Raw genomic sequence first — 57,671 nt, 5'->3', positions numbered from 1 at the left:
GGCTCGCAGGCCGTCAGCATTTCATCCCGATAGCCCCATTCGGCAAACCAGGCTTCCGCCTGTTCGTCGTCCGGATAGCCGGTCACGATCCGATCGACCAGCGAGTTCAGAAACCGGTTATGCGCCCGCACCCAGTTCGCGAACGCCTCCGGCAACTGCCAATCCGCCGCGTAACGAAGGACGCATTCGCGCAGCGTATCTCCATTGCGATCGATCAGCTCGCAAGGCAGGAAAATAAGTCCCTTGTCGGGCGCGCCGCCGAACGTCTCGTAACGGCGATACAGCAGCCGCGCGACTTTTCCCGGGAACGACAGCGTCGGCGTCTCGTCCGCCAGCGGCTCCGGCCGATAAGCAAGGCCCGCTTCCGTCGTATTGGAAATCACGAGCTCCAATTCGGGATTGTCCGCCAGCGCAAGAAACCGTCCCCACTCGGCGTACGGATCGAAGACTTGGGAGAACGCCTTAATGACCTCGCGGCGTTCCACGCGCTCGCCGTTCTCCAGACCGCGGACGACCAGCGTATAGAGCCCGTCCTGCGCGGCCAATTGCGCAATCTTCTTCTGTCCCGCAGGCCGCGGCTGCGTCACGGCGATGCTGCCGGCGAACAAGCCCTGCTTCCTGCACGTATGAATCATCCAATCCGCGAACCCGCGCAGGAAGTTTCCTTCGCCGATCTGCAGGATGTTCGCGGCGCTGCCGTTCATCCGCTCGTATTCGCTGCGTTCGTCTCCGGCCAGTAACCCGGCGTTCAGTGTACCTGACATGCGTTGCACCCCTTTGGCACTTCATTGGATTTGCTGTATCCGCTTACGATTTATTCTACTCCATCATAATTACGCATCAAATCATCTGAATGATGTATATTGCTGCTCGATTTTGCTATGATTCATAGAGATGCATGAAGGTCGAGGAGGTCTTAGCCATGCAAGCCATTCATAAGCGATTCGAAGACAGCGACAACTTCCCGTTCAGCCTCGTCTATAAAGACACCAAATCGCCGCAGCGCGAGCTGCCGGATCATCTGCACGATTGGCATGAGCTCATTTACGTGTATGCCGGCAAAGGGACGCTGTTCATCAATCACGCCTTTTACGACATGCGGCCGGGAGACGTGTTTCTGATTCCGGGGAATACGGTGCATCGCGCGTTTCCCGACGAGCGGACGCCGGTTACGTCGAGCGCCCTCTTCTTCGCCCCGTCCCTGATACAGCCCATGAATCTCGGTGAATCCTATTCCTTGCTGCGGTGTTTCGAACAAGCCCGCAAACGAAAACAGTACAAGCTGGAGACGTCTGCCGCCGAGCGGGAAACGATCGCAAGACTGCTCGACGACAGCCAGCGCGAAGGCATAACGAGGCTGCCGAACTATCGAGTGGCGATTCTCATTCGCATCCACGAGCTGCTGCTGACCGTAAACCGGATGGCCGTTCCGGAGTCGGCGGCGCAGGACGAGCCGGGCGGCGCGGAACCGGTCTGGATGCGCTCAACGCTGACCTATATCGATGCCCATCTCGGAGACGCCGACCTGAAGCTGGCCGACTTATCCCGCCGGGCGGCCATCACGCCGTCCCACTTCTCCCGCGTCTTCAAGCAGCTGACCGGCATGAACGTGACCGACTATGTTGTCGTGAAACGCATTATGCTCTCCAAAGAGCTGCTTCTGCGCACCGACGACAGTATCGGAGCGATCTGCGCCCAATGCGGCTTCGACAGCGAATCTTACTTTTACAAAAAATTCAAGCAGATGACGGGGATGACGCCGTCGGCTTATAAGCGCGGCGAACGGGGCGGGTAGCGTAGCGGGTTGTCGTGCAGTGCAGTGCATCGCAGGATGCCGTGCAGCGCCTCTGCGCGGGGTGCCGTGACACGCCTCTTCCCGGGACCCCGTTCCGCGCACCTCTGCGCAGGCCGCCTTGCCGGGCACGCCGCCCTCCAGCAAACGAACGTAAAAAGCCAATCTTCCACTGTAAGGAAGATTGGCTGCTTGTTTATTTTAGCGATAGCCGAGCGAGGCCAGGTTGTTGTAGCTCGTCTGCAGGCAATCGAACGGACTGCCTTCGCAGGTGTCCTGCTCCACGAGCAGATATTTCACCGATTCGGCTTGCTCGAGCGCCTTCATGATGGCTTTGAAGTTCATGTTGCCTTCCATTACGGGCGCCATGACCGGCGTCATGCCGCGAACGTCCATGTCCTTCAGATGCACGCAATGCAGACGGTCCTTCAGAATGCCGATCCATTCGCACACGTCCGCGCCGGCAGCCTGCACCCAGTACGTATCGAGCGTAATGCCCATTTCTTCCGGCGAGAAGTCTTCGACCAGCCGTTCGATCATCCGCTTGCCGCCGATTTTCTCGAATTCGAAATTATGGTTGTGGTACATGAACAGCTTGCCGGCGTTCGCGATCTGCTTGGCCGCATCCCGGAAATCCGCCGCGAAATGGCCGTACCAGTCCGTCGTCCGGTATTTATCGGGCAGCCCGCCGATGCCGATATACGGGCAGTCCAACACTTCATGCTCCCGAATGACGGCTTCCGTCTCGTTAACCAGCCGGTCGGCACCGACATGCGTCAATACGATGCGGAGCGACAGTTCGTCGCAAATCCCCTTCAGCGTCTCCGGCGCGATCTTGCCCGTGCCCGATACTTGAATCGTGGAATACCCCATAGCGGCAATCTTCTGCAAGCTCCGCTTGATGTCCGTTTCCGTCTGCGTAAACGTTCTCACCGTATACAATTGTGCGCCTAAAATCATGAATAAAGTCCTCCTTCGATCGTTTGGAATAGGGATCGCAAACCGCTGGCTTTCTCGCTCACTCATACGCCACTCATACGCTCACGCAACGGGCTACTCCCAGAATGTCGCTGCCGCGCCCTTCAACCTTGCCAAGCCTTCCGCAAAAAAATAGTCGCCGTAGATGAGCGGCACGTTGACGTTCTTGCCTTCCGGATAGTGACTGGTCCCGCTCAGGATGAGGCCTTCTTCGTTCTCGTTCTCCCAGGCGCCGTAATTCCGGTACAGCGACTCCAATATCCGAATCGCGGCCGGACGGTACGGCGCATCTTTGTCCGCAACTTTGTCCGCCAATAAGAGCAGCCCGCTCGCCGCACAGGCGCCGGCGGACGTATCCCGGAATCGTTCGACGCCGGCCGGGAGACGGAAATCCCAATGCGGCACGCTGTCCGCAGGCAAATGCGCCAGGAAGAAATGCGCGACGCGCTTCGCCGCGTCCAGATACGCCGTCTTGCCCGTATGATGGTAAGCCAGCGTCAAGCCGTATAACGCCCACGCCGTCCCGCGCGACCAAGCGGATTCCGGCGCGTAGCCTTGACCGCCGATATGCTGGACGCACTCCCCGGTGACGGAATCGAACCGGACGATATGATAAACGGATCCATCCGGCCGGATGAAATGCTCCAGCACCGTATCCAGATGCGCTTCGGCCACATGGCGGTAACGGGGATCGCCCGTCATGTTCGACGCCCAGAACAATAACGGCATATTCATTGCGCAATCGATAATGGCAATGCCGGAATTGTCATGTTCTTCGCTCCACGGATTCCAGGCACGAATGTAACGGCCTTTCAGATTGAAACGGCCGGCCAGCATGTTCGCGGCGATGAGCGCACGGCGTTTCGATTCTTCCGTGCCAAGCAGCTTATACTGCGCGATGCTTGTCAGCGTCCACATGAAGCCCATGTCGTGATCCAGCCTGTAATATTCCGCCAGCACCGGGTCAAGCGCTTCTTCGCACCGCTGAGCCAGTTCCCGGAACGAAGCGTCCCCCTCTTCCGCATGCAGAAGCCAGAGCAGACCCGGCCAGAAGCCCGCCGTCCACCATTCCGGCGCCTCCAGCGCGTAAACGCCGTTCACGCTGGCATGCGGAAAACCGCTGCCGATGCGTTTGCTTGTGCGCGTGACTTTGGCGGCCGTCTGCTGCCATGCCCCTTCCAGCCAATCGAGCGTTTGCCCGTCTTGCAGCGCTTCATGGGTTTGGTTCATTTGATTCATCTGTACCCCTCCCGTTTCATCATGAATGGCGAGCAAAGTTCCTCATCATCTGCTTCAATCCAGCGATTTCGCTTAATCACAGAGCTGTGCAGCGCGCCGATCATTCAAACTGGAACGTCAACTGAACCCGCTGCTCCAGCCTCGGCGCCAGCACCTGAAAATCGATGGCATGCCAGTCGGTTTCCCGGCCGAAATGATCGGCCAGCGTATGGTTTTCCGCGCTTGGCCGCAGCTGCTCGGCATCGTAACGGATCGCGAGTCTCCGCCCTTCTTCGCTCTGCAGGGTTACAATGCCGGCCAGCGTCAAATCCGGCTTGATACGGGAAACGATGCGTTCCACGATAGCGCCGGGCACGGATGAGAAACGGTAGACATCCTCCAGCGTAAGCGAAGGCAGCTCGGACTTCCGCCACACGAAACGCCGCTGCAGCGATTCCAGCTGCGGCAAGCCGTACGCGTCTGCCATATCGAACATCAGCTCGTCCTGCTTCTCGCCGATCGACACCGTCACGTCGCGGGCGGCGTTTGCTCTTCCCGCGATCTGGTGCTTGCCGTCCACGACCGGGACGGAATGCCCCTGCGAGCCGTTGCAATCGTAACCGTACCGCCCCGCTCCGAAATAGTCGGCCGTATACTCGCCGCTTCCGAGATCGCAGACGAATACCTCGCCATCGCCCGTCAGGATGAACTGGCCGATATCGTTATGGTTATGCGGCTCCTCGTTATGGCCGCCCTTCGCGGCAAAACCGAACCGCCCGGCTCCCGGCGCGGTGCGGGAAACGAGCCATTGGGCATTCGGCAAATAATAATCGCCGCTCGCCCAGCTCTCGCCTTTCATCTGCGGGTCGAACCAGAGCAGGTTGCGGAACGCATGCGCCCAGCGGCTGCAATGATCCTCCGTGAACGGCGCCCGAAGCGCGTTCGGCGGAGGCGCTGTCTCCGGATAACGGCCGGCCAAGTAGTGCGAGAGACCGATTTGGACATTGGCATGCTGAACGGCGTCGGAGAAATTAACCGTCGTATCGCCGTCGAGATAGGCCTTCTGCTGGAATTGGGCGATCTGCCGCACTTTATCGTTCTCGAACAAGTCAATCGCGCCTTTCGTCCGCCGCTCCAGCAAATCGGCGAAATAAACGAAATAGCCGAAACCGTAATTCCAGTAGCCGACGCCTTCCAAGCAAGCGCCGTCATCGCCCAGGCCGGACAAATAATGATTCATCGTGCCGAGCGCCTTCTCCACGATTTCCGCCAATCGTTCCGTTTCGTCCAACAGCAGAAGCGCCGCAGACGCGATGGATCCTGCGCAAACCGAAGCCCAGTTATTATCGACCGTTTCCCAAAAGTAAGGACCTTGAAGCAAGTAAGGCTTGAACAACCGCTGGACGACTTCTTCAACAATTCTGCTCCGGAGGAGGGGAGGAAGCTCGGATCCGGCCAGACATGCAATCTCGCATAACGCAAAGCCCGTCTCCGCCGAGAATAGATCGATCGCCGTTCTGCGCTCCCGCCTGCTCCATTCCGGCGAATCGATCGCGAACGCCTGTCCGCCGTCCGTTTCTGCCGAATCTCGCAAATGCGCCGGCAGGCACCACGTATATTCATTGCAAATCGACCATATCACATCGTGCAGCGCCGTTCGGTACCGCTCATCGTTCGGCTCCAGCTGCGTCAAGAATGCCATCGCGTTCAGCCTTCTGCGCTTCTCGAAATAGACCCTTTCATAGGCCAGCCTGCTGCCCGTCGTCTCGAACAGCGTAAACAGCGAGTAGCGCAGCTCCGGAATCGGCTCCCCGAGCAATCTCAGTCCCTCCGACTTAATCTCCGCGACCATAGCCTCGTAGTCCGCCGACGTGCTCACCCGGCTCCAGAATTGCGCTTGGTCCTCTGACGGGAACAACAGTGCTGCGCCGGACGGCGCTCCGTTCTCCAGGCTTGCGCGAATAAACGCCCGATTCATCGCGATCTCTCCTCTCCTGAATTTCCTGCATTGAAGCCGATTCTAGCTGCGCCGTGCAACCATCCATTCTGCCGCGGCCGTCGCGCATTATCCGCACAGGATAAAGCGCTTCCACTTCGCGCGGAACCGCGCTGCATGAAGCAGCCCGGCGACGGCAAAATCACTGCCATCGCGCCTGTCCAATGTCCGGTCATACCGGGAACAACGCCGGTACGCCCGTCAAATTAATGCTCGGTTCCTTGCACGATCCGGCTCGCCCCGGCTTGCTTAAACCGTTCCGCCGTCTCGGACGGCATAGCCGAATCCGTAATAATCGCTTTGACCTCGTTTAATTTGGCAAACGTAAACAGCGCCGCCTGCCCGAATTTACGATGGTCCGCCACCACGTAAGACGATTTTGCCGTTTCCAGCCACGCGCGCTTAATATCGACGGATTCGCCCGAATAGATCGTGAAGCCATACTCCGGATGAACGCCCGTGGCGGACAGAAACGCCTTGGAGATATTCAGCTTGCGGATGTAGGCTTCCGCTTCCGTGCCGATCAGCATGTTGCGCATCTGATAGCCGCCGGGAACGACAAGGCGTATCCGTTCTTTGCGGGCAAGCTCCGCGATGACGAACAGGTCGTTCGTCACGATCGTCAGCGGCTGATCCGGCAGCCGTCTGGCAAGCTCCAGCGTCGTCCGGCCACCGTCCAATGCGATCACCTCGTTCGGCTCGATGAGCGCCGCAGCCGCAGCCGCGATTTCCCGATGCTCGACCGGAACCTCGTCCTGCTTAGGCGACAGAATGCCGTGCTGATTCTCCTGCGCGAGCACCGCCCCGCCGTGAATGCGCAGCAGCAGCCCTTTCTCCTCCAGCTTCGCCAGATCCTCCCGGATTGTCTTGCCTGTCACGTGCAGCTGTTCGGTAAGCTCGGCGACCGTTACTTCCCTCTCGGCCAGCAGCATTTCCATGATTTTCTCGTATCTTCGCAGTGGGTTCATTCCGTTCATCGCTTTCATGCTTAGTTTTGCGTTGATTTTAATTCTTCCAAACGCATAGTTCGTTCATATATGTTCATTTTGTAATTTCTATGTTCAGTTTATGTTTTCGATCGCATTCATGCAAGTCTTTTATCCTCGCATTCGCGATTCCTCGCAACCTCGAGCTATCCTTCCGCGTCTATGTATATACCAACACTTAGGAGGAACTATGACTACCGATCACCCGACTGTGAAATCAACTCGAATCTGCTGTCTGCTGCTTGCTTTGCTCTTATTCGCAATGAGCGTCCGGCTGGAAGACGCGAAAGCCGCCTCTCAGCAATCATCCGTTTCCAAAGCCAACGCCATTGCGATCTATCTGGAGGACGAGAAATTACCGGCTGACGTCCCTCCCTACGTAATACCGAAGCTGAATATGACCATGGTGCCGCTCCGCGTTATTAGCGAAGGGCTCGGCGCCGTCGTGAACTGGGACCCGTCATCGCGCTCCGTGACCATTCAACGTTCGCATACGCTCATTAAATTGCAAAGCGGACAGAATAGCGCGCTCGTCGATGACAAGCAGGTCAAGCTGGACGGCAGCGTCCAGATCATGTCGGGAAGAGTCATGGTGCCGCTGCGGTTCGTCGGCGAATCATTGGGACTTACGGTAGTCTGGGAACAGGCAAGCAAATCCATATTTCTCTATGACACGGGCAGTTCCGGAACGGGATCTGGCTCTGGCTCTGGCTCCGGCTCTGGCACGAACCCCGGTTCTGGCACTGGCACTGGCACTGGCACTGGCACTGGCACTGGCACTGGCACGAACCCCGGCACCGGACAAGGCAGCAGCACAGCTTCCCTGCGCGGCGCCTGGGTATCGACGGTCTACAACTTGGATTGGCCGAGCGCCGCATCCGCAGGCGACGAAGCGAAGCAGAAAGCGGAATTCACGCAGCTCTTGGACGATCTGCAGGACATGGGGCTGAACGCGGTATTCGTGCAGGTCAGACCTGCCGGCGATGCGCTCTATGCGTCGTCCCTCGTTCCCTGGTCCAAATTTTTGACCGGGAAGCAAGGCAAAGCGCCTACCTACGATCCATTAACGTATATGGTAGCGGAAACGCATAAGCGGGGCATGACGTTTCATGCCTGGTTCAATCCGTTCCGGGCCAGCGTCGATGCCAAGACGGATACGCTTGCGCCGAATCACGTCATCCTGCAGCATCCCGATTGGATCGTCTACTCCGGCGGGAAACCGTATCTGAATCCGGGCATCCCGGAGGTGCGTCAGCATATTATCGATACGATCATGGAAGCCGTAAGCGGTTATGACATCGACGGCGTCCATTTGGATGATTACTTCTATCCTTCGAGCGGCGAGTTCCCGGATTCGGCTGCATTCAAAGCGTATAATCCGTTGAACCTGACTTTGGGCGATTGGCGGCGAGGCAATGTGAACGCGTTTATCAGCCAACTGAGCGAGTCGATTCATGCGCTGAAGCCCGGCGTTCGTTTCGGCGTCAGCCCGTTCGGCGTGTGGCGTAACAAGAGCGCCGATCCGACCGGCTCGGAGACGAAAGCGAGCGTCACCGACTACGACAGCATGTATGCGGACGTCCGCATGTGGATCCAGCAGCATTGGGTCGATTACGTCACGCCGCAAATCTATTGGAGCTTCGACAACTTGGCCGTGCCGTACGGCAAGCTGGTTGACTGGTGGGCGAACGAAGTGAAAGGCACCGGCGTGGATCTCTACATTGGCCACTCGCCCTATAAACTGGGCACCGCGGAGGTCGGCTGGCAATCTTCCATTGAGGTGATCCGCCAGCTGGACTACGACAAGACAAAGCCGGAGGTGGATGGCGACGTCTTCTTCAGCGCCAAAGACCTGCGCGGCAATCCGCTCGGCATCAAGGATGCGCTTCGCGCTTACTACGTTCCCGGCAAATAATCGTCATCTGCCCGCTTTTTCAAGCGCATGATGACACAAAAAACCGCTAAACGTCATGAACCTCATGCGTCTAGCGGTTTTATATTGTCGTTCGATATCGACAGCCGAGCAGTCACGCAGCGGATCCGCCTCGCGCAATCTCTCTTGGTCTGCTGCAATCTAGCCGCGATAGACGAAGAACGGCAGTTTCTCGATGCCTGCCAGGCGCAAATAGATGAACAATTGGCCTTTATGGTGAATTTCATGGTCTTTGGCATTCTGAAGCAGCGCGCTGCCCGTCATGGCATGACCGAAGAAATCGATCGATTGCTCCAGCTGTTCCGGCGCGATGGATCTCAGGATCGCTTCCGTTTCTTCCGTGTCCGCCGCGATGTTAGCGCGAAGCTCATCGATGGTCGTGAATGCTTTTGGCGGAACAGCCTGCGTATAAACGCCGTTCTTCACCGTGTTGGCGAACATGCCCATCGCTCCGGTAATGTGCAGGATCAGTCCGGAAAGCGTCATTGCTTTCTCCCATGGTTTCAGTTGAAGCTGTTCTGTCGTGACGTCTTCCAGCATCTGATGCAGTACTTTGCGATGGCTTAGCCATTCGCCAATAAATTCGTTGATCGTCGTCATCTCATACGCTCCTTAAGGTTACCGCAATTTTCCGCCTCGATAGACGGCCTTAATCATTATAGCCGACTGCGAGCCGCATTTCATCCTCTTGACTGCCCGATCCGCAGCTCCTGTCTCTTATGCCAACGGAACAAGCCCCGCAACGAAAAAAATCCGCTATGGCTTCAATCGGAGACCATAGCGGACTTGGCTGCTTGCTCATTTATCTTGCAAAACGATGATGGCCAATCGTTGCGACCACATCCAGGCTGGACCAATACGATCCGGTGGAGATGTCGGGATTGAAGAAATATACGGCGTTCTTAATGTTATTACGGCCGTTCAACGCATCCTTGGCAGCGCGCAGGGCAGTTGCATTCGGTTTGCTTCGATCCAGCAGACCGTTATGGGCCGGAGGGAACTGTCTCCCCGAATAAATCACGTCGCGAACCGAATCCGGGAAGCGCGGGTCCTTCACCCGGTTTAAGATCACATTGGCTAGCGCGAGCTGTCCCGCATACGATTCATAACCTGATTCAACCATCGTAATCTTGGCAAGGAGCAAGTAATCGGCCTCCGTGTACGGCTTCGCAGCTTGATCGAAGAACGACGGAATCGCTACCTTCAGCTTCGTGCCCGGCTTGATCACGGCGTTGCCGCTCAACCCGTTCCGCTTCAATAGCATCGACTTGCCGATACCGAAATCCGCGCTGATTTCATCCAAACCATACGCTTCCGTCACGACAGCCGGCTTCACTGCCGTTAAATTAATCACGTCTGCCGTTTCATTCGTATTCATGTCGGCATGGAGCAAGTCCGCCAGCTGGCGCAGCGGAATGAACAGCCTGCCGTTCTTCACGAACGGATAGGCATCCATCCGATAGCGCTCTTCGTTGAAATAAACAACGGGCACGCCGTTTCCGAGCACGATATCATCGCCTAATGCCGTATGTAACGTTAATTCCTCATTGTCGTTGTCCCAGCTTGCTTTCGCTCCGAACGCCTCGGCGATCCGAGCCGCGGGCACGTACATCCTGTTCAGGAAGACGAAAGCTTCTGAACCGCTCATCTTCACTTTCTCGCCGTTCACTTTAATTATCGCATCTGCTGCAACCGCGGTCGACGCTGCGGATACGATGGACAACGGTCCGATGCAAAGCATCAGCAATCCCATTATCGCTGCAGTTATTAGCCTTCTCGCCGGCTTGCTATCTCTGATCATGCGTACCTCCCAGTTGAGCAAGTTGGTTGGATTAAGCTTCCAACGTTCATCTTCTGGGCAAAATTATAACATAGCCGGTAAGCGCATTTGGATTAACATTTTCACAGAATTCAATGAAATTTAATAAAAACTTTAGCAAAATGTTGAAAAAATTGTCGTTTCACCCAAAAATGCCACGTCAGCCGGACGCGGCTTTTCGATGTTTAACCGTTTGATGCCGCTGTTCCCAGAAGCGTATCCGCCAGTTTGCAACTGCAGCCGCGGACACCTCCTGAATTTGATTGGAGAGATCCCGGAACGGATCGGAGATGCGATTGAACGATTCGCTATTTCATTTCGACGAAATTCGCTATATACATTGGATCGGTTATTCTTATAATGAATTAAAGGGAATCCGTTTCCAGTCCCATCCAACCGCATACCTGCGATAAGGGCAAACCATTTGGAAACTGTGGGACGCAAAGCCATGGCCTAATGTATCTAGCGATACGACGGTAGACAAGGCTGCCGAGTAAAATCGGAAATCCATTCATCACCTGATGGGTTTTTTTGTTTTATCACGAAGAACCGGTACAACATGATTTTCAGGAGGCATCATGGGACATTTCTTATTGGCGAGCGCGGCTTTTCTGCAAATCTTCTGTTCTTCATTAATCTGTTTGCATCTAGTAAAGCGCATGTTCACGGAAGGCTATGCCAAATTATTCTGGCTTGTAAGCGCTGCATTCGTATTCGGGGTCGGCATCTGGTCCATGCATTTCGTCGCGATGCTGGCCTATCCCTTCGATGTTAACGCGATCTACCGATTCGGTACCGTATTCCTGTCCATGTTCATCGTCATCTTCATGTCCTTCTTCTCGCTGTCGCTCTTCTTATATGCTGTCTCGAGGAAACGGAACAAGCTGTTGATTGCTGCAGGCGCCGTGCAAACGGCCGGCATTTGCGCGATGCACTACGTCGGCATGCATGCCGTTAAGATGAACGAGGACATGCACTTCGGTCAACCGTTCTCCGTTCCGTCCATCCTATTGTTCATGCCTGTCTTCATTGGCGTGTTTCATGAAAAACGGATTTTCAAAGCAGGGATTTGGCTCAAAATGCTGAGCGCGCTCGCTCTGTCCATAGCCATTAGTTTTCTTCATTACGGCAACATGCCGGTTATCCATCCGCAGCACATTCACGGGCCGCAGAATTCTCCCGTTCAAAATATGAACAATTTGATTCTCGCCATCACGGTCGTGTTCGTCGTGGCGATCATCCTGGTGTACTCCGTCGTCATTCTGATGATTGACAGCCGGCTGAAGAAAAGCGAAGAACGCCTGAGGCAGTTGAACATGATGTATTCCCTTACCTTAAACTCGGTTGACGAAGGCATATTAAGGCTCGATGAACAGAAGAACGTCGTGTTCTGGAATTCGGCGGCAGCCAAGATCACCGGCTTTCAATCCGCCGAGGTTGTCGGCAAACCGCCGTACTTCCTCGCATCCGTGAATGGCGAACCGCAATGCCCGGTTCGGAACATCTACGACACGGGGACCGAGAAGTCGGCCGAAGACATGATCTATCACAAGAACGGCGAAACGCTCCCCGTGGAGTTCCATATCACGCCGATGTTCAATGTACGGACCGTCGTCGGCGCCGTCATTAATTTCACCGACATCTCCGAACGCAAGAAGAATGAATCCTTCATCCGCGCCTCGGAGAAGCTGTCGCTGGCCGGACAGCTGGCGGCAGGGATCGCGCATGAAATCCGAAATCCGCTCACTTCGGTCAAAGGCTTCGTCCAGCTGCTGCAGCGAGGGATTCAGAAGCCGGAATATATGCCGATCATGATGTCCGAAATCAACCGCATGGAGCTTATCATCAGCGAGCTTCTGATGTTGGCGAAGCCTCAGAACGCGCATCGGAAACCGATGGACATGTGCGAATTGCTGGAGCACGTGATCTCCCTGATCGAATCGCAGGCCATTCTGAACGACGTCCAAATTCAAATCGAGTACGAGGAAGCCCCGCTGTTCATTCAATGCGATGCGAACCAGATCAAGCAAGTCTTCATTAATATTATCAAGAATGCGATCGAGGCTTCGCAAGGGGGGACGATCCAGGTTCGGATCGAGCGGGCGGGAGATGCCATTGTCGCGTCCGTTACGGACAACGGCTGCGGGATTCCGCAAGACATGCTGGATCAAATCGGACAGCCTTTCTTCACGACGAAGGAGAAAGGAACCGGACTCGGACTGACGATCAGCAATAAAATCATTGCGAGTCATGAAGGCACGACGGCAATCTCAAGCGTTACGGGAATCGGAACGACGTTTAAAATAAGCCTTCCGCACGCATCACAGCGATCACACCCTATTGAGCGGCATGAAATCGAAGCAAACGAGCTGATTTCTCACGGCGCCCTATGATCCTCCAGATGACAAACGGAAAAGAGCGTGAAGGATATGATGGAAGCTTCTACTCACCTGACAAGCAGTTATAATGTGTATCTGGTTTGTTTATCCTTTATCATTGCGCTGTTCGCTTCTTACACGGCATTGAATTTAGCGAAGCGAGTCCTGTCATCCAAAGGGCGCAAGCAGACGCTGTGGCTGGTCGGCGGGGCCTTCGTCATGGGGCTCGGCATTTGGTCCATGCATTTTATCGCCATGCTCGCTTTCCATTTGCCCCAGGGCGCATCGTACCATGTCGCAACGGTCGCCGTTTCGATCCTCGTGTCCTTCCTAGGTTCATTGTTCGGCTTCGCATCCGCCAGCCGCCCGCGCTTTAACAAGTACAAGCTGCTGATCGGAGGCGGTTTCATGGGACTCGCCATCAGCGGGATGCATTATATCGGCATGTCCGCTTTGGAAGGGGTCGCGATCTCTTATAATCCCTATCTATTCACGCTCTCGATCATCATTGCCATCATCGCTTCCATTACCGCGCTCTTCCTCTCCTTCCATACGCACAAAAGCTTCTGGATGAGCGGCCTGCTCATGGGTATCGCCATCACGGGGATGCACTACACGGGCATGGCCGCTGCCACGATGACCATTCCCGATCACGCCATGACCATGCTGATGGATAATCAAAATATGGACTATGTCGACATGGCGATCTATGTCGCCTTCGGTACGATCGTGATCTTCGGCATCAGCTTCATCAGTTCGTTGACGGCGGATCAGCGCTTGGCGGAACAGCTGGCTTTGAAAGGCTCGATTCTCGATTCGGCCATCGATTGCATCATGATGTTCAATCATCGGGGAACGGTTATCGAGTTCAATCCGGCGGCGGAGCAGCTGTTCGGCTACAAACGCGAAGAAGTCATCGGCAGGCAAATGGCCGATCGGCTTATCCCGCCCCATCCTGGCAGCAGCGCCCGCGTAAGCCGACTGCTTGCGCCAAGCAATAAATCGATGCTGGGCAAACGCATGGAGGCGACGGCTCTACATGCGAATCAATGCGAGTTTCCGATCGAAATGACCGTGACCAGAATCAAGAAAGAGAAAGCGCTCATTTTCACGGTATACATCCGCGACCTCACCGAGCGGAAGCGAGTGGAACAAGTGCTTCGGGAAAGCGAGGAACGGTACCGCCGGCTGATCGAGTTCTCGCCGGAGTCCATTTTCGTGCAAAATGACGGGCTCATCACCTTCGTCAACGCCGCCGTCAAGCATACGCTGGACCTCCAGGACGGCAGCGAGCTGATCGGCAAACCGCTGATCTCGCTCATTCACGACGATTATCATCCGGCGATGGAGCTCTGGCAGCACAATGTGCTATCCGGCGATGGAACCTCGGATTCCATCGAATTGAAGATGGTTAAACGGGGAGGCGAGCTGATCGATATCGAAGCCACGTCCATCCGCGTTCAGTTTGAAGGCCAATCCTTCGTGCAAACGATTGCCAGAGATATCACGGAGAAGAAACGCTACGAGGAAGCGATCAAGAAACTCGCTTACTATGATATGTTGACCGGATTACCGAACCGCAACTTGTTCAATAAGCTGATCGCCGAAGCATTGGAGCACGCGGGGCAGACCGGTCTGCACGTAGCCGTCATGTTTCTGGATATCGACCGCTTTAAATTCATTAACGATACGATGGGTCATCCGATGGGAGACCTGCTGCTCCAACAGTTTGCCAGCCTGCTCGCTGCTTGTACCGGCGATAACGGCACCGTCTCCAGATTGAGCGGCGATGAATTCGTCATTCTGTTCCCGCAGGCCGACCGCGTTAATGCCGGTGCATTGGCCCGGCGCATCCTGGCCTCGATGGAGGATCCTTTCCGCTTGAACCAAGAAACCGTCTACGTCACGACGAGCATCGGGATCGCGCTGTATCCTTGCGATGGAGACAATGCCGAAACGCTCTTGAAAAATGCCGATTTTGCCATGTATGCCGCGAAAAAGGAGAAAAACAGCTATCGTTTCTTCGAATGGCAGATGAACCATGTGCATACCAGACGAATATCGATCGAACAATCGCTGCGCCAAGCCATGGAAGAACGCCGCTTCACCCTCCACTACCAACCGATATTCCATGCGCGAACAAGGAATATGGCCGGCGTGGAAGCGCTGCTTCGCTGGACGGATCCGGTGCTCGAGAACATTCCGCCGAGCGAGTTTCTTCCGATTGCCGAAGAGAGCGGACAACTGATCGCCATCGGCGAATGGGCCATTCAAACCGCTTGCGAACAGATGAGAATTTGGCAGGAAGCCGGACTGGGCGCGATTCCGATTGCCGTCAATTTATCCGCTCAGCAGTTTAAGCAAGACCAGCTGGTCCAAACCCTCCAACGGATTTTGCTTCAGACCGGATTGGATGCCAAGTACTTGGCGATCGAATTGAAGGAAGGCATTGCGCTGGACGGGAGCGATCGCGTCACCGCCAAACTGAATGCCTTGAAGGCATTGGGTGTCAGCATCGCCATTGACGATTTCGGAACGGGGTATTCCTCCTTGAGCCACTTGCAAACGGTTCCGGTCCATACGATCAAAATCGACATGGCGTTCGTGCACGACGGTTCCAAATCATCGCTGAACAATGCGGTTATTGAAGCAATTATCGCGGCGGCACGCAATTTGGATATTCATGTCATAGCCAAAGGAATTGAAACGGAGGAGCAGTTCATTCTGCTTGAACGGCAAGGCTGCTCGCATATGCAGGGGTATTGGTTCAGCAAGCCATTGACAGCCGCGCAGTTCGAGATGACTTATATGCAGGCGCCGCTTGCCGTGGAGCTGCATTAAGGGCGCTGAAGAAACGGGTAAACAAAAGGTGGCGCAGAATTCATTCCTGCGCCACCTTTTATAATGAACAACCGGAATTGCCGAAGTGCTAGGTCCGGCGCATATACGCGCGTACCGTAATCGGAGCAAAGACCGCGACGATAGCGGCTGCGCCGATCAGGGAGATGACGAGATCCCAGCCCATCGTACCGGCGTTCGCCAGATCGCGGACGGCCGTAACGATATGCGAGATCGGATTCATTTTCACGAACCATTGCAGCCAATTCGGCATCGTGTCGGTCGGCACGAACGAATTCGACAGGAAGGTGAGCGGGAACAAGACGAGCATCGATATCCCTTGTACGCTCGAAGCGGTCCGCGCGATTACGCCGAAGAAGGCGAAGATCCAGCTGATTGCCCAGGAGCAGAAGATCACGAGCAGCGCGGCGATCGCCACATGCTCCAGGCCGCCTTCGGGCCGGTAACCCATGATATAGCCCATCGTGAACGTGAGCACGGTTGCGATCGTATACCTGACGGTGTCGGCCAGCAGCGCTCCCGCAAGCGGCGCGATGCGCGCGATCGGCAGTGATTTGAACCGGTCGAACACCCCTTTATCCATATCCTCGCGCAGCTGTACGCCTGTAACGATGGAGGTCGTAATGACGGTCTGCACGAGTATGCCGGGGATAATGATAGGCAAATAGCTTTGTACGTCCCCGGAGATCGCTCCGCCGAAGATGTAGGTAAACATCAGGGTGAAAATAATCGGCTGCAGGGTCACGTCGAACAATTGCTCCGGCGTGCGTTTGATTTTCAACAGCCCCCGATAGGCCATCATGAGCGAATGGCGCACCGACTGGCGGAAGCTCGTATGATTTTTCAGACCGGCGCCCGATCTCATTGCTGTCGTAGTCGTTCTCATGCTTTGGCCCCCTTCGCTTTGTTCGCTTCCTCGGCAGCGGATTGCGAGTCATCCTTCACGCCGTGGCCGGTGATGGTGAGAAACACCTCGTCGAGGGTCGGTTTCTGCACGCTCACCTCGTCAAGCGGAATCCCCGCCGCGCGAAGCGCGATCAGCAGATCGGTGACCAAGTCGGCGTTCGCCATCGGCGCCGTAATCTTCGCGGCTTCCGACGACACGGCGGACTGAACGCCGAGCACGTGTTCGATCGTCCGTCTCGCGTTATCGATATGGGCCGGGTCTTGAACTCTCAAATGCAGCGAAGACGTGCCGACCGATGCTTTCAACTCGTCTACGGTGCCCTCGGCGACGACTAAACCGCGGTCGATGACGGCGATCCGGTCGGCCAGCTGATCCGCCTCGTCGAGATATTGCGTCGTCAGCAGTACAGTCGATCCCGTCTTGACTAAGCGGCGGATCGTATCCCACATCTGTGCGCGCGTGCGCGGGTCCAAACCGGTCGTCGGTTCGTCCAGGAAGATGAGCGGCGGCTGCGCAATCAGACTCGCTGCCAGATCCAGGCGGCGGCGCATCCCGCCGGAGAAGTTTTTGAGCGGCCGTTTCGCGGCTTCCGTCAGCCCGAATTCCTCCAGCAGCTCCTCCGCCTTGCGCTTCGATTCCGCGCGTCCAAGCCCCAGGAGACGCGAGAAGATAATCAGATTCTCCGTCGCGCTGAGCGCCTCGTCGACCGATGCATACTGACCGGTCACGCCGATCAATTGACGGACGATCTGCGATTCCTTCACCGCATCATGCCCGAAGATGCGCGCCGAACCGGCATCCGGCCGAAGCAGCGTTGCCAGCATGCGGATCGTGGTCGTCTTGCCTGCCCCGTTCGGGCCGAGCACGCCATAGATCGTACCGGCGCGCACGTTCAGATCGACGCCATCCACCGCACGGTTATCGCCGAATATTTTGACGAGTCCTTGCGCTTCAACGGCCCAATCTCCATTATTAGGTTCTATTCTGTTGCTAGTTGCAGCCATTCCAATTCCTCCCCTATCGCTTATGATTGAATGGTACTTATCTTCTATGAACGGAATATGAACAGGAAATGGCTGGCTGGGTACTTCGCGGACAATTTCATGTATACTAGGAAGACGGCCTTATACGTGGACAGTAGGAGCGTAACCTATAAATTGAACATCGGAGTGTGACAGCGTTGGCTAAAACCAAGGTCCCCAAAAGACCGACGAGAGACGAATTCGTATTGGAAGAACTGGGCAATCAATTGACCGAGGCTTATCAAGAAGAGTCCATTATCGTATTATCCGTGTGGGGCAGAGAAGAACCGGTTCAAGGGCAGATCGTGACCATGGATTCCCGGACGGGCAAGGTCCATGTCGAGACCGGCGACGGCCTGCAGAAAGTGCCGTTCATGGACATCATGCAGGTCAATTATCCGAGAGGATAATTGGCGACGTTGTCGATAGATACAGGCAGGCGAGTTGTCGAATCGCTCATGCAGCCGACATAGACAAGCAATGACAAGAAGCCGGTTAACCCTTTGCGGGATTAACCGGCTTCTTCATCGATCAGACCACGACCGACCATGATGCCCGCCCTAGCCAAGCGGCTGAACGAGCCTAATACGGTCTCACGGTTTCGACTGGTGAAAATGACGCAAAAGGGAAAATTGCTTGGCCAGAAACACCGGCGTATACGGCATGTCGTTCCGGAGCCAAGCGATGATCGTGCCGATCAAAGCCGAGGAGCCGTACCAGATCGCAATGTCCCGATTAATGCCGGCGCCGATCACATCAGGCGCGCCGCCCCTTCGCTCCAGCCTCTCGGTAATTAGCTTGGACAGCAGATTTAAGAGGCGTTCCGTGAAGACCGTCGCTGAATTTGAAGGAACGGACGTCTCTCCGCGTACCGCTATTGCCGCACGTTGAATCGCTCCACGAGCTCATCCAGCGCCGCGCACAATCGATTGAGCGCCTCCGCCTCTTCGACCACTTTCCCGAAGCCTTTCACTTGCTCCGCCATCGTTTCCGATACTTGCTCCGACGATGCCGCGCTCTCTTCCGAAATCGACGACATCTCGTGGACTTCGCCGGCCAATTGATTGGATTCGCCGGATACTTCCGTAATGAACGCCCCGTTCTCCTGCAAAATGTCCGTTATCTGATCGATCGTGCCCGACAGCAGCGCGAAAGCTTGGCTTAACTGGAGGACGGCTGCAGTTTGCTCCACGGCCCGCTCTTTCACCTGCTTCATCGCGTCGACCGTGTGGCCGGCATCCGCTTGCACGTTCAGCACGATTTCGCCGATACTCTCCGTCGATCTCCGCGACTGCTCCGCCAGCTTCCTGATTTCGCCCGCGACGACGGCAAAGCCTCGGCCCGCTTCTCCCGCTCTCGACGACTCGATGGAAGCGTTCAAAGCCAGCAAATTCGTCTGATTCGCGATATGGCTTAACTGCTCGACGATCGTGCCGATGCTCTGCGTCTTGTCGTTCAGATTGAAGATTTCCCGCTCGATGTTGGCAATGGCTTGTCCATTGTCGTGATTGACCGCGTTCAAGCCGTTCATCAACGACATGCCGTTCTCGTTGCTCGCCTGCATGCCGTCCACGACTTGAAGGATGACGTTCGTATTATCGTGCAGCTGCTTGAATTTATCGGATAAATTCGCGGATATTTCCGAGCTCTTCTCGATCGAATGCGACTGCATCTTATTGCCTTCGGCGATTTCATGAAGGGATGCCGCCACTTCCTCCGAAGAAGCCGTGACCTCCTCGGCAACGGAAGCCAGGGAACGGGACGAAACGTGAATCTGGCCGGAAACCGCGCGAATGCTTCTCGTAAGATTCTCCAGCTCTTCGACCATGCCGTTGAAATTCGTTCCGATCTCGCCGATCTCGTCCTTGCTGCGGAGCGTCGTGCGAACCGTAAAGTCGCCCTCCTTCACTCGCCTCATGTCGAGAATGAGCGTTTGCAGCGGCTTCGAAATCCGGCTGCCCATGAAATACGCAACCAAGGCGGCTAGGACCGCAGCACCGATCAATACGAAGATAATGCGCTGCGTGAGCGTGTTTACATCGTGATAAATATCGCTTTTCGCCGAATCGATCAGCAGCGTTTGTCCGTTGGACAGCTTCGCGAACGAAATCATCTTGTCTTCGTTATTCTCTTTCACCGTCATGACGCCAAGCGCTTGCTTCTTGATCTGTTCCACCAGACCGGCGTGGATGGCGGACAGGTTGTCGGTTTGCTTCAATCGCGGGTCGATCAGATAGTCGAGATTCGCGTTCAACAAGGCGCCATAGCTGTTCGCGTAAGGCTTGATGCCGTTCACGATATCGGTAAACAGATTGAAGTTAATGTCCATGCCGACAACGCCGATGGATTCCCCGTCCTTGAATACCGGCACGACGTAACTGATCATTTTGACGCCGATGTTTTCGTTCAGGTACGGATCCAGCCAAACGGCCTTGCCTGCGTTCACGGGAATGTAGTACCAGCCGACATGAGCGAGATCGGTCGGATCATACTGGCTGAAGTCCGTGGGCGTCAGCTGCTCGATCTTGCCGTCGCCGTCCGAATCCGCGTGAAATAACCCTGACGTCGGCGAAGTGAACGTCGGATTGAACCGAATATAGAACGCCATGGCGCCTTTCGTATTTTGCGAGAATTGCTCGGCTAACGGTCTTATCTTCTCTTGATAGGCTTTCACGTACGCAGGGTCCGTCTTGAATTTCCGGACATCGTCGAGCATCGAGATCGCCGAGACGGCAAGGCCATTGACCGACTGTTCAATCGCCTCGATCGTGAGATTCAAGCTTTTGGCCTTCGTATCGACGTTCAGCTTCGCCGCCTCGTCGGACGATTGCTTCAGCATTTGATTGGCCGTATTGATGCCGATTAAGCCCACGACTAGCACTGCGATGACCGAACACGTAATAATGGCAATCATGATCTTTGTTTTGACGGTTTTCATTCAAGGATATCCCTTTCCGGTTATGGATGTCGAAGCTATTGCGAACAACAAAAAACCTCTTAGCAGCTAAGAGGTTGGTCACCCAAAGAATTCCATCGCATACGGAAATCGATGATCCATGCCTTCGCGTCATCGCCGCGAGGCCATGAAGCATCCTGTAATTGCTAATGTATGTGGTACCATTATACTAAAATAAGGATGTTTAACAAGGAAATATAGTAAAATTCGACATTTAAATTTCATAAATATTGTATGCGTAATAATGCCTTCGTATCGATCACAGCGTCATCGCTTGTCCGTATCGCTCAAGGAAAGCCTCTTTCTCCTTATAATCCGGCATGATGCTGCCGACGCGCCTCCAGAACGAGCGGTCATGGTTCATATGCAGCAGATGGCATAGCTCGTGAATTATGACATAATCGATCACTTCGACCGGTGCCATCGCCAGCCGGTAATTGAACGTTAAGGCCTTACTCGAGCTGCAGCTGCCCCACTTGGTGACGGACTCGACGATTTCGACCGATTTGGGCTTCACCTTCAGCAGCTTCTGATACGGCTGGATTCGTTCCTGGATAACCTGCTTGCAGCTCGCAAAATAAAACTTTTTCAGCTTCAGCCTCCGTTCATCCTCGTCCAGCCCTTCGATGTCGATCAACTCCTGCAGCAGGCAATAGCGTCCCAAATGGAGAAACTTCCCTTGCTCCTGATATTCTTTCAGCTGCGGGGCCGAACGAGCCTTCTCGATCGCGTCAAGCCGATCCGCCAGCTTCGCGGCATGCTTCTCCACTGCGCGAATAATCGCCTCTCCGCTCGTGCCGTTGGGAGCCTTCGCCGTAATGAAGCCGTTAGACTCGATGTGAATCGAAAGCTTGCTCCACGGCCCGTATTCCACATGGAAGGGGATCTCGCGCTGTCCATATACAATCTTCATCAAGGTACCTGCAAATCCTCTCTGCGCTTATGATTGGATTCCATTATACCCGATTTCGGCAGGAAAACGGCCGCTCCCCCGAGAAAATCCCGAACAGCTGTCTAAGTCTTTCGATCCTAGGAGTCCTAGGAGTCCTAGGAGTCCTAGGAGTCATGGGAGTCATGGGAGTCATTTTATACTTTTTTTAGAATTGGTTTACGGATTATTTACGAACGAATACTACAATAAGAGGGAAAGGAGCTGCAGAGCCGTTGTCCATTCGCAAAAAACTACTCTTATCCCATATCGCCATGATCGTTATTCCTGTCCTGCTATTCGGACTTACGGCCATCTTGGCCGCCGGTGCTTATATGCATGAAACGTCGCCGGGTGCGAAGCAGGACCGGCAGCCGCCATTCGCCGCCATGCGCGAGCTGTTCGGCGGACGCAGCGAGCTTGCCTCCGGCCTGACGTTCATCGCCAAGCATGACCCGCGTCTGCTCGACGATCCAAGTTTTATCGCGGACACGGAAGCGGAGCTCGCCAAAGTCGCTATCGGAATCGTGCTGCTGAGCGGCAGCTCCACGATAACCTATGCCTCGCCAGGGTTAGCTGCCGCCGACATCCTAAGCAGGCTGGATAAAGGGACAAGCCCGCAGCGCGGAGGCGGATTCCCTCATCCGGGTCCGCACGGCGCCGGCGACAGCAGCTTGGCTCGCATCCCGTTCATCGGCGCGGACGGCACCTCGCGCGAGCTCGTCATCGTGTCCGATATGGAGCCGGTCGCCCGCTTCTTCCGCAAATTCATACCGACCGTGCTGCTGACGCTGCTTGGCGCGCTCATCCTGACGAACGGCATCCTCACGTACATCGTTTCGCGCAGCATTATTAAGCCGCTCTATGCGCTGAAGTCCGCGGCTGGCCGGATTCGCGAAGGCGATCTGGACCACTCGGTACAGTGGCAGCGGAAAGACGAGGTCGGACAGCTCGGCACCGCTTTCGAAGAGATGCGCATCCGGCTGAAGGAATCGATCGGCGACAAGCTGCAGCTGGAGCAGAATCGCAAGGAGCTGCTCGCAAGCATTTCCCATGACTTGAAGACGCCGATCACGGCCATTCAAGGATGCGTCGAATGCCTGCAGGACGGCATCGCGGACACCGAGGAGAAACGGCAGAAGTATATCGGCATGATTGCCGGCAAGACAACCGACATGAACCGGATGATCGAGGAGCTTCTTCTCTACTCGACGCTCGATATCGGCAAGCTGCCGTTCAACTTCGTGTCGCTCGACGCGGCGGCGTACATGCAGCAAGCGGTAGACGAGCTGAAGCTGAATCCGCGCATGAGCGAGATCGAGATCTCCTGGCGCAATGACGCCGGGAGGCCGCTTTTCATTCGCGCGGATCGGGAGAAGCTGCACCGGGCGCTGCTCAACATCGTGGACAACAGCTTGAAGCATATGCGCCAGCGGCCCGGGATGCTTCGATTCGAATTGCTCGAGGAAGACGAGAACACGGTTGCGATTCGAATCTCAGACAACGGAACGGGCATTCCGGCAGAGGCGCTGCCTTACGTATTCGATCAATTCTATCGGGCCGAGCCTTCGCGAAGCACGGACGCGGGCAGCAGCGGCTTAGGGCTTGCCATCGTGAAGCAAATCGTTCATGAGCATGGCGGGACGGTCGAAGCCATAAGCGGCACAGAGGCCGGAACGGCGATTATGATGCGGTTTCCCGCCGATCGCCCGGCACCGGTCGAGAAAGGAGATCAGCCATGAAACGTATATTGATCGTCGAGGATGATCCGGTCATTTCAGAGGTACAGAAGGACTACTTGGAGGCGAGCGGTTTTACCGCGGAGATTGCGCACCATGGCGAGCTTGGACTGCAGTTGGCCCTCGAGCGGGCGTACGACCTGATTCTGCTCGATCTGATGCTCCCCGGCATGGACGGCTACGAGCTGTGCCGACGCATTCGGGAAGTCAGCAATGTGCCGATTCTGATCGTCTCCGCCAAGAAGGAGGAAGTGGATAAAATCCGCGGCTTCGGGCTCGGAGCCGACGATTATATATTAAAGCCGTTCGGACTCGGCGAGCTTGTCGCCCGGGTGAAGGCGCATCTAGCCAGGTACGACCGGCTGGTCGGCAGCGGCGAATGGCGCCGCGACGAGCTGGTGCTGCACAATATCCGCATCGACCGGCAGGCGCGGCGCGTGGTCGTGAACGAACGCGAGGTTGCCTTCACGGCCAAAGAATACGAGCTGCTGCTCTTTCTCGTCCAGCATCCGAACCGCGTCTTCCGCAAGGAAGAGCTGTTCGAGCGGATTTGGGGCATGGATGCGCTGGGCGATCATGCCACCGTGACCGTCCATATCAGTAAGCTGCGGGAGAAGATCGAGCGAGATCCATCCAAGCCGCAATATATCGAAACCATCTGGGGCGTCGGCTACCGGTTTAATTTGTAGACAATCGGGAGGCGGTAATACCATGAGCAAATCCAAGCTGTCGCTGCAACAAAGAAGAGTATTATTGCTGCTTCATATCCTCTTCGCGGCCATCATGATCGGCGTGCAAGCGACATTCATCATCCTCGCCCTGACGGCCTCCGTTACGGACAATGCATCCGTGCTGCAAGCCTGCTATACGATCATGCATCTGCTGGCGGGTACAAGCGTACGGGCATCGGCGATCGGCACGGCCGTTACCGGCATTCTATTGTCCGTGTTGACCTCATGGGGGTTATTCCGCTACTACTGGCTCATTGCCAAAGAAGTGCTTACGCTGTTCTCCATCGGCCTTGGCCTGATCGGCATATACATATGGACGCTGCGCGGCGTCGAACAGACGGATGCAGCGGGAATCAACGCTTGGCGGGAACCGGGATTCAGCGTGAACCATACCTGGCTCTGGATCGGCATTATGCTTCAGACATTGTCGCTGCTCGCCATGTATATATTGTCCGTGTGGAAACCGGGCGGGAAGCGCGATCGCCGGGCCGCTGCCTGAATCGTGGGCCAGCCAATAAAAACCAAAGAAACCGGATCCGTATGAGCGCTCAAGACGCTTCCGCGGATCCGGTTTCTTTGTCGCATTTCCTGCCTTGTCCTGCCTTGCCTGCCTTGCCTGCCTTGCCTGCCTAGCCCTCTGCCATGTCCTGTCCTCTGCAGCGATTCCCCTAGCACCTTACATGCTTGCGTTTGAAGCCAATTCGCCCTTTATCGACATCCTTCTGAATACGTTCGGAAGCATTCAGGAATTTGCTCTTCTTCTTGTCGCCCTCGACTTCTACCAGGCCTACTGCCGCCGCGGTCTCGACCGCCCGCTCATGAAGCGGCTTATAGGAGGTCCCGACGGTATAAATGAAATTGTTCATGGCGTATTTCGTGCGCTCGGGAGCATCATGGATCGTCCGCTGCACCACGTCCAGCAGCTTGGACAACTTGGTTTCGGCAAACTCGCTGTCCGCGCGATTCCCGAGCAGCCAGCAGTAGCAGCTCCACCCCGCCGACATTCGCAGCTCGTCGCCGCTGGCGATCCACTTGTCCGCCACTGCCTGCGCGATATCCGCTTCCGCCAAGGTTACCGCAACCACATAATCGGACAGCATGAAGAAATACGCCTCATCGATCCAGCGGTCAAAATCCGCTTCCGTCATGGCTTTCGGATCCGCGATGATGCCGGCAAAGTACATGGCGTCGTAGTTTCCCGTAGCGTATAATTCCTCGGCCAAAGGCTGATTGATTTTCGTTTTTCTGAAGATCGGTTTCATTTCGCCGGTCGCCACGCCGAACAGCGGTTCCTGCGCGCCGTTGGATACGTACATTTTCTTGGTTCGTTCCTTGCCGAGCGCTTCAAGTTCCTGCATAACCGTTTCTACGTTCACTCGTATGCACGTCCTTCTATATGAGGAGTCGGCCTTCTATCGGCTCGTTAAAATAATTATGTAAGAAAAGCCTTGGGAAATCAATTCCCGCTGGTGTAACATGGAGCTAGGTTACTAATCCTATTGGGAGTGAAATCGCATGATTAAGCTTCTAGTCGTAGACGATGAGTCCGTTACCAGAAAGGGTCTGATAAAGCATATCAAGTGGAATGAACTCGGGGTAGATGCGGTCGAAGAAGCCAAGAACGGCATCGAAGGACTCGAAGCAGCCCGCCGCATGAAACCCGATATCGTCGTGTCGGATATCCGAATGCCGGGCATGAACGGGATCGAATTCACGACTTGCGTCCGCGAACTGTTTCCCTCCTGCAAGATCATTTATCTGAGCGGCTATTCCGATAAAGAATACTTGAAAGCCGCGATTCGTCTGAATGCGGTCAGCTACGTGGAGAAACCGATCAACATCGAAGAGCTGCAAGAGGCGATTCGGAAGGCCGTACGGCTGTGTATCGAAAATGATAAAGTCCATCATATCAACACGGCGCTTTCGGGAAGCTTGCCGTTCATCAGGCAGAACATCGTGAACGGGCTGATTCACAACAACATCGACTGCGATGAGATTCAGCGAAACTTAAGCCTGGCGAAGATATCTTTTGCCCCGGGCGACGTATACACGGTTTCTATCATCGTCCCTTCGTTTGCGGCAGACGAGTCAACCGACGGCAGAAAAAGCCGCTGCGATCGCATCATCGAATTTCTTCATCGGCCAGCAAACGGCTTTACCCATCTAGCGATCATGAAAGATGCCGATCATATTCTAGTCATCTCCGCGCATCAACCGGAACGCCAGCATGACTTTGCTGCGCTCTACCCTCTCCTGATCGAACATTTGCGAAGCAAGGAAATGAATTACGCCGGCCTTTCCTGGATAATCGGCAGCACTTCGACCGGCTTGCAGGACATACGTGTATCTTATGAAACTGCAGCTCATTTTCTGAAACAATTGTTTTATTACGACGCCGGGAACCTCTTTTTCGCCAAGAACCAGACAGGCTCCCTGTACGCGATCCATGAAGGAATCATCAAATCCTATGCGAATCTCTTGCAGGATCTTCAAAAAGATAAACTTTTCCCTTTCATTGAACATCTCGTTCATGCGATTCAAACCAAGAAAGGCACGCCCGTAGACGAGGTCAAGAATCTCTTCTATCGGATGCTGCGCATGCTCATGGAGCAAGGAGAGAAACAGGGACTGCAGCTCAGCCTTCACCATCGTCAGAACGACGAATACGATTGGGCCATGATGTCGAAGATCGATACGCTTCAGAGGCTGAAAGACTATTTCCTGCTCAAGGCTGCCTACATCCTCGACGGCATCGCAGCCATGGAATCCTCGAGCCGCGCCGTTACGGATGCCAAGAAATTCATTCGCGGCCACTATAACGACAAGGAGATTTCCGTAAATATTCTTGCCGATCACGTCCACCTCACGCCGACCTATCTCTCCTCCTTGTTCCGCAAGGAAACCGGCCAAACGATCAGCGAGTACATCACCGAGGTCCGGATCGAGAAATCCGCAGCCTTGCTGATGCAGCCGCAAGCCAAGCTCTATGAGGTCGCGGATCTGTCGGGCTATAACGACGCCAACTATTTCACGAAAGCATTCAAGAAACTAAAAGGCATGACGCCCACGCAATTCAGGCGCAAGCATAAGCCATGAAGCGCTCGTTCCGGGCCGCCGTCGGATTGTTTACGCACATGCATATTCGGGCCAAGCTCCTGATCTCTTATTTCATCCTCATCTTCCTGCCGCTCGCGCTGATGACCGCCTTCTCGTACAAGAATGTATCGCATGATTACGAGAAACAAATCCTGCACTCCGCCGACCAGTCGTTCGACCAGGCCTTCATGTTCTTAAGCTACAAGGTGAACACGCTGATCAAGGCCTCCGACGTCATCTACTTCAACGCCGATATCCAGACGATTCTGACGATGGACAAGCAAACCTTCGCGGACGATTACGTGCAGCAGAACATCGACAGGCGGAAGCTGGAGTATTTCCTGAACAGCTTTCAGAATACCGAAGATATCTATCGGGCAAGTTTATACGTTCCCGGCTGGCTGATGTACGCCGGGCAAAATTTCAACTTCTATAATATGGACGTCTTCTCCCGCACTGCTGACTACCAAGCGCTGCTCGCATCCAAGGATAAAGTCGATTGGCTGCCGCCGCACGCAATCACGAACAACAACACCAATCTGGACCCGGTGCCGGTCATTTCGCTGCTGCGCAAAATCCGGAACAGCGAACAGACGACGGAAATTATCGGCATCATCGAGCTGAACATTTTGAAAGAAGTGGTGGAAGGGATCATCCAGAAAGCGAATATCACCTATGACGGCGTCGTCTATATCCAAAATTCGAACGGCGATATCGTAAGCTGCTCCAACACGCAAAATTTCCAGCGCATCAATCCGAATTTGGCGCTTGTCCAGAACGCGCAAGCTCAAGACGATGACAGCCAGTCATGGAATAAAGCGAAGATCGGGAACAATGACTTCCTTGTCCGAACAAGAGCGATCGACGATACGGACTGGACGATGGTGACCGCGATTCCCTTCACGGAAATTTTCAAGCAAAGCACCCGGATCAGGGATCTCATGCTCCTGCTGATGCTCGTATGCGGCCTGGTCTCGTATGGCTTGGCCTATGTCATTACCGGCGCAACGGTCAAGCGCATCCTGCTGCTCAAGAAGAAGATGCGCCTAGTTCAGGAAGGCGTGCTTAACGTCGAGGTGCATGCGGCCAGCCGCGACGAAATCGGAGAGTTGACCGCCAGCTTCAATCACATGGTCAAACGAATCCGGCTGCTCGTCGAGGAACAGTATCAGAACGGCAAAGAAATTAAAAATTTGGAGCTGAAGGCGCTTCAGGCGCAAATCAATCCGCATTTTCTGTACAATACGCTGGAGATGATCAACTGGAAAGCCATCGACAACAACGTTCCCGAAATCGCGGTCATTTCACAATCGCTCGCGAAGTTCTATAAGCTCAGTCTGAACAAAGGCAAAGATATCGTCAGCATCCAAGATGAAATCAATCATATTCGCGCCTACGTGCAAATTCAGAATTTACGATTCGACAACAAGATCAAGCTGGACGTTCGGATCGACCCCGAGCTGTACGGCTGCGATATTCTGAAGCTGATCCTTCAGCCGCTCGTCGAGAATTCCATCATCCACGGCATTCTCGAAGCCCGCGACCGCGAGGAAGGCTTGATCGTCATCACCGGACGCCTCGACATGAACGATATCGTGTTGACCGTCAGTGACGACGGCGTCGGGATGCCTTCGGAGCAAGCCGCACGGCTGCTTGCCAGCGGTAACGCCAACGAGGAAGCCCAAGGATACGGCGTCAGAAACATCAACCACCGAATCAAGCTCTGCTACGGCCAAGAATACGGCCTCGCTTACCGCTCGTCGCCGGGCGGCGGCACGTCGGTCGACATCCGAATCCCGCATCGCGGCAGTTAACGAAGAAGGTTCAGGACGGATGCGATCCGCACTGAACCTTCTTTCGTCTTGCTTCTTCTAGGGTTTTGCGTCTTCTAGCTTCTTGCGTGTTCCGGCGCTTACGGGCGCGGCGAATTACTTGTTGGCCGCAAGAAACGCGTCCAGCTGCTTTTGCATTTCGGCCATGATTTTCTCCGAGCCCGCGGCTTTCACTTTGGATACGAGCGTTTTCAGACCTTCCTCCGGATTCTTCACGTAGCCGTAGTTGAGCGGGAACGAATATTGCTGCACCACGTTGGTAACGGCGGCCATTTCGTTCTTGACCGGCTCGAAATCGGGCGTGAAGAGCGCATACGGGTTCTCTCTCGCCCGATCCGCCAGCTTCTGACGCACTTCCGCGTTGTTTGGCGGAGTACCGACGACATCATAGCGGAGTTCCGGCGCCTTGAAGCCCCAAGAGCAATAGCCATCCGGCGCGAAGCCGTCCAAATCAAGCGGTTTCAGCTTGTTGTCGGACGTGATTTCATAATGCTTGCCCTCGATGCCGTACGTCAGGAGATTGTTGTAGCTTCGATCCGTGCGCAGCAATTCAAGGAGCATCAGCGCGCGTTCCGGGTTTTTGGACGAAGCCGGTACCGCCATGCCGTCCTGCATCGCTTGCGTTTTATACGTGTACTTGCTGTTCAGATAGAATTGGACGTCCCAATCCGGATGCTCCATGTAGACGCCGCTCCAGGAATCTTGATTGTGCAGTTTGGATGCGGCTTTCCCTTCCGTCAACATTTTATCGTCCTTGTTGGAGAGGATCGATTTCGACCAATAGCCCTTATCCCCCCACTCTTTCATTTTCTTGAAGTAATCCAGGATGCCGTCCGTCTCATATAAGTTAAAGATCTTTGGATTGGCATCATCCATGTTGATGTAGAACGGGGAAAACTGGCTCGACAGTATACCGTAATAGCCTTGTGCATTGGCATAATACGACTCAAGACCGCCGGACGAGCTGATATCGCCGCTTGGATCGAGCTGCGGATCGTTCTTCACGACCGCATCCATGAATTTGCCGTAATCATCGATATTGTTGATGGAGGTCAGTCCGTATTTTTTCATTAAATCGCCTCGGACGATATAGCCCATATCGCCATACTGATAGAACTCCGAGGGCATCGCGAAGAGGTGGCCGTCCAACTCCGTCTGCTTGTAGAAATCCGGGGTGATCTGGGCAAGGCTCTTCGGCGCGTAAGTCTTGGCCAGGTCTTTAATATCCATGAATGCGCCTTTCCGGGCATTCTGATAGAAGTTCGTCCACGTCGATGCGTAGATCAGGTCGATCGGTTCGCCGGAAGCCAGAAGCAGCGGATATTGCGTGCCGTAATCGGCCCAGCCGACCCAGTTTACTTTCAAGGTCGCGTTCAAGTCTTTCTCCAGCTTCTTGTTCAATTCGGCAAGCACCATGTCGTAATCCCTGGCAGGAGAACCGATCAGGTACATGGTCAGGTTAACATGCTTGGAAAGGTCGATATCCGATTTTGCCCCGGCATTGTCGGTACCGGCAGCGGTATTATCCGTCGTCCCCTTCCCATTGTCGCCATTGTTCTTAGTGCCGCCATTCCCCGCATTGCTGCTGGTGTTCGAATTTCCGGAGTTATTGCCGCCGCAGCCTGTTAATGCAACCGCCATACTGAGCGTGGTCGCCAGAAGCAGCGTTAATACGTTTGATCTTCTCATACGCATCCCCCTTGAAAGATTCGTTTATGCGATACACCGGATAATCCGGTACTATCCTTTGATTGCACCAACCGTAAGGCCCTTGACGAAATATTTCTGTACGGACGGATAGACAAGAATGATCGGCCCCGTCGCGATCACCGCCATCGCCAGCTTCAACGACAAGGTAGGAACGGAGATTTGAGCTACGCTTGCCATCTTGGATATTCGCGATATGGCCTCGGCCGATTGCAGCGTCGAGAAGAGCAAATATTGCAGCGGGTACTTGTTCACATCCGTAATATAGAGCATCGCGTTGTACCAGTCATTCCAGTAATCCAACGCATAGAACAAGCCGATGGTCGCGAGCCCCGGTTTCGTAAGCGGCAGAATCAGCTTCATGAAGATGGTGAAGTCTCCCGCTCCGTCGATTTTGGCCGATTCGCTGATCGAATCCGGAATCGAGCTGATGAAGGTTCGCATCACGATGAGATAGAACACATTGATCAGGAGCGGAAGAATCAACGAGGTCAGGTCGTTTTTCAATTGCAGGTATTTCACGAAGAAGATATACGTCGACAGAATGCCGCCATTGAACAACGTCGTGAAGTAGAAGAAGAACGCGAGCTTGTTCCTGTACTTGAAATCCTTGCGGTTCATCACGTAGGCCGTCATCGAAGTAATGAATAGCCCGATGGCCGTCCCGACTACCGTAATGAAGATGGATACGCCGTATGCCCTTATGATCGAATCCGGGAATTTGAACAACACGTGATAGGCTTCCAGCGAGAATTTGCTTGGAATGATGCCGTACCCGTGCAATGCGATCGCCTTCTCGTCCGTGAACGATCCGGAGATGAGAATTTCAAACGGCAGCAGGCACAGGATCGCCGCCACGATCACGACCGTGTAGCTGATCACATTGAATAACAGATTCGCGCCTTCGGTCTTCGGAATCCTGCCCTTCGCGTCGATAGCAAGTTTGTTCTCCATAGGTCTCCTCTCCTGGCGAAAACGTAATCGGGCCTAGAACAATGCGTTGTCCGGCCTGGTCTTTCGAATGACGCCATTCACCACCATTATGATGACGAAGCAGAGCACGGATTGATAGAAAGTCGCCGCGGCCGGCATCGCGATATCGCCGCTTGTCAGAAGGGACCGGAAGACAAAGGTATCGATGACATCGGTTTTGTCGAATAGCTGCCCGTTGTTGCCGATAATCTGGTAGAACATCTGGAAGTCGCCGCGTAGAATCCGTCCGATGTTCAATAGGAACATTATGAAGATCGTCGGGCTAATCGACGGGATCGTAATATAAAAGATTTTCTGAAACACGTTCGCTCCGTCGATTTCAGCCGCTTCAAAACATTCGGCGTCGATGCTGAGAATCGAAGCGATATAAATGACCGACGTATAGCCGACCCATTTCCAGGAGTTGAAGAAACAAATGATCCAGATCCATACGGACGGCGAGCTATACAGGTTTACGGGGTCCATATGCAGCGATTTCAGCACCGAGTTCAGCGTACCGGTCTCGTAGTTGAAGATGTTGTACACGAAGACGCCGACGATCGTCCAGGAGATGAAGAAGGGAAGGAAAATAATCGACTGCGTGACCTTCTTGAAATATTTCCCTCGCATCTCGTTAATGAAAATCGCGATCATGACGGCAAACAGCTGCGAGGTAATCAGATTCATTAAGTTGTACAGAATCGTATTGCGCGTTACCCGCAGCCCGGTCCCCGAATTAAAGAAGTATTTGAAGTTCTCGAACCCGTTCCAATGACTGCCGAACACGCCGAGATCGAACCTGTAGTCCTTGAACGCCAGGATGATTCCCGCCATCGGGATATAGGAAATCAAGAAGACCAATAGAATCGCAGGCAAGGCCATGAGAAACAACGTTCTGTTCTTGCGGATTTCATAGAAAAAACCATGCTTGGTCAACCGCTGTCACTCCCTTCGTTTACGAGTCGCTGCGAACGTGGCCTAGAAGCAAACCCTATCCATGTACAACTTGATAAACGCTGCCGCATCCACGCTCTTGGCAGCCTTGATGACGGATTGCTCGGCATTCCCCCGCCAGTATAGCGCGGTTTTGTTATACGTCGACCCGCGCGTAAACTCGCCCTGCGTCTCCACGACGATCTCATCCCGCTGAAATTCCAATAGGCGATCATCGAATACGGCGCAGATCGCCAGAGCATCATGCATCATCGGATAATGATCCGTCACCTGCTGCCACCGCGCGATCAGTTCCGGAATATAGGCAGACGTTCGTTTGTGACGGGTCAATAACCGGTCCATGTCTTCTTGGGCCAGCACGCATTGCACCGTCACGTCCAGTCCGACAGCCTTGATGGGGATGCCGGATTCGAACACGACCCGCGCGGCTTCCGGATCGCAGCGTATATTCCATTCGCTGAGATGGCTGTAGAAACAACCGCCCATCATCACGATCTCCTTCACCTTGGTCCGAAGCTCCGGCTCCTTGAGGATCGCAATGGCGATATTGGTCAAAGGCCCGATCGGCACCAGCGTGATCTCGCCATCCGAATTCATGACCGTATCGATAATGAAATCGATGCCGTTCGTCCCGAATCCAACGACTTGTCCGTCCTTGTCTTCCGAGAATTGGCACGGAATCTCATTCCTGTCTACCTTGTTGATGATGGGACTGCCGATTCCGGCGTAGACGGGAATGTCCGGCCGTCCGGCCATTTCGAGCAGGTTGACCGCCAATTTCGCCCGGGCGTTCACATTCTTGAACACCGTCGTAATGCCGATGACTTCCAGTTCGGGCGACTCCAGCGCAAACGCGATCGCCAATGCATCATCGATATCATCGCCAATGTCCGTATCGATAATGATCTTCGTTCCAGCCATGTCAGCACTCCATTCATCGCAGATAATTGTAAGGGCTTACAATTAATATTCTAGTCGCAAATTCGTATCGGTTATATATACAAAACTATAATTTCAAGTAAAAATATACGATGTTCTGCCCGGACAGAGGGTTGATACAGGCGCGATACCAAGGCTGGGACATAAGAAAAACCGCCAGGGCACCATGCCTTGGCGGTTATTTTATCGTTGATCTAATGTATATTCCTTTGTCAGCACCTTCAGACGGTCCGACTGCACAGTTTAGTCATGAATATCAGTTAAACACAATCGATAGTTATGTTCATAGTCTTACCATTTTCAACAATTATAAACATCAAGGCGATGAGGTTTAAATGGGCTATTTTATGACGATCCCTAGTGAAATAGAAAGGTGGATCCGATATGGATGAACTGAAGAAGGCTTACGAGCTGTTCAGCCTGCCTGAAGGCGCGGCGAGGGAGGAAGTCGAGAAACGGTATTTCATGTTTATCCGCCGCGAGCGCGCGATCCGTCTACGTCATAGATCGGAACGAACCGACGAGCTGCCCATTCATTCGGAAGAGATCCATAAGGCATACAAGACGATTTTGGAGGATGACGGGCAGATGAGGATGAAGCCGTTCGACTCCGCCGAATACGGCAAATACAACCGCCATTATATGTTCCCTGTTATTGGCGCATTCTTTTGTGCGATCGTCATGATGTGCGTTATGTTATACGGCATCCAAGACTATATGGACCACCGCCACAAAACGGCCGAGCTCGCAAAGCTTCCGCCTGTCGATCTAAGCGTCACCTTCTACGGCGAATATGTGAGCAGGGCCGGTACCGATACGAACAAGGAATTCCATATGCAATCACCGGAGAGGCCCGAAGGAGATGTCTTCGAAGAAAAGTCGCCCCGCGTCAGCGACTCGAAGCCGCTGGAAGCGGATATCCTGTCGACTTTCCCGCAATGGACAAGCATCAAGGCGTTCGTCGCGTACGCGCCTTCGGATATCAAGCTAGGGCTGGACGAACTACTCCCTCAAGGTAGCATGGGGGATTTGTTGAATAACCACCCGTCGGATATTTATATCATGGATCAAGCGAGCTTCACGAAGCTGGCCGGTTACTATGCCCTGCTTCCGCTCGAAGGCGCGAATGCCGATAAGCTCGGCTCGAGCCTTCATCCGAAGCTGAAGCTGAAAGCGATGACGGAAGACGGCCTCGAGGAGCATGTCTACGGGATCGACATCTCCGCCAGTCCGCTGCTGAAGGGACTTCCCATCGCCGGCAAAACGTACATTGCCGGGATCGGCAGCGAATCCGAACAGCCGGATCATGCGTTTGCGTTTATAAAAAAATATTTGGACGGGGATACATCCAAAAAGTGATCTATTGCGTGATGATATATCGAAATTTCTCCGTGTACGCATTTTTTCGCTGCTCCACTCGTCGTAAATGATCGTAGAAACTATGAGAAAATTTAAATACGTGACCGAAATCCCAATCTTGTTCGCTGTAGTTCTTTTCCCAAAACCGAATCGACGTCGGCAGCGCGGCTGCTCTCGTCGCGGGCTGCAGCGGCAAACGATCGACGGGCGAAACCAATTTGATCGTATCCCCGGATTTAATGCCCCGACTATAGCGAAGAACTTTAATCAGTTTCATCATCGGACGCAATCCTCTTTCGAACAAGGAGACATGCCCGAGATCGAACAAAATATTCAACGCATGCGAGAACGTCAGCATATGGCCGATTAAATCATGATGGGATTCCGCGCGGTAAATGACCGGGAACTCGGCGAGCTGTTCCAGCACCAGCCCTGATAATTCTGCTGGATGCGAAATCTTCGGAAAGCCGTCCTCGGCAACAATCTGCATCCTCTTCACCTCGGAAGCGGAGAAGCCGATCCAGGAACGTCCCGGAATCGTCTTCTCGAACGATCGAATAAGATCGGTTATTCCGGCGATTTCCTCCGCACTTCCCCACCCTTTAAGTTCATGGATAGCCGACAAACATGCAGCGCTGTAAATGACGTTATGACCGACCCAGTGCAGCTCGTCGATCGTTAGATCAAGCGCTTCGAGAATGGCAGCTTCAGCCGTAAACAGGTCACAAGCGGAACGATGCTGCGTGCTTGGCGATCCAAGAATCTTTTGTACCATCGCTCCCGCCTGCAATGCAACGAGCTCGGCGATGCCGTCGCTCAAATCATTCGTCGAGACGAAAAAGTAACTGCCGATAGCGGCAGCGCCATAATGGGCTTGCCAGATATCGCTCGTTTGTTGTTTGCATGATGCGATGATCGATAATCCGTCCCTTAATAGGCCTTGGTTCAATATCATGTCCTCCCCCCTGTTATCTCGCATCGACATCCGTCTCATTCCCCATGCTTCGCATAGAATTTTCCCCATGGTAAGCAATTTGTGACCTATGGCACTACCAATACGAATTAAATGTATCCTTCAATAATCGAAAAGTACACCTATCCAGATTTTGCTAATAATCTTATTCTGAAATAGATACATATACCTAATTGGGAGGTTCCACTACATGAAGAAGAAGAGTCTTCTAGTCTCATCGCTCGGCTTGGCGCTTACCGCAACTACGGTCTTAGGTTCGGTCGGCGCGGCAACGAAAACCGACACCATCGTAATCCGACATACACAACTGGGCGAGGCGAAACAACAGCGTCTTAATATCCTGAAGGATGTACTGGCAAGGGTTTCCAAAGAAGTGCCGGGCGTCAAATACAAGCTGGACGGCGTGGACTCGGACGTAAACCGCAAAGAGAAATTGCGTTCCGAGATGGTAGTCAACAAAGCTCCCGCGATATTCGACTTGTTCGGCGGCTCCGACACGCAACTGTACGCGGAAGCCAACCGGCTGCTCGATCTCACGCCGATTCTGAAAGAGCTCGGCTTGCAAAACAAATTTATTTCCTTGAACGAATTCACGGTGAACGGCAAAGTATACGGTTTGCCGATCGGCGGCTACCAAGAGGGCTACTTCTACAATAAAGAATACTTCAAAGCCAAAGGCCTGAAAATCCCTAAAACATTAGCCGAACTCGAGAAATTGGCGGACACGATCAAAAAAGACGGCAAAACGCCTTTTGCTCAAGCGTCCAAAGCCGCATGGGTACCGTTGATGACAGCCAACACCTTGTGGGCTCGTTACGCGGGTCCGGATATTACGAACGGGTTCACGACAGGTAAAACAAAATGGAACAGCGCTCCGATGGTATCCGCTTTCACGAAGTACCAAGATTGGGTGAAGAAAGGATACTTCAAGAAAGGCGAACTCGGTCTGGATTATGCCGAGCAGCGCAACCAGCTCATCCGCGGCGAAGCCATCATGATGTACGACGGATCTTGGGCATCCAGCGTATTCACGGATCCGAAACAAGCCGGTAGCTTGGTGAACAAAGTCGGCTACTTCGCAATGCCTTCGGTAGCCGGCGGCAAAGGCAACCAAACTTACGTAAACGGCGGATTCTCCAACGGTTACGGGTTCTCGGCAAAAGTGAAAAACGACAAAAAGCAGCTCGCATTCGTAAAATCCTTCATTAAGAACATGTACAACGACGAAATGCAAATCCGCGGACTCGAAGCGGACGGCGTCCTGCCATCCATGAAAGTAAACAGCACGAAATTGGCGAATGCCAATGCTTCCGCGCTGGTGAAAGAAATCATTGAAGTGGGCAACAAAGCAAGCGGCGCATTCCCGGCCTTCGATTCCTTGGTTCAAGCCGACGTGAATACCGCGCTCAGCGAAGGCATTCAGAAGCTGATCGGCGGCAAAACAACGCCGAAGGCCATGCTCGACGCCGTGCAGAAAGCGCAGAATGCGGCAAACAGCGACGACGATTTCTAAACGATCATAAGCACGGCAAGTACCACCCTCCTCAGTGTGGGTGGTACTTTTTTGTACCTGCGATTCGTGCACATATGTCTGATTATTGCGGAGGAAACGATGAATAAAACATTAAGAAGCCCTTGGACGTATGTACTGTTTTTATTGCCGCTCCTGATCCTCTATCTCATGTTTTTCATTTATCCGATGATTTCTGCCTTCACCACGGCCTTTATGAAATGGAACGGACTTACCCCGCCGAAGTTTAACGGGCTGACCAACTTCAAGCATGCGTTCGCGGACAGCAAGTTCTGGGAATCCGCTTCCAACAACGGTAAATTCATTCTGTTCTCGGTATTCGTGCAAGTGCCGGTCATTATCTTCTTCTCCCTCTTGATCAGCAATGTAAAGAAGCTCAAGGGCTTATACAAAACAGCCGTATTCGTGCCTTCCGTCATGTCGACTGCGGTCATCGGCATCTTGTGGAGTTTCATCTACGAACCGGATATCGGCTTGTTCAATCAAATCTTGACTAAAATCGGATTACACCCTGTCATGTGGTTATCCGACACCTCCTGGGCCATGTTTTCGATCTTGATCACCAATGCGTGGCAGTGGACCGGATTCTACATCGTGATGGTACTTGCCGCTATCTTGTCGATTCCCAGGGAAATAGATGAAGCCGCAATCGTCGACGGAGCCTCCGCTTTCACTCGCGCAACCCGCATTACGGTGCCGCTGATCATGCCTATCATTTCCGTCGTCATTATGCTCTCCATCTCGGGCGCGATGAAAGCGGCCGATATTATCATCGTCATGACGGACGGCGGTCCGGGCGGGGTAACGGACGTTATGGCGACCTATTTAATCAAATACGGGATAACCAATGCGAAATACGGATACGGCAACTCCATTGGGGTGTTGATATTCATGTTCTCGCTCATTCTTACCGCATTGTACCAAGTATTGATTGCCAGAAGAGTCGAAAGGGTCGAATACTAATGACAATGACGCTGAGATCCGTGAGAAGAAGCATCCCCCATATTCTGTTAATCGGCTATTTAATCGCGACCCTCTACCCGTTCGTGTTCGTCCTGTTCTCGTCCATCAAATCGGATAATCAGGCGATTGCGAGCAATCCATTCGGATTCCCGTCCTCGTTTCATTTCGAAAATTACTACGAAGCTTGGGTGAATGCGAAAATCAGCGTATACTTCTTCAACAGTTTGTATATCTCGACGCTGTGTTCGATCGTGACGATTATCTTCTCCGCCATGGGAGCCTTCGCGATTACGCGGATGCGGTATTTGAAAATCAGCAAAGGGATGTACCAATTCATCCTGATCGGTTTGCTCATTCCGGGCAATGCCTTGCTGCTGCCTATGTATAAGATGCTGAACGATATGGTATTCTTCGGTCACGCCGTACTGGGAACGCATATGGCGCTCATCCTTCCTTACACGGCCGGGGCACTTCCATTTACGGTCATCATATTGTCGGCGTTCATGCGCTCGATTCCGGGCGAGATCGAAGAGGCCTCAGTGATGGATGGGTTGAGCGCAAAGGGCGTTTTCTCCAAAATCATTTTGCCGATCACCATCCCCGCTTTGGTAACCGTGTTTATTATCAATTTCATTAGCAATTGGAATGAGTTTCTATTGGCGAACTTCTTCATCTCCACGGATGAATTGCGCACGCTGCCCGTCGGGATGGTCGGTTTCCGCGATATCTATAACACGAATTACGCTCAAATGTCGGCGGGAATCGTATTCAGCATCGTTCCGGTCATGATTATTTATGCCGTCCTGCAGAAACAAATCATCGAAGGTTTGACCGCCGGCGGCGTGAAAGGCTGATGAGCTGGGTTCATCTCCCCCTTGGCAAGCCGACGACAATAATCGCAACCCACTGTGGTTGCGTTAAAGTTCTTGGTTGGCGGAGCCAAGGGGGATCCGTTTCACGCAGGTCTACACGGTTCCCCTTCTATGCTCGCTTACCGATGAGACAGAATCCGCTCCTCGTACACGATCTCCAATTGGCGCTTTAACCGCGGGGAATTCTCGATCGCCTTCTGGAACGATTCACGGTGCATGGTCAGCAGGATGCTCGGCGTTAGCGTCCGAATCGTAGCCGTTCTCGGAATCGCCTTAAGCAACGCCATCTCGCCAAAATAATCGCCGTCTTCCAGCACCGCAAGCCTGCGGCTTTCTTCCCCTTCGCTCTGCTGCAGCACCTCGACTTGTCCGCGAACAAGAATATAGAAGCGGTTGCCTTCTTCGCCTTGTTCCATGATCGTGCTGCCTGCGTTCACTCTTTCCGTCACGAGCGCTTGCTGCATGTACGCAAGCGTATTCTCGTCGAGCGCGCTGAACAACGGAATCTGCTTCAGACGCTCCAGCTTGACGTCCGCGCTGGTTCCATCCCCGCTGATCGCGAATCCGTCCTGCTTGGACCACATGCGCCGATAAATTCCGCTGCTCTCGAGCAGTTCCTCATGCGTACCTCCGCCAGCCAGCTCGCCCTTATGGATGACATAGATCCGATCCGCATGCTTGGTCGTTTGTAAACGATGGGTCACCGAGATGATGGTAGAAGCCGCCAGCGATAGAATCGAATCATAAATAGCCTGCTCTCCCACGGGGTCGAGCGCCGATGTCGCCTCGTCCAGCAAGAGGATATCCGGCCGCCGGACGAAAGCCCGGGCGAGCGCGACGCGTTGTCGCTGCCCGCCGGATAGATTGCGTCCGCCCTCGCCTGCTTTGAAATCGTAAACGCCCGGCTGGGCTTTAATCCACTCATGGATATCCGCCCGCATCGCCGCCGTCTCGACTTCCTCGTCCGTCGCGGTTAAGCGGCCGAACCGGATGTTGTCGCGAATGCTGGTATTGAATAGCAGTACCTCCTGCGGCACATAGGCAAACAATTTACGGTAGCTGTCCAGCGGAAGCGCGCGCGCATCGGTCCCGTCCAAGCGGAGCCGTCCATCATTCGGCTCATCGAATCGCATGAGCAAGCTGACGAGCGTGGATTTGCCCGAACCGCTCGAACCTACGATGGCGACATGCGTGCCCTGCGGGATGGTTAAGGTCATATCGCGAATGGAATGAGCCGCATCCGAATAGCCGAAGGAGACATTCCACAGCTCGAGCTCGCGCTTGAAACCGGAAGCGTAGTACGGCGGATCTCCGACAACTCGGTTTCCTCCGGATTTCCTTCCTGGTCCAAGATCACCCGGCGAAGTCTTCCCCAGCTAAGATCAGCCTGTACGAACTGCGGGAAGTATCGGGTCAGCGAAGAAGCGTAGCTGCTGATACGCAGATAGAAGCTTTGGAACGAAGCGAGTACGCCCACGATGAGCAGATCGTATTTCGTTAAGCAGGCGCCGACGGCGACGATGACGACATTCAGGATAAGCAGGGTGATCGCGACCGACTTCGCCTGCAATCCCCGCAAGAACTGAGCGCGCAGCCCCATCGGAGCAACCTCGTCGGTCATAGCGGCCAAGCGTTTGCGTTCCCATGCGAACAGCCTGAAGGCACGAAGTATTTGGTGAAAATGGAGCCGGTCAAACACGAGATCACTGAAGCTTTCCTGCGTTTTATACAGGTCTGAAGCGGCTTTCGTCGGCTTATTCATCAGCTTTGGAATGACGAAACAGAACGGCAGGCCGACGAGCAGCATCCAGAAGAACCATCTGTTCATCGTATATAGAATCGCGAGAGAGAAAACGAGACCGAGGATCGACGCGCGGGAGTAAGGATTTCATCGATGAGATACTTGAAGCTGTACGAGAACGTGACCTGGAATGCAAGCATGATGATCATCAGCACGAATATCGCCGTCATTTGCCAACGGTACCGCGAGAATTGCAAGAATAGAAACTTCAACAGCTCTTTCATGGATGAACCCCTCTTAGCAATGATATCGGTATCCAGTATCATTCGACGCCATTCGCGCGGCCACCTCCACTTGGGCAAATCGGACTAATTGAAATCCAACAAGCTCAGCAGGCGCTCCCGTCCCACTCCCTGAATGAAATAAGGCATGCGCGGGCCTTCATTGCTTTGCAGGACCAACTGATAGAGGAGACTGAAGAGCCGTTTCTGATTCTGCTTCATGACCTTCTTATCCTCGACTCGGCAAATCGCGTAAATGTCCTCCATCAGCTGCTCGTCATCGTTTCTTTCGTTTCGCAATAGGCCGCGGAAAGCTTCGATCCATTGACGTTCGGTCGCATTCAGCGTCGCATGCAATGCCCGGTCGGGGCGCTCATTCACCTGAATCAGCTTTTGAGGATACCACCGTGTGATCCAGTGTTCCGCTCGTTTGGCTGTTTCCTCAAGCTGCTCTGCCTCATAATTCTCGCCGTTTCGCGACAGGATGGCTTTCAACAGCTGGATATCGAAATTCACCAAGGGCAGCACGCTTGACACCTGGCTGAATTTCGGCTTGCATCTGTCGCAAATGCCAGCCTCACTTTAACCCCATGCATTCGGAAGTCGTCTACACGCCTGTCCCGGCAGACATTTGATGCTTAAGCGATCGGTCCTTGTCCCTGTTCCTGAAGGCGCTTTTTCGCTTCTTCGTACACGCTGGCGGACAGCGGTCCCTTTTGGGCAATGCGGATATTTTCCGCCAAATGTTCCGGGTTCTTCGTCCCCACGATTGTAGTAGTCATGCCTGGATGACTTAATGTAAAACGTAATAGGAAGCCTGTCCGGCTTTCGCCTTCGTCAACCAGCTCATCCAGCTGTGCCTTCTCCCACACATCCCAGCGCTCTTGATTGCCGAGTCCGAAACCAGGCTCGCCGCGACCGACGCCGCCTCTAATTATCGTTCCCGCCCCGGCTTCCGCAGCCTTCGCAATCAAGGTTTCATGACCCCGTTCGAGTGCGGAATATGGAATTTGAAACGAATCAAACATGCCCGATTCAATGTAGGATGTAAGATGCGGAAGCGTAGAGGATATGCCGATCCACCGGGCTTTGCCCGTGGCCTGAATTTCTTGGAGCACTTCGACCAGGTTGCCCTCTTCCGTCTGATCCAGCGAAGGATTGTGCAGTTGAAGCAGGTCGACATAGTCCGTCTTCATTCTTCTTAAGCTTTCATCGATATTGTGCAGCAGATTATCCCTTGTCCACACATGCGGCGTCTCGTCATGATCCCCTGCATTTACGACTGTACAGCCGCATTTGGTGGCCAAGATATATTCGCTGCGTCTGTGACTGATGAATTGGCCGATATAGGCTTCGCTTAACCCGTAATCGTACGCCGTATCGATAAAATTGATCCCGGCATCCAGCACTGCGTTCAAAATCCGTTCCGCCTCGCCATCGGTTACCGGTCGTCCGCCCCAAATACGTGGTCCGCGAATTTCCATGGCACCGAAACCTAGACGGCTCACTTCAAGTCCTGTCCGACCTAAAACCGATTTTTGCAGATCCTTCATCGAAATCACTCCAATTCCTATCGAAATTTGAAAGCGCTCTTCCATTTCTAGCCTATGCCTAGTAGAGCTTGAATGCAAATGTTTTTATTGTATGAATACCCAGACGCATAACCCTTAAAATAAAAAAACGGCATCTCTGCCGTTTTTCTTTAAGCTATTCATGAAGTAGACGGGCTTGAACCCTTGACCTCGTCGTTGCAAACAAAATGCTCTACCGCCATAGTTGGTTTCACTCCCATAACATCGCAGGTATGAAAGTTAGGAGTCTATCATGCCAAGCGCTTGCAGCGCCCTGATGAACACTGTCGCTGCTTGCGCGCGTGTCGTCTTCCCCTTCGGATCAAACGTAGTTGCTCCCGTGCCTGTCATGATATGAAGCTTAACCATTAGGCGAACGTCCTCAAGGTAATCTGCATCCGCGTTTCCGATATCCTTGAAGCCATCAAGGCTCACTGGCTCACTGGATATCGTCAGCTGTTCAAGTCTCGCCACCGCCGCCAACATACTTGCCATTTCCTCGCGCGTAAGCGGCTGATTAGGGCTGAAGCGGTTTCCCTTCACAAAGGCGAGCAGTCCAAGCTCCTTCGCCGTGGCTACCTCGCCGGAATACCACGTACCGGATTCGACATCGTCATAGGGCGCCATACCAGTATCGGATGTGCCGCGTCCAAGCGCCCGGACTAACATAGCGGTAAATTCTGCTCTGGTTACCGCTTTGTTGGGATCATACTTTCCGTCGCCTACACCTTCGACTAGCCCCTTCGCGGCAGCAAGTTCGACATCAGATTTGCTCCAATGCTGCTGTACATCGGCAAAGCTTACCGTATTGCGTGCTACAACGTAGACACTGTTTGAATAGGAACTCATGATCACAACCCATACGCCGTCAATCTGTTTCTTCTCAGCGGCTACAAACTCCAATTTCTCTGTCGCTGCGTTATAGCGGAATGCACCCCATTGCACAGGCATGCTGGTCACGCTCTTGCTCATCGGAATCACTCTTGTAAGCGCCTGGCTGAACTTATCTGCCGTTCCGATCGCTTGTCCCGTCTTGGTATTGATGATATCCATGTGAAAATCTACAATCGCACCTATCGCTTGGCCATTCGGCAAGCCGTTTGTTAAAGCCGCTTGGATGTCCTTATCGCCGGACTTGTCGGTTAGCGTGATTTTAAAACTAATGTCATCGTTAGTCACGTTATTCTTAGCTAGCAAGTCCTTCAGTCCCGGAATGAGCGACGTCAGATTGACCGGCACTTGATAGCTGCCGTAAGAGGTCTTCAGCTCGATGACGAAGGCAGCGTTCTTACTCTCGAAGCTCGTTAAAATGCTTGCCGGTATGCTGATAAAGGCTGCACCGTCCTTTGGCGTCACTTCAAGCGTGACGGACGGCTTCGTCGTGTCGATCGTATTCGGGTCAAGCGTTAAACCGTTCAGGTCAATGACCGGCGTTGTAACGGCAGGCAATGAACGGGTATGAATCGTAATGACTTTCGATCCTATAACACCGGATCCATCATGAGCAGTTGCCTGAACGGTAATCGTACCCGCTTTAGTTGCCACGAGCCGACCGGCTGCATTGATCGTTGCTGCCCCTGTACCCGGAACTACCGACCAGCTAAAGGTTTTATCGGTTGCAAGGTCAGGAGCTACAGTTGCACTGAATTGAAGCGAGGCTCCGATGTACATGGTTCCACTAGAACTAGAAACAGTGATAGATTCAATTGGTGCAGCGGTAACCGTAACGTTAGCCTGGGCCGTAAAGCCTTGGTATGCAGCTGAAATGACTGTACTTTCACCTGCAGCAATACCCGTGATCATACCAGTCGTTGGATCAACCGTAGCAATAGTCGGATCCCCGGAGGAATATGTTACCCCGCTGGTCAACGTTGGAGTGGTAAGGTCTGCGTAGGCTGCATACACAACCGAGCTCACTGACTTTCCTGCTTGTACGCTGATTGGCTGATTGAAGCCTATACCTGTCAGCGTGTTTAATACGGTTAGGGCAGAACTGGCAGAGATGCTTGATATATGATTAAAGTCACCCGAATATTGTGCAGTGATGGGATGAGATCCGATGGAGAAGGCGGGAATGACAATACTGGCATAGGCGTTTGCATTTTCCAAGTCTGCCCAGGACATTGTTACGCTTCTATCGTTTTGTCCCCAAAAGGTGACCGTTTGTAATGAAGAGTCCACCGTAATGTTATACACATATCGTGCTCCGCTCTTCTCCCATTGCTTCACGATCGCTCCTGAAGAATCGAAAGCAACGATACCCAATGCCAAACTATTATCCGTATATGAAAAGGCCCAGTAGGTAAGGTCTCCCCATTTCATCACCGGACAGGAGGTGGCCGCAATTACATTCCCAGGATCCGCCATACAACTTACTTTCATTCCAGATGGAACAGACGGTTCGCTTCCGAAATCAGCATTAGTCTTGATAGGAGTTGTAGCGACAAGGTTCGCTGTCCCCAATTCCGTAGTTCCATCCTTGAAAGTCAAGCTCCCGGTAGGTGTCACACCGCCAGCAGTAAAGTCCGATACGCTAGCTTGCAGGGTCACCGTTTCTCCGTATGCGATTGAGGTTGGACTGACATTAATGCTCGTAATCGTCGGTGCGGTCATATACGTATATTGGTCCGCCGCCGATGTCGCCGATGTGCCGCCCGGTGTCGTTACCGTTACGTCAACGGTTCCCGAGCTGCCCGCCGGAGCGGTTGCCGTAATTGACGTTGCCGAATTTACGGTAACACCTGTCGCCGCCGTTGTACCAAACGTCACCGCCGTTGCACCGGACAGATTCGTACCGGTCAGCGTGACGCTCGTTCCTCCGGACGTCGGTCCCGACGTCGGCGACACGCTTGTAATCGTCGGCACGGCTATGTACGTATATTGGTCCGCCGCCGATGTCGCCGATGTGCCGCCCGTCGTCGTTACCCTTACGTCTACAGTTCCCGAATTACCCGCCGGCGCGGTTGCCGTAATTGACGTTGCCGAATTTACGGTAACGCCCGTCGCCATCGTTGCACCGAACGTCACCGCCGTCGCACCGGACAGATTCGTACCGGTCAACGTGACGCTCGTTCCTCCGGACGTCGGTCCCGACGTCGGCGACACGCTTGTAATCGTCGGCACGGCCATGTATGTAAATTGGTCCGCCGCCGATGTCGCCGATGTGCCGCCCGGTGTCGTTACCGTTACGTCCACGGTTCCCGAGCTGCCCGCCGGAGCGGTTACCGTAATTGACGTTGCCGAATTTACGGTAATGCCCGTCGCCGCCGTTGCACCAAACGTCACCGCCGTCGCACCGGACAGATTCGTACCGGTCAACGTGACACTCGTTCCTCCGGCCGTCGGTCCCGACTGCGGCGACATGCTAAGTATCGTTGGGACGATTGCATTGACTAGCACACCTGCCGTACTGGACACTCCGTTTAACGTTAATAAGGCATCGTTGCCTTCTAGATCCTTAATTGATCCGAAATTTAGCGACAAGGCTCCTATGGTAATCCCATTGCTATCAGATAGTCCGGATTGGACGCTATATCTGAACATCAACGCACTGGACCCCGAACCGCTTACAAAGGTTGCATACACAGTAGTTGCTCCTACAACCATTGCGATACCTGGATTACCCCCAGAGGTGTCAACAAATACGGGCTTGTCCATGTTCACTAAGAAATCCATGGGATCTCCTACACCATATGTACCATCGGCAGGAACCGATACGCTAGTCACGGAAGGCCCAGCCGTGTCGGCAAACGCCTTGTCGGTAAAGTACAAAGGCAACAAACATAAGACTATTAAACCTATCAATAACTTCCTCATTGTTCTTACTTGATACATTTCCTACTACCCACTCTCCAAATTAGGAATTCACCGCGGTATTCCAACAGCAATAGACAGTTTCGACCAAATGCCGACTTCCCTAAAAGTCTCAATTCGTCGAACTAGCAAGAAAAAACTCATCCAGTTATTTGCTATTATATAACAGAATGAGGTTCCGTTGAGTAAATTATCGCATGTTCTTGCGGAACGCGGCCTCCTAATTCGATCAGCTTACGTTCATACAAAAACAAAAACGCAGTCCCGCAGGACTGCGTTCAAATGATTGATTTTGGTGAATCTTTGTGGGATCGCATCTATACTCAACTAATTATTTCCTTTGCGCTCCTTCATTTACTTATAGCAACGGTTACTGACACGCCTTGATTGCCGGCGGCGTCCGTCGCCCAGATCGTCAGCTTGCTGCCTGCGGCCAGGGGCGGAACGATTATCTTAAAGCTTCCTTTTCCGTCCGTCTTGGCCGAATAACTCGTGTTAGCATACATTAACGTGACCCGGCTATACGGCTCTGCATTGCCTTGGACAACCGTCGCTTTTGCAGCTGGCGTCGAAGGTTTCGGACTAGCAGGAGGATTGACATCTCCGTAAATGTAAGAGGCCGAAGCCAATAGATTTCCGCCGGCATCCCTCACTTGTGCCGAATACTTGCCGTCTGCTAGGTGAGGAAACGCGAAACGGAAAATTCCCGCGCTATTGCTTTGGCCGCTTGCGATGAGCTTGCCGTTTTTATAAATCGAAACGAAAATCGATGGAGAGGTTTGAACTTTGCCTTCCTTCTCGTTTAAGCGAAACGGCATGAAAGCGGCTTTCCAGGTCGGATCCGGGACTCGGATAGCCCCGATCGCAGAGACCTTGGACATCTTCAGCTCCGATGTGGAGTTCATGTATCCAAAGACGGATTCCTTGTCATCGCCCCAGATCCATACAGAACCGTCTTTTTTCGTTCCAACGGTGTAATAGGTGCCCGGAATGACTTCCGTCCACGGGCCTTTGTCCGCAACGCTCGAAGGCTCCATGATTGTTCCCGCAGATCCGCTTCCTACTTGGCCGTAGTCGTTCCTTCCCCATGACCATAAGCTGCCATTTTTCTTCAAGACGAATGCGGTATCGGTCGAAGACCAAATCCGGCTCCAATCTTTATCCGATCCGACTTGGACGATGCCGGTCATTTCGGTCTGAGACCACCAGCCTTTCCCCCATTGCCAAAGCGAACCGTCTTTGCGAAGGGCGATGCTTCCGGATGCTCCCGTTCGCACTTGTGCCCAGTCTCGATCGCTACCAACTTTCATCATCTTGTCGGTATTCGCATTGTAACTCGGGAGACCCAACTGACCCTGTCGATTATCTCCCATCCCCCATAAAGTACCGTCTTTTTTGATCGCGAGCAGATGGCTTCCATTGATGCTGAATGATTGCCAATCCTTAGCTGGACTGAGTGGATGAGGTTCGGTCAGATGCTCGAAATCGCTCGGCATGATCTTACCCCAAGCGTCGGTTCCCCACACCCACAGCGATCCATCTTTGTTCAACGCGACTGCGTAGCCCTGCTCGGAAACTTGGATGTCTGTCCAGTAGCGCCCCTTGAGCAGCGGCTGCATAATATTATCGCTCACACCGGATAACCGAGCCGAGTTGAAATAACTTCCCGTTTGGTACACCCACAAACTTCCATCCGGCTTCAATGCATACACTTCCGAGCGGCCGGTTGAGATCGATACCCAGTCCGTATCGGTACTGATTTGTTTCAGCATGGTATGATCAATACCGTCTTGATGCCAAAGCGTTCCGTCTTGGTGAAGAATGAAATTGTAGGAGTCCGACTTCGATATCGCTTTAACGGTTGTCCCTGCGGCAACCGGAACGTACGCGCTGTCCGACTCGCCGTCGCCGAGCTGCCCCCATTCGTTCTGTCCCCACGTCCAAGTGGTGCCGTCACGGGCGATCGCGACTCCAAACCCGTTGCCGATAGCCGCTTCTTTCATGGGCGTATCCGACGGAATCCTGTCATATTTATCGAATACCGTGTCCCATTTCCATAGGCTCCCGTCCTCGGAGACCAACACCGGAACGAAGCCGCTCGAAACTCGAACGGCCTTGGCAAATGCCGCTTTGACGTTCACGAGCTTGATCGAATTGGGACTCGAACCTGACTTCAGGTCAAACGCTTGACCGTCGTGATTAAGGGCAACCCCGAACGAGCCCGCTCCAATCGCCGCCCAATCGGTCGAATCGCCGACTTGTGTAAGCGGAATTCCCTTACTCCCCGTCGGCGTGCATACGCCTTGCGCCCATAACGTTCCGTTCTGTTTTAGTGCCAACAAACATTCGGCTCCTATAGAAACGTCTGCCCAGTCCCGATCCCCGTTTAGTTCCGAGCCGACGTAGATGGTGCCTGTCTGTAGGTTTACTCCGAACAGCAAGAGATACCCATGCTTAGTTAAGGCCGCTGCTCCAGCGTCGCCCGCGGTGACTTTAAACCAATCGTTTCCGTTCCCGAAACGGAGCGGAGTCTTTTGTTTGGTAATCGCTTCCCGATTCCGGTTCGTTCCCCACATCCATAAGCTTCCGTCACGTTTCACCGCGATGGAGAAACGGTCTCCCGCTGCGGTCGATGCCCAATCCTTATCGCTTCCAACCCGAACGGGTATGCCGCTCGATCGGAAGGTTCCGTCGCCGAGCTCGCCTTCGCTATTGTCTCCCCAGGCCCATAATGATCCGTCCTCGCCAACGGCCAGAATGTGACGGGCACCTGCGGATGCTTGCTGTAATGCGGGCAAAGTGATTCCTTGGGCGGTCGTATTGGCTTTAACCGGTAATACGGAAAAGGAAATCATGCATGCCATAGCAATCGTTAACATGACGAGCAATCTTGTTCGTTTCATAGCGTCTCCTTTAAGTTTATTCTTGTGGAATGAATAGGAATAATTTGTTAACTTCCCATAAGTATACAAATTTCCTCAAAAACCTGTCAATTCGATAAAAACCGATCTTAAACAGCAATAGCCTTCTGCAAGCAACAACCTTTTCTATGGCAAAAAAAAAAACGGCATCATTGCCGTTGGTGTTAGGTGGTGGTGGTGCGTAGGGGGATATGACTCGCACAGCTCGTCTATGGATTATGGGGGGTCCGACTCCGAAACAACGTAAAACACAATTTAGGAGTCGACAAGCAATTTACGAATACCTTGTCCTGCCAATCGTTCATCTTCACCTAGACCATATCTGAAGGACATGATCTCCGATTGAAGCACGGCCTCTGCAATTCTCGAAATCACTCTCCGCGCAGTGACTGGCTCAAGCATTTCGTTTGCAAGATAATTGCAATATTCCGTAAATCCCGTTCTGCCGGCTCAGTGATCTCTGCATGATAGCTCATGTTCACTCTGGAATTCCCTTTTCAATTTCTGCAAGAACTTCACGAAAAGGCCGCACGTTCTGATTCTGTTTAGCATCCATGCCTTCGTTCAGCAGCTTATGCAATTCAAACTTTCCAATCAGTTTTTCATACGTTTCAATACTCATCACAGCCAAATCCTTGGCCATTCTTTGTAATGAAAACAGGTTCATCATATTTATGGCAAAACTCAGATATCTCGCTGTACGTATTTCGTAAATCTGAGCTTGGTCGAATAGATGGCCTAGCATGCCCTCCTCATTGTGATGTATCGATATTATATCAAAATAACGATACAGCTCAATCCATTGAGGCCCAGATAACCTGACCTCACTACTTATGCTTGCTCTGGAACGCTTCCCTCATAATCAGCTTGAGCATGCTCGGCTGCACGGCAACCGTTGCCACCGCAGCTATCTTCTGCACATAGCGATCGCTTGATAGCTGCCGGAGCATGCAATTCGCCAAATCCGCCCTGGAAGTGAACCTGCCTTTAATGTGATTTTCGGCTAGTTCATAGGGGGTTACGCTCTCTGTTTCAAAGAGACCGGATGGGCGGACAATCGTCCAATCCATCTCGCTGTCCCTCACCGTCTTCTCCATCCGCCTCATATCCGCATACAAGTTCTTGCCTATGGTATTGACGATGAGCGGCTGCACGATCTTCTCGAAGAAGAAACCTCCCTGAGGGTCGGCATGCGGCTCCGTCGCGCTGGAACTTACGCATACGAGACGGCGAACACCGGACCGGTTCATCGCCTGAAGGATATGACCGATCCCCTGCGAATAGACATGAATGGGCTGCTTGCTGAATGGAACGCCGAGTGTCGAAAGTACGGCATCTTGTCCGGCTACCGCGCTTTCTACCTCAGACAGATTGAACACGTCTCCACGCATGACCCGCAGCTGCGCGTGCTGCAGCAGGAATCGATCCGGATGGCGGGTGACTGCGGTCACCGAATGTCCTTCCGCCAGCGCTTGCTCCGTCAACAACCTTCCCGTTGGTCCATTGGCGCCGAAAATCACGATGTTCATCTGGTTTCACCTGCCTTGCGGTTCATTGCAGACTGCCTGGCTAGCGTCATCGCGCTCCAAAACATCCCGATCGCGATCACCGGATGAAGCGCGGACAGGAACCCGATCTGCGACGACAGATCCGCGGTGACAAACATCAATATCACCATAACCAACAGTTGAATCCCCTTCAACCGATACGAGACCGGAAGACGCGCCATGAACGATAGCAGAATAATGAGGACTGGAAAAACGATAAATACGCGGGCAAAGTTCGTATGTGCAACCCAGTCTGCCGAATCCACGAACATCGCAAGCCCGGCAATAAATACTTGCGCCAGGATGGTCATCGCGAAAATCCGTGCCGTCCACATCAGAATCGACAGTGCTTTGCCTGCGTTGGCGGAACTTTGCATTTCGGATGGACTTGCTTGCAGATTCTTTTGATTCGCCATTTCTCATGCTCCTTTTTTTAATTCTTGTCACTTGCGATGACCCACTCTCTATATTTACATGACAGAGAAAAACGACGACAGATATGAGTGAGCACACACTCATAATGGTTCAAAAAAATATTCATACGCCGTTGCTTACCTCTAATCATTAATGAGTGGGTACTCACTTATATTATTCAAGGGCATCCCCTATTGTCAAGAAGAATCTGAAACATCCGTTTTCCATCTGCCCTTGTACTAGGCCGCACCGGGCTTATTTCGGACTGGTTCAAGCATCCAGTCCTATCATAAGCGTCATCAAGAGCTGCTCCACGAACTGAACACGAGCCTCTTCCGGCTCCTCTTTCCCCAGGAATTGCAAGTGAAACGCATGCTGAAAACATCCGCCAAGCAGCAAATCCGCAACGCTGCGGGGATTCACGCGGGCATTCACCCTTCCAAGCTTCTGTTCGGCGCGAACGTAAGCCGTTACGATTTCGTTCGCGCGGTGCGGCCCCTCGTTGCGCTCCTGAAACCCTTCCCGATGGCGGGCCAGAAATCCGGGTTCGGTGAACATGGATGCCGTGATTAATATGGACAGCAGAAAATAATCCAACGCTCCGCGCGCCACTTCCGCAAGATTTTCTCTCACGGTACGTGTGCCACGATGCCCGTTCAACTTGAACAGCACCTCAAGAAAACCATGCAAATGCCCTTTCATCACTTGCATGAAGAGATCTTCTTTGCTTTGAAAATGGTTATACAACGAGCCTTCGGAACAACCGGCGATCCGGGCAATTTCTTTCGTGGTCGTTTTGGACAAACCGTTAACTAGAATGACTTGCTCGGCCGCTGCCAGAATTCTGTTGCGGAGCTCCATAGTATCTACCTCTCGTATATGATATTTCCTGAATGGGTTGATTACGCTATGTTTGATTATGAGCAGAGGTTACGCGAAAGTCAATTATTCAGCCCATCCCCCAAATCCGACGCCCGGCCGTGATCGTTTCGCCCGTTTCAATCGCTTTCTCGATCATCATACCCAAGTAATGATCCTGCGAAGCCTCTTCCAAACTATAAAAGCTAGGACCGCCAAACGTATAGTCGGCCATTCTCTGCAAGCAAGTCGCTATGGCGATTTCATCATCGTAAAGTCTGGCAGGAGCAAACGGATTCTCATAGACCCATCGTTCCCCGCAAATAATGCCCTTCAGATAATAGCCCTCCGCATTTTCCAACTCTCCTCGATTAAGGCGCTTCAGCTCCAACTGCAGCGGCGTGCAATCCTCCTGCTGAATCAGAATGCGATTATCGAAGATTTCTCCACGCTCCCCTCTTACGGACAAGTGATTCGAACGGACCCACGAACGGTGCTGATTCTGGGTGAAATCGTAAATGCCCAGACGATCGCCGAAATCCAGCCAAGCCAAATCTCTTTGCATCGGGATCCGGTTATCCGTCGTCGGAGGACCGCTGCGCGTAGGACCGTTCACCCATTGAGACTCGAACCGCATCGCCCGTATGTTGACCTCTTCGAAGGTAACGCCCAGCATCTTTCTCATCAAGCTAACGGCATGATACAGATGCGAGATCGAGACGGTCGTCTCCGTGATTCTCCCCAATCTTCCCGAGCGAATGAGGGCCAGTCGTGCTTCCTGATGCGGATAGAACGGGTATTGTTCCGCTACTTGAACCTTGGCATGATTCAGAGTCAGTTTCTCATATAGAAGCTCAAGCCCCCGCAGGTCGGGCGCGGGCGGCGTTTCGGACAACGCCGGAATCCCCAGCTCCGCCAAGCGGATCAAATATTCAGCGCATTCGGACCAGCTTACGGAAACGACGACAAAATCCGGCTTTTCCTTGGCCAGCAGCTGTTCAAGGCTCCGGTAGGTGGCAACGCCCCACTGCGTTTCCATATCCCTTCCTTTAGTCGCGTCTCTTACAATCATGCCGCTGACTTGAAACCGTTCCGGCAATGCTTGGGCGATTCGCAAATAATATTGGGCCCGAAAGCCCGCTCCGCCGATAATGCTGAACTTCACCGCCATCCTGAATCCCCCCCTAGTTCTCCAATGCTATTATTTAGTTTAGTCGATGCACCTTAACTTGCACAATAAAGCAGACAGCCGCATATGCGGCTGCCGATTAAAAAATCCCGCTTGAACGAGCGTTCCTCATTCAGCGAGATTTGTATGCATCTTCCCTATGCATGTTCCCAATGCATCTTCCTTATGTTCCTATATGGAGACCTTGCTTGTCGAAATCGCCTCGCGCTCTGTTTTGATCCAGCCCCATTTGCCCGTTGCCATTCGGTAGAAAGCGATAACTGACGCTAGAATCCATATGGCCGCCGTGTAAATGGAGAAGGTAGCCATTAATCCAGGCGCAACATACCATGGAATCTTGATATTGGTGACCCGGGTATAGGACGGTAAGAAGATGAGTTGAATCGAGAATCCCAGAACCATCTGAACGGTTGACGGAACCCAACTGCCGAAGCCATGAAGCCAGAACATCAAGTCGCTGTCGACGCGGACCCAACCGAACATGGAAGCAATGCCTAATGCATAGTTCGCGGCAAGTACCAAAGGAATGACGATCATCATCAAGTAAAGCGTGGAATCCACTTTGGTAATCAATCGGCTTTCGCTGCGCCACAACGATCCTAGCCGTTTCCATACTTGATAGTGGCCTTGGACCCAACGCGAACGCTGCTTCAATAGGCGATAGAAGCTGGTTAAGCCATGTTGGACCACAGGCGTCTTGCCCGTAAAGCAGATGCGATGGCCTTGGCCCGTCAATGCCAAGCCCAAGTCGATATCCTCGGTCAAGGCACGCGTCCACGGCCGGTTACCTAAAGTTTTCATCGCGCTATAGCGGGTGAACTGCCCATTACCTCCCATTGCGACCGAAGAAATCCAATTGCGCGCTTTTTGAATAAAGAGGAAGAAGGCCTGGAATTCGATATCTTGCATGAGCAGCCACAGATTTTCGTTCGCGCCTTTAATCGATACCGGAACTTGCACGGCTCCAACGTCAGACGCCGATTGAAAGGTCGAAGCAACCTCGGTGATGACGTTCTGATGCAAGAAGACATCCGCATCCGTTACGCCGACGATAATCTGATCGTCGCGCAAATCCGGGAACCACGTTTTGAATTGCGTTTGCGCCCATGCGTAGGCCATATTAAGGGCCATGCCTTTCCCTTGCCGGGCTTCTGGCGCCTTGCGTTCGAACAGGTGAATACGATCCCCTTCGTAGCCCCGCACCACATTGCCGGTACCATCGTCGGAACCGTCGTTTATTACCACGACATGCAAACGCGCATGAAGCGTGTTCAACTGCGCGCATGTATCGCCAATGACTTTGGCCTCGTTCAGAGCCGGTACGAATAATACAAATCCAAGCTCGTTATGATCGGATGCCGGCGTGTTGAACTTTTTGAACGATAGTAAATACATGATCAAATAGTACAAAGACAGCAAGCCGAAGAAAACAAAGAAAATATCCGCGTTAAAAGACAATGTGCTTCCGCCTTTCGTTAGTAACTAAATCCAATGGTCGCAAGCGGATTGAAGGAGTTGGTCGTTTTTAAATCGAAAGCGAATTTGCTGCTGCTCTTCTTAATGTTGAATGTTTTGACGAGCACGGGATTCGTCGTTCCCTTGCGTACCCATTCCGCCTTCATCAAACCGGTAGCCGGTCTCTGTACATGGGCGCCGTACTGGCCTTTGCTGTCCGTTAAAGCCTTGCCTGCCGTTACCCATACGTAAACGTGCTTGTTTGTTTTTTTGTCCAGGACGTAGGATTGCACGAGGATTTTGACGAGTACATTCGCGATCGGCTGGCCTTTACTGTTCTTGACATTCCCCGTAACAATAACGTTATCTTTCGTCGTTTGCACGGTTCCGCTAGCTTCGACTTCCGTTTGATTCCACCCGAAGAAAGCAAATACAAACATGGACAATACGATCGACATCACGGCTAAGAAGCCTTTGCCTGTTTTGAGTGTTCTTCTGGCAGTCATTTCTTCTGAATGCATCAATTTCCCAGCCTTCCTTAGTCCTTCTAGTAAGCTCTCTCTTGGCCGAGGAAAGTCGCTGCACATGGCGGCTCCTTCCCTCAGCCCGGAGAGACCTGTTGTAAACGTAACTTATTTGCCGTCCACGTACGTGATCAGTGCATTGACACCAGTACTGTCATTACCTTTTGCCGCAACTTGCTGCAGATAGTACTTGGCATTGGCGTAATCCGATTGATTCAAATACCAAAGCGCGTTTCCGTAGTCGCTGTCGCTAACGTCGATACTCTTGCCGGCATCTAGTTTGATGCTTGCAGGAACATTTGCCGTATTTGCCAGCAGATCGTAAGCGCCATAAGACTCGGTAAACGAACCTTGGGATGCCGTTGCGCTTTGTGCTTGCTGTTGCAGCTGCGTTGCTGCGTATTCCATCATCGCGGATACGCCTGTGCTAGCGTTCGCCTGTAACTCGAGCGCCAAATAATACACGGCATTATACCAATTTCTTTGGTCAAGATAGTACCAAGCTTGGCCAAGGTTTTCGCTCGTGCTCACGCTGTTTGCCGAATCTTGCTTGATGCTTGCCGGAATGCCGGCGCTGGCAGCGAGCAATTGATAATCCATATAGGCGCCGCTAAAGTCGCCTAGCTTCGTCTCGCTTTGCGCCTTCTCTTGCAGTTTCGTTGCGACAAATTCCAGCAAGGCGACGCAACCAGTACTAGCGTTCCCGCTAACCGCTTCTTCGTTCAAGTAGTACACGGCGTTGTAGAGATTATTCTGATTGTAGTAGAACCAAGCCTCGCCCATATTCGGGCTGGTGCTGAGACTTTGCGTCGCATCGGTTTGAACGGCTGAAGGAACGGCCGAACTCGCGGACAAAAGCTGATAGTCCGCATACGCCTGCGAGAACTCCCCTGCTCCCATATGGTTCTTGGCTTGCAGTTGAAGCTGCTGCGCTGCTGCGCCCATCTCGGAATCAAGACCGGTGTCTCCGCCGCTGATGGCCAGCTCGTAGTAGTAGACCGCATTATACCAATTGCCGGTGCTTGCGTAGAATTGGGCCAATTGCAAGTCGAGTACATCCGGCGTATTGCTTGCTGTGCCATTCACGATCTCGGATCGGTCTCTGACCCGGATTCTCGGATGCATGTCCGAATCGCTGACAACCTCGCCGATCGATGCCAAGCCGGCTACGGAAACTGTTGCCCCGTCTGTAACGAACGGAAGCGTTGTCCCGCTTGTGATGTAGCCGTTAATGAATACGATCGCAGGTCCGGAGCCGTCATCGATCGTAAATTGATTGATTGTTCCGTCTGTATCTTTGTAAATATCGGACACGACACCTTCGGTTTTCACCAATAGTCCCGTATTAGCGGATGACATGGAAGCCGATGTCGTGAGCGTCGTAGGCGCGAGTTTATGGATGCTTGGATCCAAAACCGTGATTTTGCTGACGGTCAATTCGACTTCGCCTTGATAATGCGTAATCTTACCGGTGAATCTTGCTTTTTGTCCTTCCTGAATGCCTGAGGCAACCGGGAACAGATTGATGCCGCCCGATGCGTCCTGCGCATAGATGGAGTCGAAGAAGCCTTTGTTTGCATCCGGATTCGCGCTTTGCGTATTTACCTCGCTCGTCGCCGTTGCTTCAATGGTAACATCCGTTCCATCCGGCAGATTCTTCGCATCGGCGATGCTTGTGATCGTCTGCGGATTAGCCGTTTTATAAAGATTGTCCATTAAATTGTAATTGACGTACGGCAATGTCGCGGTATTCTCTTGCGTGATCGAAATTTCGAAGTTACTCATGAAGGATCCGCCGGCAACGACGACAAGCGAAGTCGTGCCGTTCGCATGCGTGACCGTTTCGGATGCCGCCAGCAGTTTTTCTTCTGGGTTCGTTGCAACCTCGCTGTTTGGATTCACATATTTCGGAATATA

At 53.1% G+C, this 57,671-nt stretch carries 47 protein-coding genes, 1 pseudogene and 1 riboswitch (2 of these 49 cut by a window edge); of the genes and pseudogenes, 14 read left to right on the top strand and 34 right to left on the bottom strand.

What is annotated here, in order from left to right; genetic code table 11:
* A protein-coding gene (locus tag GZH47_RS26470; RefSeq protein WP_225446227.1) for a tagaturonate reductase crosses the window boundary here: on the bottom strand, positions 1–764 show its 5' portion. The gene continues 718 nt to the left of window position 1, outside the view; the window shows 764 of its 1,482 coding nt (coding positions 1–764); it begins with the start codon at positions 762–764; the stop codon falls past the left edge of the window.
* A gap of 158 nt (positions 765–922) precedes the next feature.
* On the opposite strand from GZH47_RS26470, the gene GZH47_RS26465 reads away from it, so the two are divergent.
* Positions 923–1,795 (top strand): AraC family transcriptional regulator, encoded by an 873-nt coding sequence (locus GZH47_RS26465; RefSeq protein WP_162643983.1) that lies wholly within the window; start codon positions 923–925, stop codon positions 1,793–1,795.
* A 198-nt stretch (positions 1,796–1,993) separates the two neighbouring features.
* Here GZH47_RS26465 and GZH47_RS26460 read toward each other — a convergent pair whose 3' ends face one another.
* From GZH47_RS26460 to GZH47_RS26445, 4 genes are all read right to left on the bottom strand, one after another.
* Positions 1,994–2,752, bottom strand: coding sequence for a sugar phosphate isomerase/epimerase family protein (locus tag GZH47_RS26460; protein ID WP_162643982.1), 759 nt, complete (start codon positions 2,750–2,752; stop codon positions 1,994–1,996).
* Positions 2,753–2,845: 93 nt separating this feature from the next.
* Positions 2,846–4,009: a YyaL domain-containing protein gene (locus tag GZH47_RS26455; RefSeq protein ID WP_225446226.1), complete on the bottom strand. Its 1,164-nt coding sequence runs from the start codon at positions 4,007–4,009 to the stop codon at positions 2,846–2,848.
* A 100-nt stretch (positions 4,010–4,109) separates the two neighbouring features.
* Positions 4,110–5,966 carry a heparinase II/III family protein gene (locus GZH47_RS26450; RefSeq protein WP_162643981.1) on the bottom strand — a complete coding sequence of 619 codons (1,857 nt, stop codon included), beginning with the start codon at positions 5,964–5,966 and terminating at the stop codon, positions 4,110–4,112.
* A gap of 224 nt (positions 5,967–6,190) precedes the next feature.
* Complete coding sequence (locus GZH47_RS26445; RefSeq protein WP_318653385.1) at positions 6,191–6,961, bottom strand: DeoR/GlpR family DNA-binding transcription regulator; 771 nt, start codon at positions 6,959–6,961, stop codon at positions 6,191–6,193.
* Between the two features lie 199 nt (positions 6,962–7,160).
* Here GZH47_RS26445 and GZH47_RS26440 point away from each other — a divergent pair, with 199 nt between their 5' ends.
* Entirely contained in the window at positions 7,161–8,885 is a 1,725-nt protein-coding gene (locus GZH47_RS26440; RefSeq protein WP_404823729.1) for a family 10 glycosylhydrolase, read from the top strand.
* Between the two features lie 159 nt (positions 8,886–9,044).
* Here the strand turns inward: GZH47_RS26440 and GZH47_RS26435 are convergent, their stop codons facing one another.
* Positions 9,045–9,503, bottom strand: a complete 459-nt coding sequence (locus GZH47_RS26435; RefSeq protein WP_162643980.1) for a DinB family protein — start codon at positions 9,501–9,503, stop codon at positions 9,045–9,047.
* 202 nt (positions 9,504–9,705) lie between these two features.
* Positions 9,706–10,704 (bottom strand): cell wall hydrolase, encoded by a 999-nt coding sequence (locus tag GZH47_RS26430; protein WP_162643979.1) that lies wholly within the window; start codon positions 10,702–10,704, stop codon positions 9,706–9,708.
* A 422-nt stretch (positions 10,705–11,126) separates the two neighbouring features.
* A riboswitch (cyclic di-GMP riboswitch) is annotated at positions 11,127–11,216 on the top strand.
* Between the two features lie 84 nt (positions 11,217–11,300).
* Here GZH47_RS26430 and GZH47_RS26425 point away from each other — a divergent pair.
* Together GZH47_RS26425 and GZH47_RS26420 are read left to right on the top strand one after the other, a co-directional pair.
* A complete protein-coding gene (locus tag GZH47_RS26425; protein WP_162643978.1) occupies positions 11,301–13,115 on the top strand; it encodes an ATP-binding protein in 1,815 nt (604 codons plus the stop codon).
* A 36-nt stretch (positions 13,116–13,151) separates the two neighbouring features.
* Positions 13,152–15,941 (top strand): bifunctional diguanylate cyclase/phosphodiesterase, encoded by a 2,790-nt coding sequence (locus GZH47_RS26420; RefSeq protein ID WP_162643977.1) that lies wholly within the window; start codon positions 13,152–13,154, stop codon positions 15,939–15,941.
* Between the two features lie 88 nt (positions 15,942–16,029).
* Here the strand turns inward: GZH47_RS26420 and GZH47_RS26415 are convergent, their stop codons facing one another.
* Positions 16,030–16,845 (bottom strand): ABC transporter permease, encoded by an 816-nt coding sequence (locus tag GZH47_RS26415; protein WP_162643976.1) that lies wholly within the window; start codon positions 16,843–16,845, stop codon positions 16,030–16,032.
* Positions 16,842–17,870 (bottom strand): ATP-binding cassette domain-containing protein, encoded by a 1,029-nt coding sequence (locus GZH47_RS26410; RefSeq protein ID WP_162643975.1) that lies wholly within the window; start codon positions 17,868–17,870, stop codon positions 16,842–16,844. Before GZH47_RS26410 ends, GZH47_RS26415 begins: the two co-directional genes overlap by 4 nt.
* A 176-nt stretch (positions 17,871–18,046) precedes the next feature.
* Between GZH47_RS26410 and GZH47_RS26405 the strand changes: the two genes are divergently transcribed.
* Entirely contained in the window at positions 18,047–18,298 is a 252-nt protein-coding gene (locus GZH47_RS26405; protein ID WP_162643974.1) for a YolD-like family protein, read from the top strand.
* Positions 18,299–18,481: 183 nt separating this feature from the next.
* On the opposite strand, the gene GZH47_RS26400 is transcribed toward GZH47_RS26405, so the two are convergent.
* The 3 genes from GZH47_RS26400 to GZH47_RS26390 form a co-directional block, all read right to left on the bottom strand.
* Positions 18,482–18,766, bottom strand: coding sequence for a TetR-like C-terminal domain-containing protein (locus tag GZH47_RS26400; RefSeq protein ID WP_318653429.1), 285 nt, complete (start codon positions 18,764–18,766; stop codon positions 18,482–18,484).
* Entirely contained in the window at positions 18,763–20,826 is a 2,064-nt protein-coding gene (locus GZH47_RS26395; RefSeq protein WP_162643973.1) for a methyl-accepting chemotaxis protein, read from the bottom strand. Before GZH47_RS26395 ends, GZH47_RS26400 begins: the two co-directional genes overlap by 4 nt.
* A gap of 277 nt (positions 20,827–21,103) precedes the next feature.
* Entirely contained in the window at positions 21,104–21,757 is a 654-nt protein-coding gene (locus GZH47_RS26390) for a M48 family metallopeptidase (protein ID WP_162643972.1), read from the bottom strand.
* Between the two features lie 251 nt (positions 21,758–22,008).
* Here GZH47_RS26390 and GZH47_RS26385 point away from each other — a divergent pair, with 251 nt between their 5' ends.
* Genes GZH47_RS26385 through GZH47_RS26375 form a run of 3 tightly spaced genes read left to right on the top strand, consistent with a single transcriptional unit; the run spans position 22,009 to position 24,741 of the window.
* Entirely contained in the window at positions 22,009–23,514 is a 1,506-nt protein-coding gene (locus GZH47_RS26385) for a sensor histidine kinase (RefSeq protein WP_225446225.1), read from the top strand.
* The gene (locus GZH47_RS26380; RefSeq protein ID WP_162643971.1) at positions 23,511–24,200 is read left to right on the top strand and encodes a response regulator transcription factor; all 690 of its coding nucleotides are present in this window, start codon (positions 23,511–23,513) and stop codon (positions 24,198–24,200) included. The genes GZH47_RS26385 and GZH47_RS26380 overlap by 4 nt, the downstream gene beginning before the upstream one ends.
* 22 nt (positions 24,201–24,222) lie before the next feature.
* The gene (locus tag GZH47_RS26375; RefSeq protein WP_162643970.1) at positions 24,223–24,741 is read left to right on the top strand and encodes a hypothetical protein; all 519 of its coding nucleotides are present in this window, start codon (positions 24,223–24,225) and stop codon (positions 24,739–24,741) included.
* A 169-nt stretch (positions 24,742–24,910) separates the two neighbouring features.
* Here the strand turns inward: GZH47_RS26375 and GZH47_RS26370 are convergent, their stop codons facing one another.
* Complete coding sequence (locus GZH47_RS26370) at positions 24,911–25,618, bottom strand: DNA alkylation repair protein (RefSeq protein WP_162643969.1); 708 nt, start codon at positions 25,616–25,618, stop codon at positions 24,911–24,913.
* Positions 25,619–25,757: 139 nt separating this feature from the next.
* On the opposite strand from GZH47_RS26370, the gene GZH47_RS26365 reads away from it, so the two are divergent.
* Positions 25,758–27,338, top strand: coding sequence for a response regulator transcription factor (locus GZH47_RS26365; protein WP_162643968.1), 1,581 nt, complete (start codon positions 25,758–25,760; stop codon positions 27,336–27,338).
* A complete protein-coding gene (locus GZH47_RS26360) occupies positions 27,335–29,152 on the top strand; it encodes a cache domain-containing sensor histidine kinase (RefSeq protein WP_162643967.1) in 1,818 nt (605 codons plus the stop codon). Before GZH47_RS26365 ends, GZH47_RS26360 begins: the two co-directional genes overlap by 4 nt.
* A 114-nt stretch (positions 29,153–29,266) precedes the next feature.
* Here GZH47_RS26360 and GZH47_RS26355 read toward each other — a convergent pair whose 3' ends face one another.
* From GZH47_RS26355 to GZH47_RS26340, 4 genes are read right to left on the bottom strand one after another with little or no spacing between them, the layout of a single operon-like run.
* The gene (locus tag GZH47_RS26355) at positions 29,267–30,859 is read right to left on the bottom strand and encodes an ABC transporter substrate-binding protein (protein WP_162643966.1); all 1,593 of its coding nucleotides are present in this window, start codon (positions 30,857–30,859) and stop codon (positions 29,267–29,269) included.
* 51 nt (positions 30,860–30,910) lie between these two features.
* Positions 30,911–31,831 carry a carbohydrate ABC transporter permease gene (locus GZH47_RS26350; protein ID WP_162643965.1) on the bottom strand — a complete coding sequence of 307 codons (921 nt, stop codon included), beginning with the start codon at positions 31,829–31,831 and terminating at the stop codon, positions 30,911–30,913.
* Positions 31,832–31,864: 33 nt separating this feature from the next.
* A complete protein-coding gene (locus GZH47_RS26345) occupies positions 31,865–32,785 on the bottom strand; it encodes an ABC transporter permease (protein WP_225446224.1) in 921 nt (306 codons plus the stop codon).
* Positions 32,786–32,827: 42 nt separating this feature from the next.
* Positions 32,828–33,724, bottom strand: a complete 897-nt coding sequence (locus tag GZH47_RS26340) for a nucleoside hydrolase (RefSeq protein ID WP_162643964.1) — start codon at positions 33,722–33,724, stop codon at positions 32,828–32,830.
* Between the two features lie 402 nt (positions 33,725–34,126).
* On the opposite strand from GZH47_RS26340, the gene GZH47_RS26335 reads away from it, so the two are divergent.
* Positions 34,127–35,101 carry a hypothetical protein gene (locus GZH47_RS26335; protein ID WP_162643963.1) on the top strand — a complete coding sequence of 325 codons (975 nt, stop codon included), beginning with the start codon at positions 34,127–34,129 and terminating at the stop codon, positions 35,099–35,101.
* A gap of 1 nt (position 35,102) precedes the next feature.
* Here the strand turns inward: GZH47_RS26335 and GZH47_RS26330 are convergent, their stop codons facing one another.
* On the bottom strand, positions 35,103–36,053 hold the full coding sequence (locus GZH47_RS26330) for a hypothetical protein (RefSeq protein ID WP_162645447.1): 951 nt from the start codon (positions 36,051–36,053) through the stop codon (positions 35,103–35,105).
* 211 nt (positions 36,054–36,264) lie between these two features.
* On the opposite strand from GZH47_RS26330, the gene GZH47_RS26325 reads away from it, so the two are divergent.
* The 3 genes from GZH47_RS26325 (at position 36,265) to GZH47_RS26315 (ending at position 39,422) form a co-directional block, all read left to right on the top strand.
* Positions 36,265–37,587, top strand: coding sequence for a type 2 periplasmic-binding domain-containing protein (locus GZH47_RS26325; RefSeq protein WP_162643962.1), 1,323 nt, complete (start codon positions 36,265–36,267; stop codon positions 37,585–37,587).
* Between the two features lie 99 nt (positions 37,588–37,686).
* Positions 37,687–38,568, top strand: coding sequence for a carbohydrate ABC transporter permease (locus GZH47_RS26320; RefSeq protein ID WP_162643961.1), 882 nt, complete (start codon positions 37,687–37,689; stop codon positions 38,566–38,568).
* A complete protein-coding gene (locus GZH47_RS26315) occupies positions 38,568–39,422 on the top strand; it encodes a carbohydrate ABC transporter permease (RefSeq protein WP_404823728.1) in 855 nt (284 codons plus the stop codon). Before GZH47_RS26320 ends, GZH47_RS26315 begins: the two co-directional genes overlap by 1 nt.
* Positions 39,423–39,559: 137 nt before the next feature.
* Here the strand turns inward: GZH47_RS26315 and GZH47_RS26310 are convergent, their stop codons facing one another.
* The 16 genes and pseudogenes from GZH47_RS26310 to GZH47_RS26240 form a co-directional block, all read right to left on the bottom strand.
* Positions 39,560–40,657, bottom strand: coding sequence for an ATP-binding cassette domain-containing protein (locus tag GZH47_RS26310; RefSeq protein ID WP_162643960.1), 1,098 nt, complete (start codon positions 40,655–40,657; stop codon positions 39,560–39,562).
* On the bottom strand, positions 40,654–41,268 hold the full coding sequence (locus tag GZH47_RS26305; RefSeq protein WP_162643959.1) for an ABC transporter ATP-binding protein: 615 nt from the start codon (positions 41,266–41,268) through the stop codon (positions 40,654–40,656). Before GZH47_RS26305 ends, GZH47_RS26310 begins: the two co-directional genes overlap by 4 nt.
* Positions 41,265–41,465, bottom strand: coding sequence for a hypothetical protein (locus GZH47_RS26300; protein WP_162643958.1), 201 nt, complete (start codon positions 41,463–41,465; stop codon positions 41,265–41,267). The genes GZH47_RS26305 and GZH47_RS26300 overlap by 4 nt, the downstream gene beginning before the upstream one ends.
* Positions 41,466–41,549: 84 nt before the next feature.
* Positions 41,550–41,990, bottom strand: a complete 441-nt coding sequence (locus tag GZH47_RS26295; protein ID WP_162643957.1) for a hypothetical protein — start codon at positions 41,988–41,990, stop codon at positions 41,550–41,552.
* Positions 41,991–42,100: 110 nt separating this feature from the next.
* Positions 42,101–43,015, bottom strand: a complete 915-nt coding sequence (locus GZH47_RS26290) for an aldo/keto reductase (RefSeq protein WP_192043545.1) — start codon at positions 43,013–43,015, stop codon at positions 42,101–42,103.
* Between the two features lie 258 nt (positions 43,016–43,273).
* Positions 43,274–45,496, bottom strand: a complete 2,223-nt coding sequence (locus GZH47_RS34260) for an S-layer homology domain-containing protein (protein WP_225446588.1) — start codon at positions 45,494–45,496, stop codon at positions 43,274–43,276.
* A gap of 210 nt (positions 45,497–45,706) precedes the next feature.
* Positions 45,707–46,396 (bottom strand): annotated as a pseudogene (locus GZH47_RS34700) (IPT/TIG domain-containing protein); the annotation flags it as partial.
* Positions 46,397–47,196: 800 nt separating this feature from the next.
* On the bottom strand, positions 47,197–49,749 hold the full coding sequence (locus tag GZH47_RS26280; RefSeq protein WP_162643955.1) for an Ig-like domain-containing protein: 2,553 nt from the start codon (positions 49,747–49,749) through the stop codon (positions 47,197–47,199).
* Positions 49,750–50,245: 496 nt separating this feature from the next.
* Positions 50,246–50,512 carry a hypothetical protein gene (locus GZH47_RS26275; protein ID WP_225446223.1) on the bottom strand — a complete coding sequence of 89 codons (267 nt, stop codon included), beginning with the start codon at positions 50,510–50,512 and terminating at the stop codon, positions 50,246–50,248.
* An 82-nt stretch (positions 50,513–50,594) separates the two neighbouring features.
* Complete coding sequence (locus GZH47_RS26270; RefSeq protein WP_162643954.1) at positions 50,595–51,296, bottom strand: NAD(P)-dependent oxidoreductase; 702 nt, start codon at positions 51,294–51,296, stop codon at positions 50,595–50,597.
* Entirely contained in the window at positions 51,293–51,730 is a 438-nt protein-coding gene (locus tag GZH47_RS26265) for a DUF6220 domain-containing protein (protein ID WP_162643953.1), read from the bottom strand. The genes GZH47_RS26270 and GZH47_RS26265 overlap by 4 nt, the downstream gene beginning before the upstream one ends.
* Positions 51,731–51,998: 268 nt before the next feature.
* A complete protein-coding gene (locus GZH47_RS26260) occupies positions 51,999–52,589 on the bottom strand; it encodes a TetR/AcrR family transcriptional regulator (RefSeq protein WP_162643952.1) in 591 nt (196 codons plus the stop codon).
* A gap of 88 nt (positions 52,590–52,677) precedes the next feature.
* The gene (locus tag GZH47_RS26255; protein WP_162643951.1) at positions 52,678–53,757 is read right to left on the bottom strand and encodes a Gfo/Idh/MocA family protein; all 1,080 of its coding nucleotides are present in this window, start codon (positions 53,755–53,757) and stop codon (positions 52,678–52,680) included.
* 189 nt (positions 53,758–53,946) lie between these two features.
* A complete protein-coding gene (locus tag GZH47_RS26250) occupies positions 53,947–55,233 on the bottom strand; it encodes a glycosyltransferase (protein WP_162643950.1) in 1,287 nt (428 codons plus the stop codon).
* Positions 55,234–55,250: 17 nt separating this feature from the next.
* The gene (locus GZH47_RS26245; protein ID WP_225446222.1) at positions 55,251–55,751 is read right to left on the bottom strand and encodes a hypothetical protein; all 501 of its coding nucleotides are present in this window, start codon (positions 55,749–55,751) and stop codon (positions 55,251–55,253) included.
* 111 nt (positions 55,752–55,862) lie between these two features.
* On the bottom strand, positions 55,863–57,671 hold the 3' portion of the coding sequence (locus GZH47_RS26240) for an FN3 associated domain-containing protein (protein WP_162643948.1). The gene runs 4,233 nt beyond the window's last position; only the last 1,809 of its 6,042 coding nucleotides appear in the window; its start codon lies off the right edge, out of view; its stop codon occupies positions 55,863–55,865.

The sequence above is a fragment of the Paenibacillus rhizovicinus genome (assembly GCF_010365285.1).
Taxonomy (GTDB): Bacteria; Bacillota; Bacilli; order Paenibacillales; family Paenibacillaceae; genus Paenibacillus_Z; species Paenibacillus_Z rhizovicinus.
This window is presented reverse-complemented; position numbering and strand designations above follow the sequence as displayed.

Coding starts and splice junctions, on each gene's coding strand:
- GZH47_RS26305 (WP_162643959.1), bottom strand. CDS start 41,268: ATGAACAGATGGTTCTTCTGGATGCTGCTCGTCGGCCTGCCGTTCTGT.
- GZH47_RS26450 (WP_162643981.1), bottom strand. CDS start 5,966: ATGAATCGGGCGTTTATTCGCGCAAGCCTGGAGAACGGAGCGCCGTCC.
- GZH47_RS26260 (WP_162643952.1), bottom strand. CDS start 52,589: ATGGAGCTCCGCAACAGAATTCTGGCAGCGGCCGAGCAAGTCATTCTA.
- GZH47_RS26290 (WP_192043545.1), bottom strand. CDS start 43,015: ATGAAGGATCTGCAAAAATCGGTTTTAGGTCGGACAGGACTTGAAGTG.
- GZH47_RS26435 (WP_162643980.1), bottom strand. CDS start 9,503: ATGACGACGATCAACGAATTTATTGGCGAATGGCTAAGCCATCGCAAA.
- GZH47_RS26300 (WP_162643958.1), bottom strand. CDS start 41,465: ATGAAAGAGCTGTTGAAGTTTCTATTCTTGCAATTCTCGCGGTACCGT.
- GZH47_RS26315 (WP_404823728.1), top strand. CDS start 38,568: ATGACAATGACGCTGAGATCCGTGAGAAGAAGCATCCCCCATATTCTG.
- GZH47_RS26430 (WP_162643979.1), bottom strand. CDS start 10,704: ATGATCAGAGATAGCAAGCCGGCGAGAAGGCTAATAACTGCAGCGATA.
- GZH47_RS26375 (WP_162643970.1), top strand. CDS start 24,223: ATGAGCAAATCCAAGCTGTCGCTGCAACAAAGAAGAGTATTATTGCTG.
- GZH47_RS26460 (WP_162643982.1), bottom strand. CDS start 2,752: ATGATTTTAGGCGCACAATTGTATACGGTGAGAACGTTTACGCAGACG.
- GZH47_RS26355 (WP_162643966.1), bottom strand. CDS start 30,859: ATGAGAAGATCAAACGTATTAACGCTGCTTCTGGCGACCACGCTCAGT.
- GZH47_RS26445 (WP_318653385.1), bottom strand. CDS start 6,961: ATGAACGGAATGAACCCACTGCGAAGATACGAGAAAATCATGGAAATG.
- GZH47_RS26325 (WP_162643962.1), top strand. CDS start 36,265: ATGAAGAAGAAGAGTCTTCTAGTCTCATCGCTCGGCTTGGCGCTTACC.
- GZH47_RS26255 (WP_162643951.1), bottom strand. CDS start 53,757: ATGGCGGTGAAGTTCAGCATTATCGGCGGAGCGGGCTTTCGGGCCCAA.
- GZH47_RS26320 (WP_162643961.1), top strand. CDS start 37,687: ATGAATAAAACATTAAGAAGCCCTTGGACGTATGTACTGTTTTTATTG.
- GZH47_RS26455 (WP_225446226.1), bottom strand. CDS start 4,009: ATGAATCAAATGAACCAAACCCATGAAGCGCTGCAAGACGGGCAAACG.
- GZH47_RS26425 (WP_162643978.1), top strand. CDS start 11,301: ATGGGACATTTCTTATTGGCGAGCGCGGCTTTTCTGCAAATCTTCTGT.
- GZH47_RS26310 (WP_162643960.1), bottom strand. CDS start 40,657: ATGACCTTAACCATCCCGCAGGGCACGCATGTCGCCATCGTAGGTTCG.
- GZH47_RS26360 (WP_162643967.1), top strand. CDS start 27,335: ATGAAGCGCTCGTTCCGGGCCGCCGTCGGATTGTTTACGCACATGCAT.
- GZH47_RS26440 (WP_404823729.1), top strand. CDS start 7,161: ATGACTACCGATCACCCGACTGTGAAATCAACTCGAATCTGCTGTCTG.
- GZH47_RS26245 (WP_225446222.1), bottom strand. CDS start 55,751: ATGCATTCAGAAGAAATGACTGCCAGAAGAACACTCAAAACAGGCAAA.
- GZH47_RS26265 (WP_162643953.1), bottom strand. CDS start 51,730: ATGGCGAATCAAAAGAATCTGCAAGCAAGTCCATCCGAAATGCAAAGT.
- GZH47_RS26420 (WP_162643977.1), top strand. CDS start 13,152: ATGATGGAAGCTTCTACTCACCTGACAAGCAGTTATAATGTGTATCTG.
- GZH47_RS26465 (WP_162643983.1), top strand. CDS start 923: ATGCAAGCCATTCATAAGCGATTCGAAGACAGCGACAACTTCCCGTTC.
- GZH47_RS26365 (WP_162643968.1), top strand. CDS start 25,758: ATGATTAAGCTTCTAGTCGTAGACGATGAGTCCGTTACCAGAAAGGGT.
- GZH47_RS26390 (WP_162643972.1), bottom strand. CDS start 21,757: ATGAAGATTGTATATGGACAGCGCGAGATCCCCTTCCATGTGGAATAC.
- GZH47_RS26415 (WP_162643976.1), bottom strand. CDS start 16,845: ATGAGAACGACTACGACAGCAATGAGATCGGGCGCCGGTCTGAAAAAT.
- GZH47_RS26280 (WP_162643955.1), bottom strand. CDS start 49,749: ATGAAACGAACAAGATTGCTCGTCATGTTAACGATTGCTATGGCATGC.
- GZH47_RS26395 (WP_162643973.1), bottom strand. CDS start 20,826: ATGAAAACCGTCAAAACAAAGATCATGATTGCCATTATTACGTGTTCG.
- GZH47_RS26340 (WP_162643964.1), bottom strand. CDS start 33,724: ATGGCTGGAACGAAGATCATTATCGATACGGACATTGGCGATGATATC.
- GZH47_RS26410 (WP_162643975.1), bottom strand. CDS start 17,870: ATGGCTGCAACTAGCAACAGAATAGAACCTAATAATGGAGATTGGGCC.
- GZH47_RS26350 (WP_162643965.1), bottom strand. CDS start 31,831: ATGGAGAACAAACTTGCTATCGACGCGAAGGGCAGGATTCCGAAGACC.
- GZH47_RS26335 (WP_162643963.1), top strand. CDS start 34,127: ATGGATGAACTGAAGAAGGCTTACGAGCTGTTCAGCCTGCCTGAAGGC.
- GZH47_RS26270 (WP_162643954.1), bottom strand. CDS start 51,296: ATGAACATCGTGATTTTCGGCGCCAATGGACCAACGGGAAGGTTGTTG.
- GZH47_RS26380 (WP_162643971.1), top strand. CDS start 23,511: ATGAAACGTATATTGATCGTCGAGGATGATCCGGTCATTTCAGAGGTA.
- GZH47_RS26275 (WP_225446223.1), bottom strand. CDS start 50,512: ATGCTAGGCCATCTATTCGACCAAGCTCAGATTTACGAAATACGTACA.